Source organism: Marinobacter sp. (assembly GCF_046484525.1).
Taxonomy (GTDB): domain Bacteria; phylum Pseudomonadota; class Gammaproteobacteria; order Pseudomonadales; family Oleiphilaceae; genus Marinobacter.
This window is the reverse complement of record NZ_JAWOIS010000043.1, coordinates 1-57,391: the sequence shown is the minus strand read 5'-3', so window position 1 is coordinate 57,391 and position 57,391 is coordinate 1. Positions and strand designations below refer to the sequence as shown.

The following is a 57,391-nucleotide window of genomic DNA, read 5'->3' as shown; positions in this document are numbered from 1 at the left end:
CTGTCCAACCAGGTAATTCAATGACTCCGGACACTCCCCGATCCGTTCCCGATCATAAGCCCCGCCCCTGGGTTGATCTGCTCGTCAGTATCATCATCCCCTCGGTCATCCTGATGAAGTTCAGCGGTGATGAACACCTCGGCAGTGTGAACGCCCTGATCATCGGCCTGGCATTTCCTCTGGGGTGGGGCCTGTTCGAACTGGTGCGTTACCACAAGAAGAACTTCATTGCCCTGCTGGGCCTGATCAGCGTCGGCCTCACCGGCGGCATCGGGCTGCTCGAGCTCAATTCCCAGTGGCTGGCCATCAAGGAAGCCGCGGTACCTGCTATCATCGGGCTGGCCGTGCTGGTGTCTACCCGGACCCGGTATCCACTGGTCCGCACCCTGCTGTACAACCCGTCGGTGCTGGATGTGGATAAGATCCAGGAACGACTGGTACACGAGGGCAGGGAAGGTGAATTCGAGGGACGGCTGCTGAAAGCCAGTTACTTCTTCGCGGGAACCTTCCTGTTCTCCTCGATCATGAACTATGTGTTGGCGAAATGGATCGTCACCAGCCCATCCGGCACTCAGGCCTTCAATGAGGAACTCGGGCGCATGACTCTGGTGAGCTATCCGATGATCGCGATTCCCTCCATGGTCATGATGATGCTGATTTTCTGGTACCTGTGGCGCACCATCCGCCGGCTGACCGGCTACACCCTGGAAGAGGTGATGTCGGCTCACCTGCTGGAGAAAGAGCGGGAGAAAGAGAAGGCCCGCTCCAGGGAACAGACCTCCGGCAAATAGGTCTTAAATCTTCCGGAAATAAAGAAAAACTGTTTAAAACAAAAAAGGCGGGAAGCTGTCACTTCCCGCCTTTTTTATGCCTTTTTCAGGACACCTACACGTCGAGGTTGGTGACTTCCAGCGCGTTGGTCTGGATGAAGTCACGGCGCGGCTCGACGTCATCGCCCATCAGGGTGGTGAAGATCTGGTCCGCGGCGATGGCATCCTCGATGGTGACCTTCATCATTCGGCGGGTTTCGGGATCCATGGTGGTTTCCCACAGCTGCTCCGGGTTCATCTCACCCAGACCCTTGTAACGCTGGATATTCAGACCCCGCTGGGCCTCTTTCATCAACCAGGCCAGGGCACCTTCGAACGACAATACTGCCTGCTTGCGCTCGCCACGCTGGATATAGGCGCCTTCCTCGATCAGCCCCTCCAGGGTCTCGCCCATACGCGCAATGGCGGCATAGGACGAGGACTCGAAGAAATCGTGACTGAACACGTGGTCATGGGGAATACCGTGCACGTAGATGGTGACCTTGGGCAGGAACAGGCCTCTCTCTTCGTCCCGGGTGACCGAGAAGGTGTACTTGGTACCGGTGCGGGTATCCAGGTTCAGACCCTCGCCCAGGCGACCTACCCAGCGGGCCACCGCCTCTTCGTCCTTCAGATCATCCATCTTGAGGGTGACGTTATGCAGCATCTGCTCCAGGACCTTGGCGGGATAGGCGCGGGACAAGCGATCAATCATCGCCATCACGGCCTGGTATTCCTTGACCATGGTCTCCAGGGCCGAGTCCTTGATGGCCGGCGCATCGGCGTTCACGAACAGCTGGGCGCCCTCCAGGGCGGTTTGGGTCAGGTAGGCTTCCTTGGCCTTCTCGTCCTTCAGATACTGCTCTTGCTTGCCGCGTTTGACCTTGTACAGGGGCGGCATGGCGATAAAGACGTGGCCACGCTCGATGATTTCCCGCATCTGCCGGAACAGGAAGGTCAGCAGCAGGGTTCGGATGTGAGAACCGTCTACATCGGCATCGGTCATGATGATGATGGAGTGATAGCGGAGCTTGTCTGGATTGAATTCCTCGCGGCCGATACCACAGCCTAGGGCGGTGATCAGGGTGCCCACTTCCACGGAGGACAGCATCTTGTCGAACCGTGCTTTCTCGACGTTCAGGATCTTGCCCTTGAGAGGCAGGATGGCCTGAGTCTTTCGGTCACGACCCTGTTTGGCGCTGCCGCCCGCGGAGTCACCCTCCACAATGAACAGTTCGGAAAGGGCGGGATCTTTTTCCTGGCAGTCAGCCAATTTTCCGGGCAGGCCGGCAATATCCAGGGCGCCCTTGCGGCGGGTCATGTCCCTGGCCTTACGGGCCGCTTCCCGGGCCCGGGCCGCTTCGAGCATCTTGTTGACGATCAGCTTGGCCTCGTTCGGCTGCTCCTGCAGAAAATCACTGAAACTCTGGTACAGCTCTTGCTCCACGGCTGTCTTTACTTCCGAGGACACCAGCTTGTCCTTGGTCTGCGAAGAGAATTTCGGGTCCGGAACCTTCACCGAAATGATGGCTGTCAGGCCTTCGCGGGCATCATCACCAGAGGTCGCCACCTTGGCCTTCTTGCCCAGACCTTCATGCTCGATGTAGTTGTTCAGTGAGCGGGTCAGGGCTGCCCGGAAACCTGCCAGGTGAGTACCGCCATCCCGCTGGGGGATGTTGTTGGTGAAGGAGTAGATGTTTTCCTGGAAGGCGTCGTTCCATTGCATGGCGACTTCGACGACGATACCGTCCTCACGCTCACGGTTGAAATGGAACACCCGGTTGATGGGGGTCTTGGTGGAATTCAGGTGTTCAACGAAGGCACGCAGACCACCCTCATATTCGAAGACCTCTTCCTTGCCAGAGCGCTCGTCGGTCAGTCGAATCCGTACGCCGCTGTTCAGGAAGGCGAGTTCCCGCAGTCGCTTGGCCAGGATGTCGTAGTGGAACTGGATACTCGAAAAGGTTTCCGGAGAGGGAATGAAATGGACCTTGGTGCCGGAGGCATCGGTGTCGCCGACGACCGAGAGTGGTGCTTTCGGTACACCATGAGCATAGGTCTGCTCCCAAACCTTGCCGTCGCGGCGGATGGTCAGCGTCAGGTTAGAGGAGAGGGCGTTAACCACGGATACGCCAACCCCATGGAGGCCACCCGACACCTTGTAGCTGTTGTCATCGAACTTACCACCGGCGTGCAGGACGGTCATGATGACCTCGGCGGCGGACACCCCTTCCTCCTCATGGAGGTCGGTCGGGATACCACGACCGTTATCCTTGACGGTTACCGACTCGTCCGGGTGAATGATCACCCCGATTTCGGAGCAGTACCCCGCCAGAGCCTCATCGATGGAGTTGTCCACCAACTCAAAGACCATGTGGTGCAGGCCGGTACCGTCATCGGTGTCACCGATGTACATGCCAGGCCGCTTCCGCACCGCATCGAGTCCTTTCAAGACTTTGATACTGGAGGAATTGTAGTTCGATTCACTCATTAGGTGACTCCTGAAGGGTGATGACCGGTGCTAGCCTGAGTGCCTCGTGAGCTTCATCATCAGGGTTGGCATCGCCGGTTTATTCTTCCGTCAATTTTCCATGTTCCACGTGGAACATTCTGTAATCCGGAGTTTCGTCACTACCCCAGAGAGACTCTGGATCCGGATGTTCAATCGATGTAATAAATACCTGGCTGCCCAGGGCGCGGAGTTTCCGGGCAAGCATCGCCCTGTGACCAACGTCCAGCTCCGCGTTGATGTCGTCGAGCAAAAATGTGACCTGCCGGCCCATATCGCTCAACACCATTCCTTGGGCAATCTTCATCAATATAACCAGGGTTTTCTGCTGCCCCCGGGAGAAAGTCTCGGCAACCGGCCGCCCCTCAAACTTGAGGCGGATATCCGCGCGGTTGGGGCCATACAGCGTATGCCCCACCTTCAGCTCCTGTTCCCGATGGTTACTCAGGATTTCGGTGAGCGAATGCGTCCGGTCCCAGCCGGGAAACAACTCCATTTTCAGGCCCTGAGTCCAGGGGACATCCACCTGCTCAACCAGCAGATCGAATGCTTCCTTGAACCGGTCGAATGTGAATTGCCTCGAATCGCTCAGACGTTCACTGAGAGCCGCGTACTGACTATCCCAGACCCGCAGCAGGGATTCGTCTATTCTACCATTTCTGAGCGTCTGATTCCGCTGTGATGTGACTCTCTGACATTGCTGCCAGACCGACGCAAAGGAAGGTTCCACGTGGAACACTAACCAGTCGAGAAACTGGCGGCGTTTACCGGGCCCGCCCGCTACGATGTCAAACACCCCGGGATCAATCACCGACACGGGCAAATGCTTTGCCATTGAGGAAAGGCTCCGGACACTTTCACCGTCCACACGAAGCGAAGTTTCCTTCGCACTTACATCCCGGGAAATCCCGAGCCGATGGGCCAGAGCACCCTCGCCACTGAAAACCGTTTCTTCCGCGCCCCGGTCCAGACCACCGAACACCGTTAAGCGGCTCTGCCCATGGGCAACCACCGCCTGGTGGCGACTGACCCGGAACGAACGCCCAAGACCCAGATAGCCAATCGCCTCGAGTACACTGGTTTTTCCACTGCCGTTGGCGCCGTAGATAAGATTGAACGAGGGCGAGAACGACACCGGATCCGGCGCCAGATTACGGAAATGCTCGGTCTGGAGTCTGACAAGGGCCATAGAAGGGTAGGCTTTCCGGAGGGACCAAACTTGCCCATTAAAAAAGGCAGCGCCGGGTTATCCGCGCGCTGCCTTAGTGTACAAAAGCTGTCCGATGATGGCGACAGGCTCAGTGCAACATGTTCAATCGTTCATCCATGAAGACGTCCATTTCCGGCGCCAGGATATGCACATAACGATCGAAGTACAGGAACTGTTTCAGTAGCAGCGCAAATTCCCGGGGGAAATGCAGACCATGGCTCTCGCCGATCTTCACCATATCCATCAGGATGTTATTCACATCGTCTTCAGCCCGGTCCGCTTCATAAGGCACATGATCAGGCACCATCCTGTCCATCTGCTGATACAGGCGGCGCAGATCCGCTGCCAGATCGGAGACCTTCACGGTCTGATGGGTGACCCCGATCCGGATCATAGCCGACGCCATACCGTCAAAATTGCCAACCATGATCGCCGAAATGAAATCGCTCACCGCCTGCCAGGTATCCGGTTTGATCCGACCCACGATTCCGAAATCGATGAAACCAACCCGACCATCCCGTAGCACCATCAGATTGCCGGCATGTACGTCCGCATGGAAAAAATCGCACCGAGTCAGGCTCGAAAACCAGGTATTCATAGCGGTGATCAGTGTGTGCTCGGGATCCCGCGCATAACCACGAATACTTTCCAGATCGGTCAGCGGCACCCCATAGAATCGCTCCATGGTCAGGATACGGCGGGTACTGCAATGCTCATAAACCTGTGGACAGGTAGCATCTTCATTATGGGTATCATGCAGGAAGTTGCGGAACACCTTCAGGTTGTTCGCTTCCTTTATGAAGTCACATTCCTCCATCATCGTGCGCTGGATTTCTTCCACAATGCCGGACATGGACGTCCATGAAAGTTTCGGTGCCAGCGTCTCGACAATACGCGCCGACAGGTACAGGAAGTTGAGGTCGGTCAGCAGGATGTTTTCCACACCCGGCTTCTGGACCTTGATCACCACATCTTCCCCGGTCACCAGACGGGCCGCATGGACCTGGGCTATGGACGCCGAGGCCAGCGCCACGGGATCGATCTCGGAGTAGACCTCCTCGATCGGACGGCCCAATTCCTCCCGGATGATTTTCTTGATCACCCCGAACGGAAGACTCGGTGTCTTGTCCAGGCAGTACTGGAATTCCTCCACGTATTCCTTGGGAAAGAAGGTCGGCGAACTGGCGATAAACTGGCCGAGCTTGATGTAGGTGGCACCCAGGGATTCAAACGTCTGCCGCAGCAGCCGCGGGGTTGGGGGCCGCTCGCCCCGAACCCAATCGACACCGGTGCGGCCAAGCACCGACAGCGTCTGGCCTATCCTGAATGCGCCTTTGATTCCGTTCGTCACGGTACCCATGGTGTATCTCCCTTACCCGGCACCCCGGTTACAGCCGCATCGGCATGACCACGTACAGGCACCGGTTGTCGCTTTCCGATTCGATCAATGCACTGCTGTTCGGATTGGACAGGGTAATCTTCACCTGATCATCATCCAGCGCATTCATCACATCCACCAGGTAGCCTACATTAAAGCCGATCTGGAGTGATTCGCCCTGATACTCCACCGGCAGCGCGTCTTCGGCCTGTTCCTGATCCGGGTTGTTGGCAAACACCTGGAGCTGGTTCGGTCCCAGGTTCAGCCGGACACCCCGGATATTTTCGTGGGAAAGAATACCCGCGCGCTGAAGCGTGTTTTTCAGGGTGGACCGGTCAGCCAGCACAACCTTGTCACCCCCCCTGGGGATAACCCGGTTGTAATCCGGGAACTTGCCCTCGATCAGCTTCGAGGTAAACGTATAGGCACCCACGGTCGCCCGCAAATGGTTATCACCGATCACCAGGGTCACCGGCGTTTCCACGTCATCCAGCAGACGGGCCAGTTCCAGCACGCCCTTTCTCGGGACGATGACCTGGCGCAGCTCCGGACAGCCGGTTTGCATATCCACATGGGCCATCGCCAACCGGTGACCATCCGTCGCCACTGTGCGTACGTGATCCGCCGACACTTCCAGCAACAGGCCATTCAGGTAGTACCGGACATCCTGTTGCGCCATGGCAAACGCAGTAGCGTCCAGCATCCGCCCGAGTTCCTTTTGCGGAAGTTCCAGACGGAAGCTCTCGTCTTCATCCTCCACATTGGGGAAATGCTCCGCCGGCAATGTGGACAGGGTGAAGTGACTGTTCCCGGAGCGCAGGTGCAGCCGATCTCCCTCCAGGGACAATTCGATCGGTGACTCATCGCCCAAAGCGCGACAGATATCTGCCAGCTTCCGGGCGGGCACCGTGATCCGGCCAGACTGGTCCACATGCACCGGAGTCACCCGGCCCACCAGTTCAACCTCCATGTTGGTCCCGGTCAGGGTCAGCGTATTGTCCTCGGCCACCAGCAGAACGTTGGAAAGCACGGGCATTGTCTGTTTCTTCTCCACCACGCCGGCAATACTTTGCAGCGGGGTGAGCAGGGATTCACGGCTGATCGTCAGTTTCATGGCACTCAGCTTTCTTTGGTGTTGGAAGGGTGAATGTTGTTGCTAACACCCGGCATCAGGTGGTCAGCAATCTCATAAAGTTCTGATAATCCTCACGGATACCCGGATCTGTATCCTGCAGTTCCAGGATCTTCTTGCACGCGTGCAGAACCGTCGTGTGGTCCCGCCCGCCGAAGGCGTCGCCGATTTCCGGCAAACTGTGGTTAGTCAGTTCCTTGGCCAGCGACATGGCAACCTGCCGGGGTCGGGTAACCGTCCGGGTCCGGCGCTTGGAAAGCAGGTCCGCCACCTTGATCTTGTAGTATTCCGCCACGGTGCGCTGGATATTGTCGATACTGACCTGCTTTTCATGCAGGGCTAGCAGATCTTTAAGACTCTCACGGATAAACGGCGGGGTAATCTCGGAGCCAGTGAAGTGAGCATTCGCTATCACCAGACGAAGCGCTCCTTCTAGCTCCCGCACATTGGAACGAATCTTCTGGGCAATAAAAAACGCCGCCTCGCTACTGAGCTTGACGTTGGCCTGTTCGGCCTTTTTCATCAGGATCGCGACCCGGGTCTCCAGCTCCGGCGGCTCCACCATCACAGTCAGACCCCAGCCGAACCGGGACTTCAACCGTTCTTCCATATCGGAAATTTCTTTCGGGAAGCGATCGCAGGTCACGATGACCTGTTGTCCACCCTCCAACAGGGCGTTGAAGGTGTGGAAAAACTCTTCCTGGGAACGCTCCTTGCGGGCGAAGAACTGGATATCATCGATCAGCAGGGCATCCACCGACCGGTAATAGCGCTTGAACTCATTGATGGCATTGAGCTGCAACGCCTTGACCATATCCGCCACAAACCGTTCGGACCTCAGGTAAGCCACCTTGGCCCGGGGATTACGCCGGACGATCTCATTGCCGATCGCATGCATCAGGTGGGTCTTACCCAAGCCTACACCGCCATACAAAAAGAGCGGATTATAGGCACCACCGGGATTCTCGGCGACCTGCATGGAGGCGGCCCGGGCCAGCTGGTTCGATTTGCCCTCAACGAAGGTCTCGAACGTGAAGCCTTCGTTGAGGAAGCTCTGGTGCTTGATATCACCTTCTACCTGTACTTCCCGGCGATCATTGTCCGTTTTGGGCTTTACGCTCACCGGTCCCGCCACAGTGGCAGCGACACCCTTTTCCTCTTCGGTGACCCGGTTACCGGTCTCTTCCTGTAGCCGGCCATTGACCGCCGGCTTGTCGGCGGCGCGGTTTACCGGTGCCTGTTCCCGAGGGGCCGACCCTACCTTCATATTGACCCGCGGTGCCTGACCTCCGTTCAGATCCTTAAGCACTTCCTCAATACGGCGAATATATTTTTCGTTGACCCAGTCCATAACAAACCGGTTGGGAGCAAACAGCACCAACTGACCTTCCCTGTGGTCCGACTGCAGCGGTCTCAACCAGGTATTGAACTGTTGTGCGGGAAACTCGTCCCGGAGTACTTCAAGACATTGATGCCAGATACTGTTCGGCACGACCGTCTGCTCCCGATAACCCAGAAATTCTTCTCTCCGGAATGACTGCTTCCGATAGTAAAGAGGTGATCTCGGATTCTAACCCGAGCAACCACGCAGTAAAAGTGCAAAACTAAACTCATAAACAGCCTGTGGAAATTTAAAATTTTCAAAAACAGAATCTTAGAGACTTACCTACAGGCTTGTGTACAGTAAACCCCTTTTAAAAAACTTACCCACAGCCCTGTGTGCACACCCTGCGTGCAACCCTGTGCGAAAGCACGGGACCGAACAGGGGATAACCTGAACTTTTCGGGCAAAGGCGACTTACCCACATCTCGTCACTCCTTTCTCCACAGGCCTCACGCCGCTTTTTCAATAACCTTGTCAACGCCAGAACAACTTGAATTAACGACCAAAATCTGGCTTTTCCACAGAAATCATGGACCCTAATAACAGTAATAAATAATCCTTTAAAAATTACCTAAAAGACTTATTGATTCTGTTATCAGCGTGCCCCACTGCCGATCCCACCAACCCCGTCTTCTCCCTGACACAATAATCATTGAATTCTCACCGGTATTTGCATAGAATGCCGCTCCTGTTTTGGCTGTACATTTTCCAGCCAGTTACTGAATTTCAAACTTACGAAATGTGAGATCGTCACCATGAAGAGAACGTTTCAACCAAGCGTCCTGAAGCGTAAGCGCGTCCACGGTTTCCGTGCCCGTATGGCTACAGCCAACGGCCGCAAGGTTCTGTCCCGTCGCCGTGCCAAAGGTCGCGCGCGCCTGTCAGCGTAAAACCTGTTCGCCTGATGAAGGCTTTGGGTTTTCCAAAATCCGCCCGGCTACTGCGCCCCGCGGATTACAGCAAAGTCTTCGATGACGTACAGCTGAAGGTTCCACACCGGAATTTCCTGATCCTGGCTACGCCGAACGATCTCGGCCATGCCAGGATCGGTCTGGTTTTTTCCAAAAAGAACCTGAAGCTCGCCGTCCAGAGAAACCGGGTAAAACGCCAGGTCAGAGAGACTTTCAGGCTCCAGAGTGACCTACCCGGCGTAGACATCGTGATCCTTGGGCGTCAAGGACTGGCCAACCTGGATAATCAGACTATCCGGGATTCCCTGAACGATCTCTGGCGCCGACTTAAAAAAAAATACCATCAGTCATCGCCATCCCGAGCAGCTGAATCCAAGCCTGCCGGTAGAGGAACGGGTTAATGCGCAAACTGTTGCTTCTGCCCATTCGCTTCTATCAATACGCAATCAGCCCCCTGATGGCGAGTCACTGCCGCCACTATCCCACGTGCTCGCAATACGCTGTTGAAGCCATTACCCTGCACGGTGCCGCCAAAGGCTCGGTACTGGCCATCCGGCGTATAGGCAGGTGTCACCCCTGGAGTGAAGGCGGCTACGATCCTGTTCCAGGTACTGAGCATTCCCCTCAAACCACCCAGACCAGACAGTAATCCTATGGATATTCAACGCATTGTTTTGTTTGCCGGCCTGGCGATTGTCAGTTATCTGATGGTGCTGGCCTGGAACGAGGATTATCATCAGCAGCCACAGACGACTGAATCCGCACAGGTTGCCACCCCGTCAAACGCCAATGGTACAACCGATGACGACGGCATGGTGCTCCCGGAACAGAGCAGTTCCACTTCTGCCGGAAGCGAAGAGTTTTCCACACCCGAGAGCGGGCAGACCACAGTCGCTACAAGCGCGGAAGGCGTCTCTGTTGATAATCAGTTCGTCACTATCCGGACTGACGTTTACGACCTGACCATTGATCGGGTCAGCGGTAACCTTGTCCAAAGCTCGCTCCTCAATTACGACAAGTCGCTGAACAGCGACGAACCGCTCACACTGCTGACCAACACCGAGACCCGTACCTACGTGCTGGAAAGCGGGCTGATTGGTCGTGACGGACCCGACAGCCAGAAGAACGGGACCGCCCCCGTTTACCAGACCTCAGCTGACCATTACCAGCTGGAAGAAGGTCAGGACCAGCTGACCGTGGATCTCGACTACACCACTGATAACGGCGTCAAAATCATCAAGCGCTACCAGTTCGAGCGTGACAGCTATGAAATTGGTGTTCGCTACCTGGTTGAAAACAATTCCGGAGAGCCCTGGCAGGCCAACTTCACCGGCAAGATCGTCCGTGACGAAGCTCCCGATCCCACCAGCCAGACCAGTATGGGTATCCGTGCCTACCTGGGCATGGTGATGAGCTCGCCGGAAGATCCCTATGAAAAGTTCGACTTTGAAGATCTCAAGGAAAATCGTGTTAACCAGCAGGTTACCAGCGGCTGGCTGGCATTCCTGCAGCACTATTTCCTGAGTGCCTGGATTCCCGAACGCGACGTGCCTGCCCAGTTCCAGACTACACAGCGTGGACCGCTGCATGTCATGGGCTTTGTCTACCCCGCGACAACCGTGGCTCCCGGGGAAACCGCTGAAATCGGCGCCAAGGCCTATGTTGGTCCGAAAATTATAGATCGGCTTGAAGCCATTGCACCGAACCTTGACCGCACGGTCGACTTTGGCTGGTTGTTCTTCATCTCCCTGCCATTGTTCTACATTCTGCAGTGGTTCCACGCCCTCGTCGGCAACTGGGGTGTGTCCATCATTCTCCTGACCGTGCTGGTGAAAGCGGTCTTCTTCCATCTGTCGGCAACCAGTTACCGCTCCATGGCCAAGATGCGTGCGGTTGCTCCACAACTGACCCGACTCAAGGAGCTGTACGGGGACGATCGCCAGCGCATGTCTCAGGAAATGATGGCTCTGTACAAGCGCGAGAAGATCAACCCGCTCGGTGGCTGTCTGCCGATTCTGGTGCAGATGCCGGTGTTCATTTCCCTGTACTGGGTACTGTTCGAGAGCGTACAGCTGCGCCATGCACCGTTCATGCTGTGGATAAATGACCTGTCCCAGATGGATCCGTACTTCATCCTGCCGATCCTGATGGGCGCCAGCATGTTCCTTCAGATGCACCTGAACCCGACACCGCCGGACCCCATGCAGGCGAAGATCATGAAGATGATGCCGCTGATCTTCACCGTGTTCTTCCTGTGGTTCCCGGCGGGTCTGGTACTGTACTGGCTGGTGAACAACATTCTGTCCATCTCCCAGCAGTGGTACATTACCCGCAAGATCGAAGCGGAAGTGGCAGGCAAGAAGCACTGACCGAAGTGCTGACCTGATCCGACAGAGGCTCCTTCACGGAGCCTCTGTTATTTCAGCCCGGGGACTTTCATGCAGCAGCACACAGACACGATTGCGGCGATTGCCACCGCGCCCGGCCAGGCCGGTGTCGGTATTGTCCGGGTCTCCGGCCCCAAAGTCCGGGAAATCGCCAACCGCATGTTGGGTTTCGAACCCAAACCCCGGTACGCCCATTACGGCCCGTTTGTGGACAACAATGGCCAGCTCATTGATGAGGGTATCGGGCTGTTTTTCCCCACCCCCCACTCCTTTACCGGCGAGGATGTGTTTGAGCTCCAGGGCCATGGCGGTACCGTTATCCTGGATCTGTTGCTCCGGGAAGTATGCAGCCTCGGTGCCCGCCTGGCCCGGCCGGGTGAATTCTCCGAGCGGGCATTCCTGAACGACAAGCTCGACCTGGCACAGGCCGAGGCCATTGCCGACCTTATCGAGAGCAGTTCGGAGCAGGCAGCACGCTGTGCCGTACGGTCGATGCAGGGGGTGTTCTCGCGCCGGATTGATGAGCTTGTGGAAGCGGTCACTCACTTACGGATTTACGTCGAAGCGGCGATCGACTTCCCCGAGGAGGAAATCGACTTCCTGGCGGACGGCAAGGTGGCGTCCGACCTGAACGCGCTCATTGAACGGGTCCGTACCATCCTGGCCGAGGCCCAGCAGGGCACCATTCTACGGGATGGCATGAAGGTGGTGATTGGCGGCCGGCCCAATGCCGGCAAATCTTCCCTGCTCAATGCCCTGGCTGGTCGGGAAGCCGCGATTGTGACCGCCATCGAGGGCACCACCCGGGATGTCCTCCGGGAACATATCCACATTGATAGCATGCCCCTCCATATCATCGATACCGCCGGTTTGCGGGATAGCCCCGACGAGGTCGAACAGATCGGCATCGCACGGGCCTGGGAGGAAATCCGTCAGGCCGACCGTATCCTGCTGATGGTGGATGCCACCACCACTGACAAGACCGAGCCCCACGAAATCTGGCCGGACTTCATCGACCGGCTGCCGGCCAACGCGCCGGTGACCGTGATCCGCAATAAGGTGGATCTGTCCGGGGAAGCAGTGGGCATTACCGCTGAACCCCATCAGGCGGCGCCGGTAATTCGGTTGGCTGCCAAGTCCTCAGAAGGGCTCGAGATCCTCCGTGATCATTTGAAGCAGTGCATGGGATTTGTGACCACCACCGAGGGCGGCTTCCTGGCCCGTCGACGGCATCTGGATGCTCTGGAGCGGGCGCGGGATTCCCTGCTGCAGGGTCAGACTCAGCTGGAAGGCTATGGCGCCGGCGAGCTGCTGGCCGAGGACCTGCGAGCGGCTCAGGATGCCTTGGGGGAAATTACCGGGCACCTGACACCAGATGAACTTCTGGGCAAGATATTCAGCAGTTTCTGCATCGGCAAATAGAGGAATCAGGCCATGGAAAAGTCACACAGCCGCGCTGCTAGCCGCCGAGGAAGTGGGTGACCATATCGATGCCGTTGAGGATGTCTCCCAGGCGCTGTTTTCGGAATGGGAAGACGAATTGGGGCGCATTCGCAGTGATGTAGATCCCTTGATCCGGAACATGGAAACCTCCATGCCGAATCCGAAGCGTTCAACCAGCGTTTCCGGCTATCGCTGTCCTTTACGAAAAGAAACAGTTTATCTGTAAAAGAGCGTTAGAAGCTCGGGTAAACTTCATCATCGTCTCGCTGTGCCGCTGCCTGAGCCGCTACCTGTACAGCGGAGCAAGTCATTCGTGGTAAGGGAGATAAGCCGTGCGTAAGTTGGCCTGCCTGTTTGCTGTCGTGCTGGCGTTTGCCGGCGTTTCTGTGCCCGCTCTGGGCTCTGAGAAACTCTACATCTACACCGAAAACTTTCCCCCGTACAACATGAGTTCCACCGGCCGTGCCTTTGAGCACAATGGCGATGGTATTGATGGTCTGTGTACCGAAATGGTTAAAGCGGTATTGCAGGCCTCCGGGCTGGACCATGTCATCAAGCTCCGTAACTGGGATTACGCCTACAACCGGGCCCTGAACAAGAAGAACCACGGGGTTTTCTGCACCACCTACACCGAAAGCCGGGCTCCCCTGTTCAAATGGGTCGGACCGCTGGCCAACAACCTGTGGACCATCTTTGCCCCGGCCGGCACCGACCTGCAGATCGACAAGCTGGAGGATACCCGCGGCATGCTGTATGCCGGTTACCGCGGCGATGTCATGACCGAGTACCTGCTGGAGCATGGTTACCAGGTCTCGGCAATGGAGAGCGATGATCTGAACCCCAAGCGCCTGGAACTGGGGCAGGTGGATCTGTGGATTGCAGACCGGTTGGCCGGGCCTTATTTTGCGTCCCAGCAAGATGTGGAAGGGCTGGTTCAGTTGTATTCATTCAACAAGACCGAACTGTACCTGGCCATGAATATCGAAACGCCGGACGAGGTGATCCAGAAACTGAACAAGGGCCTGGAAACTATCAAGAACAACGGCATATACGAGGCGATCGAGACCAAGCATGGTCTCTGACCGGATACTCGTTCAGTAGCAAAAGGGGAAGCCGGTGGCTTCCCCTTTTGCGTTATGGGCACAGCACATTAACCGGTCCGGCGGAGATCCGGTGAACGAACCGGGCGCAGGGCCTCGGTATTGCTTCGATTACCCAGAAAGCCGGGCCTCGGTCTGTTGCCGCAAAACGGCTTCTCCAACCGATTTTCAGGGGCCCCTTGGTGCGGTCTTGTCCGGCGCTGTGGATAACCGGGTCCCGCCGCTCAAACCTCGGGCTGGGACGTTCCAGGCGGGTTGGATAAAAATCGGCAGTACGAGTTTCCATATCCGAACCCCCTTACTGTTATTCGATATATTGAATTTTCCTTTTTACCTCAAAGCGTTAATGGGTTTTACGTGAAAAGGCAACTGAGACGTGGGGGCGCCTTTTCTGATTTCAAGGCCAAAAACATCCCGGGGCGGGACACCCCGGGATGAAGAGTCACCGGTCGGATCAACCGGGGAAGGCCATATGATCCGAATCCAGCTGCATCAGGCTGCGGGTGGGGCTGAGCATGCTGGTTGCGTGGGCCTGGGCCCGGGGCAGCAGGCGTTCAAAGTAGAATTCCGTGGTGGCCAGTTTGGCCTGGTAGAACTCGTCCGATTCCTCGCCTCCTTGAGCCAGTTTATCCACAGCCACGGCGGCCTGGCGCAGCCACATGTGGGCCATGGTCACGTAGCCGCTGTACATCAGGAAGTCGTTGGAGGCGGAGCTCACAACGTCGCGATCCTTGCGGGCGGCAAGCATGACCCGCACGGTCAGCAGGTTCCACTGGGCAGTCAGCTTGAGTAGCTCCACCGCGAACGGGCGCAGCCGCTTGTCGGTCAGGTACTTGCGGGCATGGTTGGCAACTTTCAGGGTGAATTCCCGGACCGCGCCACCCTGGGTCATCAGCAGCACCTTCCGGCCCAGAAGATCCAGAGCCTGGATGCCTGTGGTTCCCTCGTAGAGGGTGGCAATTCGGGTGTCTCGGACGATCTGTTCCATGCCGTGCTCCCGGATATAGCCGTGGCCACCGAATATCTGCATGCCCAGGTTGGTACATTCGTACCCGAGTTCGGTCAGGAAGCCTTTCAGGATCGGGGTCAGGAAGCCGAGTTTGTCGTCGTAGGCCTCGGCTTTCTTGTCGTTGCCCCGAGTATGAGCTTCGACCATATGGTCCGCCAGCCGGGCGGCGTAATAGAGCATGGCCCGGCCACCCTCGGCGACCGCTTTCTGGGTCAGCAGCATGCGCCGGACATCGGCGTGGTGGATGATGGCGTCAGCCACCTGCTCCGGCTCTTTCTTGCCGGACAGCGCCCGCATGGAACGGCGTTCCCTGGCATAATCCAGGGCCCATTGATAGGACAGCTCGGCCGGACCCACGCCCTGGATGGCGGTCCCGATCCGGGCCGTGTTCATGAAAGTGAACATGCACTCCAGGCCCTGGTTCTCCGGGCCGATCAGGTAACCGGTGGCACCGTCGAAGTTCATCACGCAGGTGGCGGAGGCCTTGATGCCCATCTTCTTTTCCAGGCTGCCGCAGCTGACGCCGTTGCGCTCGCCAACACCGCCGTCGGCGTCCGGCAGGAACTTGGGCACGATGAACAGACTGATACCGCGGGTTCCCTTGGGCGCTTCCGGCAGGCGGGCGAGGACGATGTGGACAATGTTCTCGGTCAGATCATGCTCACCGGACGAGATGAAGATCTTGGTACCGGTGATCCGGTAGCTGCCATCACCCTGGGGTTCCGCCTTGGTCTTCACCTGACCCAGGTCGGTACCACATTGGGGCTCGGTCAGGCACATGGTGCCTCCCCAGCGGCCCTCGGTCAGCGGCACCAGGTAGGTCTGCTTCTGCGCCTCGCTGCCGTGCAGGTAGATGGTGTTCATCGCCCCCAGGGACAGGCCCGGGTACATGGAAAACGACCAGTTGGCGGTGCCCATCATTTCCTGCTTGAGCAGCCCCATGGAGGCGGGCAGTCCCTGACCCCCGTATTCCTCAGGGGCGGACAGACCCTGCCAGCCGCCCATCATGTACTGATTGTAGGCTTCCTTGTAGCCGGCGGGAGTGGTCACTTCGCCATTTTCCAGTTTGCAGCCTTCCTCGTCGCCGGACTGGTAGAGCGGGCTCAGAACTTCTTCACAGAACTTACCGCATTCGGCCAGGATGGCATCGACGACGTCTGGCGTGGCGTTTTCGCCGCTGGCCAGTGACGCGTAGTGTTTCGGGTAATCGAACACTTCATTGAGCAGGAATTTCATGTCGCGCAGGGGCGCCTTGTAGACCGGCATAACGAAACCTCTGTACCTGTAATGGATTCGGGGGAGGGCGATCGGCCTCCGATGGTTTTTGTTTTACGGCATTCCCGGGGCGCTGCCATTGACGAAAAGCGCCGGAGGGTATGTCACCAAAGACAATTGGCTGAAATGACGTTACGGTGCCGGGTTGCGAAGGAAGGTTCTGATCGAACCCCGGCCATGGCACGTATCTTTCTGGGCAGTCTTGTGAATTTTCAGCCACCGGGGGAGTGTAAAAGTTATGCAAAAGCGTCGAATTCTGCATCGGAACAGTAGCCTTGTGACGCTACTGTGGTTATGTTTGAGTCTGGTGCTACTGGCCGGCTGTGCGTCTCCTTCGTTGGAGGATTATGCGGACCGATCGCCTAAACTGGTCCCGGAACAGTTCTTTAGCGGCGAACTTTCTGCCCGTGGTGTGGTCAAGAACTTCTCGGGCGAGGTGATTCGTACGTTCGACGCCGATATCTCGGCCACCTGGGATGCCAACGGTGTCGGTACCCTGGATGAAGTGTTCCGCTTCGATGACGGCGAGGTCCACACTCGGGTCTGGACCCTGGAACCCATGCCGGAGGGTTATCATGCCAATGCAGGTGACGTGGTTGAGCCCGGTACCATGCGCGCGCAGGGCAACGCCATTCATATGAATTACGTGCTGCGGATTGCCTATGGCGACGGCACCATCGATGTTCGCATGGATGACTGGATGTACCTGATTACCCCGGACACCCTGATCAACCAGACCACCATGAGCAAGTGGGGGATCGATGTTGGGGAGATCGTGCTGGTTATCCAGAAAAAATAACCAGGCTGGCATACCGGATCATCAATCAACAGGCAGTCATACAATCATGTGGAAACAATGGGTCATCGCGCTGGTTCTCGTCGCCATTGCTGGCGGCGGGGCCTGGGTCTACCGTATCTACGACGGCGGTTCAGAACAACAGGCCGGAGGTGAGCGCCCTGCCAGTGCCGTGAACACCATGCGCCCGGAGCGGGATACGGTCAGGGATGTGGTCAAGGCCGTGGGGAATTTGCAGGCGCTGAACGCCGTGGAACTGACCACCGAGGTCAGTGGCCGAGTGATCGAGATCAATCTGGCGGCCGGCAAGAAGGTCACCACCGGCGATCTGCTCCTGCGTCTCGATGACCGTCAGGCCCGCGCCGACCTGGCCGAGATTGAAGCCCGGCTGGCGGATGCCCGGCGGCAACTGGAGCGGGCCAGTCGTCTGCGTTCGAACAACAGCATTTCCCAGTCCCAGGTGGATGAAATGAGGACCGCTGTCGATGTGGCCCTGGCCCAGCGCCAGGCGGCCCGGGTGCGGCTGGACAATCATCGGATCACGGCGCCTTTCTCCGGGGTGGTCGGGCTCAGTGATATCAGTATCGGCGCTTACGTCACTGCGGCGACGGCCATCACCACCCTTGATACCACCGAGCGTATGGAACTCAGTTTCAGCATCCCCGAGCGTTTCCTGGGGCAGGTAACCAAGGGTCAGGAGGTCCGCGGTATATCACCGGCCTACCCGGGAGAGCCATTCCAGGGTGAACTGGTGGAGCTGGGGACTCGCATCCACGAGCTGAGCCGGAGCCTGCCGGTCCGGGCCGTTATTGAAAACGCCGAGGGACGACTGAGGCCGGGCCAGTTCATGTCCGCGACCCTGACCCTGCAGCAACGTGAGGCCCTGGTTATCCCCGAACAGGCGGTGATGATCCGGGGTGATGAGAAGTATGTCTTTGTCGCCGAGGACGGTGCGGCCAGACGGGTATCGGTGCAGCTGGGTTCCAGGATGCCGGGCATGGTTGAAGTGGTCAGCGGTGTGCAGCCGGAAGATGAGGTGATCGTGACGGGTCAGGATCGACTGAGCTCCGGCGACCGTATCCGAGTCCTGGACGGGGAGAACGTGATCCCCGAAAACCGTTTTGTAAGCTCCCTGGAGTCATAGGTCGTGGTGCTATCGGATATCTCCATCAAGCGCCCGGTCTTTGCGACGGTTCTGAGCCTGCTGATCGTGGTATTCGGGCTGGCGGCGCTGTTCGAACTACCGGTCCGGGAATACCCCGACATTGACCCTCCGGTGGTTTCCATTTCCACGGATTACACCGGCGCGGCGGCGGAGGTGGTCGACACCCAGATCACCCAGGTGATCGAGGGGGCCATCAGTGGTATCGAGGGTATCCGCTCCATCGAATCCTCCACTGAGCAGGGCGAATCCCGAACCAGCATCGAATTCAACATTTCCCGGGATGTGGATATCGCCGCCAACGATTTGCGAGACGCAGTATCGCGGGTGGCCAACCAGCTGCCCGACGAGGCCGATGCGCCGGTGGTGCGCAAGGCCGATTCCGATGCCCGCCCGATGATGTGGATAACTTTGCGCAGTCAGGTCTGGGACAGTGCCGAGCTCAGCGATTTTGCCGATCGGGTGCTGGCCGACCGGTTATCCGTACTCGACGGGGTGGCGGATGTCCGTATCGGCGGCGAGCGCAGGTACGCCATCCGGGTCTGGCTTGATCGCGAACGGTTGGCGGCCCGGAACATCACCGTAGCCGAAGTGGAACGGGCGCTGCGTGCCAACAACGTGGAATTGCCGGCCGGTTCGGTGGATTCCTCTACCCGAAACTTTACGGTGCGGGCCGAGGGCAGGTTATCCACGGTCGAACAGTTCCGGGAATTGGTGGTCCGGCGCAACGGCAATGACCTGTTACGCCTGGGGGAAGTGGCCAACGTCCAGATGGGCGTGGAGTCGGATGTCAGCCGGCTGCGCGCCAACGGCGAAACCGCCATCGGTATGGGTATCATCCGCCAGTCCAAGGCCAATACCGTGGCGGTGTCGGATGGAGTCCGGGCCGAGCTGGACCGGATCCAGAAAACCCTGCCGCCGGAAGTCACTATCGCCGAGAGCTATGATGAATCGATCTTTATCCGTGCCTCGATCAAGGAGGTGGTGATCACCCTGGCCATTGCCGTTTCCCTGGTCATCCTGGTGATCTTCCTGTTCCTGCGCTCCTGGCGGGCAACCCTGATTCCGGCCGTGACCATTCCCGTTGCCGTCATCGGTGCCTTCATCGGTCTGGGCTTCCTCGGGTTCTCCATCAACGTGCTGACCCTGCTGGCGGTGATCCTCGCTATCGGCCTGGTGGTGGATGACGCCATTGTCATGCTGGAAAACATTCAACGTCGGATTGATGAGGGCGAGCCGCCCTTGCTGGCCGCCTATCGGGGAGCCAAGCAGGTCGCCTTCGCGGTTATTGCCACGACCCTGACCCTGGTGGCAGTGTTTGTGCCCATCTCGTTCATGGGCGGCAACGTGGGTCGGCTGTTTGCTGAGTTCGGCTTCACCCTCGCCGCTGCCGTGGTGTTCTCAAGCCTCGTGGCTCTGACCCTTGCGCCCATGCTCTGTTCCAAATGGCTGCGCCACAGCCCGGAATCTGACGAGGGACACCGGCTCTGGGCCGCCAGTGAAAAAGTTCTCAACGGTCTGACCCGGGGATATGAGCGGTTGTTGGGTTTTTCTCTGAAAATGCCCGGCCTGCTGATTGGCCTGGGGGTGACAGGCCTTGTAGTGGCCGCTGTGATTTACCCGAAACTGCCTCAGGAACTGGCCCCCAGCGAGGACCGGGGTATCATCATCATGCCCACCAGCGCACCCCGGGGCTCCACCGTGGAATTCACCGACCATTACGTCCGGAAGGCCGAGGAGAAGCTGCTGCCTTACCTGGATGAAGGCATTGCCAACCGGCTGCTTTCCATCGTCGGCTTCCGGGACGAAGAGGATAACGCCTTCATGATCATGGGGCTGGTGCCCTGGGAACAGCGGGACATCAAGCAGCAACAGGTGACCAGCGAGATCCGCCAGAAGCTCAGTGACATCTCCGGGATCCGGACCGTGGCGGTCAACCCGCCGGGCCTGGGCCAGCGCGGCTTCAGCCAGCCGGTGGAGTTTGTGGTCGCCGGTCCCGACTACGAGTCGGTGCAGGCCTGGAGTGAAGAGATTGTCGAGCGGGCCAAGGAGAATCAGAACCTGCTCAATCTGGAGACGGATTTCGAGCTGACGCGGCCGGAACTGCGGGTCAGCATTGACCGGGAACGGGCGGCGGACCTGGACATTACCGTCGAGGATGTTGGCCTGACCCTGCAGACCATGCTGGCGTCCCGACAGGTCACCACCTACCTCGACCGGGGCCGGGAATACGATGTCATTATCCAGGCGACAGATGCCGATCGCGCCACACCGGCGGATCTGGGACAGATCTTCCTGCGCCCGCGGGAAGGCGGCAACCTGATTCCGCTGCAGGCTCTGGTGTCGGTGGAGGAAATTGGCGCCAATCCGGACTTGCGCCGGATTGACCGCCTGCCGGCAGTGGTGATCAGCGCCTCCCTGGCCGACGGTTATGATTTCGGTTCGGCGCTGACCTATCTCAATAACCTCGCTGTGGATAACCTGCCGCCGGAGGCACGGGTCAGCTACAAGGGCCTGTCCAGGGAATTCGAGGAATCCTCCAATGCCATCTACGTGACCTTTGGCCTGGCCTTCGTGATTGTGTTCCTGGTACTGGCGGCCCAGTTCGAGAGCTGGATTCACCCGCTGATCATCATGCTCACAGTTCCGCTGGCGGTGACCGGAGCCTTGCTGGCGCTGTTGTGGTCGGGCATCAGCCTGAATATCTACAGCCAGATCGGCATCATCATGTTGCTCGGGTTGATGGCCAAGAACGGGATACTGATCGTGGAGTTTGCCAACCAGCTCCGGGACAAGGGCTATGAGGTCCGGGATGCGATCCTCGAGGGCGCGGTGCTGCGTTTCCGCCCGGTCTTGATGACCACGATTTCCACGGTGTTCGGTGCGGTGCCGCTGGTGATTGCCACCGGCGCCGGCGCCGAGAGCCGGGCCGCTATCGGTATAGTGATCCTGGGCGGGTTGCTCTTCGCCACCACGCTCACCCTGTTCCTGATTCCGGTGCTCTATAACCTGCTGGCCCGCTTCGCCAAGTCCACCAATGCGGTGGAGCAGGAACTCGAGCGGCTGGCGGCCGGCCAGGCGGGAGGAACCGGGCTGGCGACGGCTCCGCAAAAGCAGGCGGACGATTTCTGATTCGTCATCGGGATTCAGTGGGTAACAGAATCAGCAGTGCACAGCTCAGCAGCATCAGGCCCGCCAGTCTGAGCAATACATAAAGGACATCCATCCCGCTCAGTGCTGTGGCAGTCAGGATAGGGGCGGAGGCCTGGGCGAGCAGTACCGGGCGGGCCATTACGCCCATGCGTTCGCCATAGGCTTCGGCGCCGAAGATGGCCAGTGGTAGGGTGCCACGGGCAATGGTCAGAATACCGTTGCCTGCGCCGTAGACAGCCGCTGCGATGAAGGCGGCAGGGGGTGGGAGACACTGAACAGGGCGACCCCGGTGAGGGCCAGCAGGACTCCGGGCCCGGGCCTACCAAACCGGGTGAAAGTCACGCCCGAAGGTGAACTCTAGAACCCGGGCCGCAACCTGAGCGGGCCCGATGAGCATTCCGATCATGACCACGGTTGCGGTCTCAATACTCCTTTGGCGAAGCACTTCCAGCAAATGCACGGATAGTGCTGTCATTACGAATGCCAGCACTGTGAACGCCAAACAGATCTGTAGAAAACGCATGTCCCGGGAAAAACGGATCCTCGCCTGGGGACTATTACCCTGGAAGTTCTCACGGGTTATCTGAGATACATCGTGGCTGGAGGATGTGCCCGGAATTATCCACAGGTGCAGAGGCAGGCACAGCAACAGCGACAGGTGAACCAGTGTCACGGCTTGTGCCAAAATAGCTGGTCAGACTGGACGACAGGCTCATCAGCCATAACCCGCAAGCAATCACCACCGAGCGTGCGGCCATCACATGGCGCCCCCCACGGTAATCGATCAGTCGCCCGACCAGTGGTGAAAATGAACCCGCCAACAACAACCCCAGCGACAAGCCTGAAACCACCAGTGACAGCGACCAACCGGTGTCCCCGGCGATGGAATTGGCGAATACCGCCGGCAGGTAGAAGGTTGTTCCCCAGGCGATGATCTGGGTGGTACCCAGCCCTCCGATCAGAAGCAGTCGCCGGCCCTGATCGCAAAGCGACCCAGTATAGGGTGGCGATAAGTCAGCCCTGTGACAGCGACCTCACCCATCGAAAATCTGCAATGGAAGGTTCAAGGAACCGTCATGTGATTGTCCCCCCGCTGCAACAATCCGAAATCAAGATGTCTACACAAGTTGATCAAAACCTGATACGTCCGGCGTGGTCTTTCGGTGCCGGAGTAACAACTATTTGCAGACAAAAGAAGGAAGTGGAATGGACCCTGTCATTCACGTCCGTAGTCTGAGCAAGACGTTCGGAAAGAACGCAAAAGCTCTGAACAACATTGACCTGTCGGTTGCCAGTGGAGAAATGGTGGGGCTGATAGGCCCGTCCGGTTCCGGTAAATCCACCCTGCTGCGGCACATCACCGGGCTGATTCGGGGCGATCAGGGTGATGGGAGTGTCCAGGTTCTCGGGCGCCCCATGCAATCAGGCGGCAAGCTGAGTGGGAATGTCCGGCGAACCCGGGCCCGTATCGGTTACATCTTCCAGCAGTTCAATCTGGTCAATCGTCTCACCGTCCTGGAGAACGTGCTTACCGGCACGCTCGGACGCATACCTGCCTGGCGTGGAACGCTCGGATATTTCAGGGAAGAGGAAAAGGCCCTTGCCATGGAGTCCTTGCGACGGGTGGGTATGGACCGTTTCGCCCATCAACGGGCTTCCTGCCTGTCAGGCGGGCAGCAGCAAAGAGTCGCAATTGCCCGCGCACTCACCCAGCAACCGGATGTCATTCTGGCGGATGAACCAATTGCTTCCCTGGACCCGGAATCAGCCCGCTGTGTCATGGATATTCTTGCCGATATAAACGAACAGGATGGTAAGACCGTCGTGGTCACCCTTCATCAGGTGGATTACGCCCGCAATTACTGCAGTCGTATTCTCGCCCTGCGCCAGGGCGAAGTCCTGTTCGACGACGGGGCAACGGCTTTGACCCCGGCACTGCTCAACCAGATTTATGGAACCACTTCGTTCAATGAAGAAAACCTGCCTGCGCCGCGCAACCGGGTTGTCCGCCCGATAAGCGGTCTGGCGATGGCCCAGTAGTGATGCTGGGCAGTGATATCAATCCAATCAGAGGAATAGTCATGATCAAGAAACTGATTCGCGGCATTACTGTCGCTGCTTCGGTAACCGTTGCCGCTGCCGGTGTTCAGGCAGAGCAGATGGATACTCTGAACTTCGGCATCATCTCCACCGAATCATCCCAGAATCTGCGGACGATCTGGGAACCGTTCTTGGAGGACATGTCCGAGCAGCTGGATATGGAGGTGAAAGCCTTTTTTGCTCCCGACTACGCCGGGATTATCCAGGGAATGCGTTTTGACAAGGTCGATGTCGCCTGGTACGGCAACAAGTCTGCCATGGAAGCAGTGGATCGCGCGGGCGGTGAGATCTTTGCCCAGACTGTGGATGTCAGTGGTAATCCAGGTTACTGGTCTTTGCTTATTGCTCATCGGGACGATGAACGCCTGAATTCTGTGGACGACGTACTCTCCAACGCCTCGGAGCTGACCTTTGGCAATGGTGACCCCAACTCCACTTCCGGGTTCCTGGTGCCTGGCTACTATGTCTTTGCCATGAATGGTGTGGATGCCAAGAGCGCCTTCAAGCGCACCCTGAATTCCAGCCATGAAACCAACGCCCTGGCAGTGGCGAACAAACAGGTCGACGTTGCCACCTTCAATACCGAGAGCTTCGGGCGCCTGAAGGAAACACAGCCGGAAAAAGCTGAACAGCTCAAGGTTATCTGGAAATCACCCCTGATCCCTTCAGACCCCTTGGTGTGGCGCAAGAACCTGCCTGAGCAGACCAAGCAGAAAATTCGGAAGTTTATTTTCACTTACGGCACTGTGGATGCCCGAGAGAAAGCCGTTCTGGCCGATCTCCAATGGGCGCCCTTCAAGGAATCGAGCAACGACCAGCTGATTCCCATTCGCCAGCTTGCACTGTTCAAGGAGAAGGCGGCCCTGGAAAACGCTGAAAGTCTCAGCTCTTCCGACAAGGCCCGGTTGTCTTCCATCAAGAAGGAACTGCAGGAACTGGACCGTCGTGCGGCCCTGATCGAGAAGCAGCAGGCTGCTGCCGAATGAGGTTGCGGGCAGGGGGCTGCCCCCTGCCGGATCCTGAATTACCTACGACTCTTCTGACTGATCCGGAAACCATATGCAAACAGCATCCGCGCAACCTGAAGTAACGGCCATCCCTCCGGGAAACAGCTGGATGAGACTTTTCGGCTGGGGGATATTTCTGGCGGCACTGGCCTGGTCGTGGGGAGGGGCGGAGATGAACCCCCAGGCAATCTGGAACGATGTCGACAACATGGCCACATTTCTGGGGGATTTTTTTCCGCCAGATTTCAGTCAATGGCGTTATTACGTGACTGAAATGGTTACCACCGTTCAGATCGCTATCTGGGGAACCTTCCTCGCCATCGTGTTTGCCATACCCTTCGCCATTCTTTCATCGGAGAACCTGGTTCCGTGGTGGGTGTATCAGCCGGTGCGTCGACTGATGGATGCCAGCCGTGCGATCAACGAGATGGTATTCGCCATGCTGTTTGTCGTGGCTGTCGGTTTGGGGCCTTTCGCCGGGGTTATGGCGCTGTTTGTGCATACCACCGGCGTCTTGGCAAAGCTGTTTTCGGAGGCGGTAGAAGCCATCGATCCCGGGCCGGTGGAGGGTGTCCGGGCAACCGGTGCCACCGGCATCCAGGAAATCATCTTCGGTGTGATTCCCCAGGTACTGCCCCTGTGGATTTCCTATTCCCTGTATCGCTTCGAGTCCAACGTACGGTCTGCGACCGTGGTGGGCATGGTCGGTGCCGGGGGGATCGGAGTGATCCTGTGGGAAAGCATGCGCGGATTCATGTTCGCCCAGACCTGCGCTGTGATGGTCGTGATCATTGTAGTGGTCACCGCATTGGATATCGCCTCCCAGTGGATCCGGAAACGGTTTATCTGAGCCGCATTGAACGTGATTTGGCCCCGGAACCGGGGCCTTTCGCTCAAGCAAGTTGTCTAGACAAGTAAGGAAGGACATACATGGCCATCTACGAGGATGTGGCACGTGCCCTGGAAACGGAAATCCGGGAAAAATTCCGGAGCGGAGAGTACCTCCCCTCCGAGATCCAGCTGGCGCAGCGTTTTTCCATCAATCGTCATACCGTGCGCCGGGCCATCGATGAGTTGGTCCAGGCCGGTATGGTCTTGCGTCAGCAAGGTAAGGGCACCCTGGTACTGGAACATTCCCTGCAATACCAGATTGGCGCGAGGGGGCGTTTCAGTGAATCCGTGGAAGCCATGGGCCATCACTCGGAAGCCCGGATTATCGGCCGCTACTTTCACCGGGTGGATGAGCAGCTGGCGCAGAAAATGTGGGTGGAGCCGGGCACCGAAGTGTTCCAGATCGATACCCTGCGCCGTATCGACGGCAAGCCGGTCACACTGATCAGTCATTACCTTCCGAAGCACCATTTCCCGGACCTGGAACTGCAGTATCAGGGCGGCTCCCTGCACGCTCTGCTCGAGTCCCGTTATGGCTTGCAGCTGACGCGAAAACAGGGGCTGATCTCCGCCGGTATGCCAACCCGGCAGGAATCCCTGCTGCTGCAGTACCCACGGAACATGCCGCTGCTGAAAATTCGTTCCAACAACCTTTGTACCCGTACCGGCGCATTGGTGGAGTACAGCGTGTCGCGCAGCCGGGCGGATTGCTTTGAATACAAGATTGAACCCAGACAGAACCCGAGAACGGAGGGAGATCCGTCGTCATGACCATCAATAACACAGCTTCATCGCAGGCCGGAATCGAGGCACGTCAACACTGGATGGGTGTGCTGGCACGAGCATCAGAGGAAAGCCTTGAGCAACGGCTGGAGGGGGTTGGCTGCCCGGACTATCGGCACGTGCGAGCACCGGAGATTGGTCTCGCCATGGTACGGGGCCGCACCGGCGGTACCGGCAATCCCTTCAATCTGGGCGAGATGACCATGAGCCGCTGTGTGGTTGAGCTGGCCGGTGGCACCCTGGGATTCGGCTATGTGCAAGGGCGTAGCCGGCGTCACGCAGAATTGGCTGCGGTTTTTGATGCCCTGTTGCAGCTGGATGACGGGCTTCAGAGAACCCTGATCGAGCCGCTCCATGCCCAATGGCTGGCGGCCCGGCGGGAGCAATCCCGCAAGGCGGCGGCTACCCGAGTGAATTTTATGACCATGGTCCGGGGGGAATAACCATGTCTACCACTGTTCAATCTCCGGCCGTCGTCGCTCTTGAAGGACTCTGTGATGGCTTCTCGGATATCACTTACCAATCCCAGGAAGTGTTTCGTCAGGTTCTGGCGGCCATGGCTGAGCCGGGCACCCGACACGATCTGGCGCAACTCGCCGCCCCCGGCCCGCTGTCCCCGGCCGCTTACCAGGTCTGCCTGGCATTGCTGGATCAGGAAACGCCCGTGTGGCTGGAACCGGATCTGACCAGCGCTGCAGTCATCAACTCCCTGAGATTCCACTGTGGTTGTGGTATTGCCTCCCGTTCGGATCAGGCGCTGTTTGCCCTGGTCACCGCTCAAGGTGGCTGTTCCCTGTCGGCATTCAATCAGGGCAGCTTCGAATATCCCGATAGGTCCGCCACGGTGATTGTCGAAGTGAATGCATTGGAGGAGGCCGGAGAACTGGTCCTGGAAGGGCCGGGGATCCCTCAACAGAGGCATGTCCACATTGCCGGGTTTGAAATCGGCTGGCTGCAACAATTGGCTGACAACCGGGCAGGCTTCCCCTGTGGTGTGGATCTCATTCTGACTTGTGGCCGCCAGGTTATGGCGTTGCCGCGGACTACCAGGGTCAGCCTCGAAGGACAGGAGAAATAATCATGTACGTTGCAGTAAAAGGTGGCGAGAAAGCCATAGATGCTGCCCATCAGTGGCTGGCGGAGAGTCGTCGTGGCATACCGGAAACCGGTGAGTTGTCGGTGGCGCAGATCCGGAGTCAGCTTCGTCTGGCCGTGGATCGGGTCCTGACAGAAGGCTCACTTTACGATCCGGAACTGGCGGCACTGGCTCTCAAGCAGGCCAGCGGCGATGTGGTGGAGGCGGTCTTCCTGGTGCGTGCCTATCGCAACACCCTGCCCAGATTCCTTTATTCCTGCCCCCTCGATACCGGCACCATGGCAATCCGGCGGCGCATATCCGCTACTTACAAGGATGTGCCCGGGGGCCAGGTGTTGGGGCCCACATACGATTACACCCACCGGCTGCTGGATTTCACCCTGTTGGCCAATGGCGAGGCGCCCCGGGGGCCGGAACCGGCGGAACAGCCTCTGGAACCCTGTCCGCGGGTACTGGAAATGCTCAACCGGGAGGGCATGATCGAGGGTCCGGATGGTGAAACCGGAGCGGCAGCTGCCGAGCGGGAGCCTGGTGATATCACCCGCGATCCACTGAGTTATCCGGCCAGCAGGGACGTAAGGCTTCAGGCGCTTGCCCGGGGTGATGAAGGCTTCCTGCTCGCGATGGGTTATTCCACCCAACGGGGATATGGCCGCAATCATCCGTTTGCTGGCGAGATTCGGTACGGCGAAACGGCCGTGGAAATACTGCCGGAGGAGCTTGGCTTTCCGGTCGTTATCGGTGATATCGAAATTACCGAGTGCGACATGATCAACCAGTTCGGCGGTAATGAAACCGAAGCTCCCCGGTTCACCCGGGGATATGGGCTGGGGTTTGGCCAGTCCGAGCGCAAAGTCATGGCTATGGCCCTGGTAGACAGGGCACTGCGGTCGCGGGAGTTGGGAGAAGAGCAGGACACGCCGGCTCAGGACGAGGAGTTTGTTCTGTCCCATTGCGACAATCTGGACGCCTCGGGTTTTGTCTCGCATCTGAAACTGCCCCATTACGTGGATTTCCAGTCGGAACTGGTGCTGTTGCGACAGTTGCGACAGGAGTATTACCAGAAAGCCGACAAGGCAGGTGAAAAGCCAGACACCGCCGGCAGCGTATCGAGACAGGAGTCAGAAGCATGAATCTCCAGCAGGCACAGAGCAACGACACAGGCGGTTACAACTTTGCCTACCTGGACGAGCAGACCAAAAGGATGATCAGGCGGGGCCTGCTGAAGGCCGTAGCGATTCCCGGTTACCAGGTGCCATTCGGGGGCCGGGAAATGCCCTTGCCCTATGGCTGGGGTACGGGTGGTATGCAGGTTACCGCAACCGTTATCGGCCCGGATGACACCCTGAAGGTGATTGACCAGGGCGCCGACGACACCACCAACGCCATCAGTATCCGCCGTTTCTTCGCCCGGACCGCCGGGGTAAAAACCACGGAAGTCACCACCGAGGCAACGGTAATCCAGACCCGGCACCGGATTCCGGAAACGCCCCTGCGTTCGGGACAGATTCTGGTCTACCAGGTACCGATTCCGGAGCCCCTGCGTTTTATCGAGCCCCGTGAGGTTGAGACTCGGACCATGCATGCCCTGCAAGAGTATGGGGTGATGCATGTAAAACTCTACGAGGACATTGCCCGTCATGGCCATATCGCCACCACCTATGCCTATCCGGTGAAGGTGAACGGCCACTATGTGATGGATCCCTCCCCGATTCCCAAGTTCGACAACCCGAAGATGGACCAGTGTCCCGCCTTGCAGTTGTTCGGGGCTGGCCGGGAAAAACGCATCTATGCCATCCCGCCCTATACCCGGGTGCGCAGCCTGGATTTTGAGGACTACCCGTTTGAAATCCAGCGATGGGACGAAAGCTGCGAATTCTGCGGAGCCACTGACTCGTTTCTGGACGAGGTGATCACCGATGACGAGGGGGGGCGGATCTTCGTCTGTTCTGACACCGACTACTGCCGGCAACGGCAACAGCAAACCGCCGCCAACGAGGAGACATGCCCGTGATGCACGCTGAACAGACCCTGATGGAAGCGGCCACGCCACTGCTGCAGGTACAGGGAATCCGCAAGCTTTATGCCCCGGGCAAGGGCGTGGACGGGGTGGACTTTGATCTTTACCCGGGTGAGGTACTGGGGATTGTCGGGGAATCCGGTTCCGGCAAGACCACATTGCTGGGTTGTCTTTCTGGCTCACTCATTCCGGATCAGGGGCGGGTGTTATACCGCAATCGCGACGACCGGGAACTGGACCTCTACAACATTTCCGAAAGTGATCGCCGGGTGCTGCTGCGCACCGAGTGGGGCGTGGTGCACCAGCATGCGCGGGACGGATTGCGTATGGGTGTCAGTGCCGGTGCCAATATCGGTGAGCGCCTGATGGCCGTAGGTGGGCGCCACTATGGTCAGTTAAGGGAGGCCGGGGAGAACTGGCTGCGGGAGGTGGAGATTGATCCGGCCCGGATCAATGACACCCCGCGCACCTTCTCAGGCGGCATGCAGCAGCGATTGCAGATTGCCCGAAACCTGGTCACCGGACCCCGGTTGATTTTCATGGACGAGCCGACCGGTGGCCTTGATGTGTCGGTCCAGGCCCGTTTGCTGGATCTGTTGCGCAATCTGGTCATGGACCTGGGGCTGGCCGTGGTTCTGGTCACCCACGACCTGGCGGTGGCCCGGCTGCTTTCCCACCGGCTGATGGTGATGAAGCACGGGAAAGTGGTGGAACAAGGCCTGACCGACCAGGTTCTGGATGACCCCCGTCACCCCTATACCCAGTTGCTGGTGTCCTCGGTGCTGGGTAACTGATCGGCGAACACAGAAAGAGAAACCTGAACATGAATGCAATGATCCGTGTAGACAATCTGTGCAAGGGCTTCACCCTGCACAACCAGGGGGGCGTGTCGTACCAGGTGCTGGACCAGGTCAGCTTCACGGTAGCCCGTGGCGAGTGTGTGGTGCTGGACGGGCCGTCCGGGTCAGGCAAGAGCACCCTGCTTCGTTCTCTGTATGCCAACTACAAGCCGGAGTCCGGCCGTGTCTGGGTCCGACATAAGGGTTCCGAGGTCGATCTGGTCAGTGCCTTGCCCAGAGATGTGATCGACGTGCGCAAACACACCATTGGTTATGTCAGCCAGTTCCTTCGGGTAATTCCCCGGGTCTCGACCCTGGACGTGGTCATGGAGCCTGCACGTCGGCTCGGGGTCAGTCGTGAAGAAAGTCTGGCCCGGGCGCAGGGCCTGCTGCGACGGCTGAACATTCCCGAGCGACTGTGGAGTCTGGCTCCGTCAACCTTCAGTGGTGGCGAGCAGCAACGCGTCAATATTGCCCGGGGCTTCGTGGTGGATTACCCGGTGCTACTGCTGGATGAACCTACCGCATCCCTGGATGCCGGCAACCGGGAGGTCGTGGTGGACCTGATTCGAAGTGCCCGGGACAGCGGCGCAGCAATTGTTGGCATTTTCCATGACGCCGACGTAAGGAACCGCGTCGCCGACCGGGCCATTGCACTGAGCGCCCGCAAAACACAAGCCATAGCAGAGGAGACACAGTCGTGAGCGTAACCGACCTGAATGATGGCGTAATGGACGCCCACAGCCGCGTCGGGCCGAGCGGTTCCATGGTGTTGACCAACGCCAGAGTGGTGACAGAGAGCGAACTGTTCAACGGGACGGTGCACATTCGCAACGGCATGATTGCCGATGTTGACCGGGGGCGCTCGCAGGTTCCCGGAGCAATGGATTGCGGTGCCTCGATACTGATGCCGGGTATGGTGGAGTTGCACACAGACAACCTGGAAAAACACATTGCCCCCAGGCCTGGCGTCCTCTGGCCCTCCATACCGGCGGTCATCACCCACGATGCCCAGATTGTCGCCTCCGGAATCACTACGGTGTTTGATGCCATCTCGGTGGGGGATGTCGTCGCGGGGAGCACCCGCCTGAAGACACTGGAAACCATGGTGAATGCGTTGCAAGTCAGCAAGCGGGACGGAATGCTGAGGGCCGATCATTTTCTGCACCTGCGCTGCGAAGTCAGCCATCAGGGTGCCCTGGAGATGTTCCGTTCGCTGGTGGATCAACCCATGTTGCAACTGGTTTCGATCATGGATCATTCCCCCGGACAGAGGCAGTTTGTGAACCTGGACAAGTACCGTGAGTACTACATGGGCAAACATGGCATCAGTGCCGGCGAGATGGAGGAGTTTATCCGCACCCGGCAGGAAGACTCCCGTCGTTACAGTGACCGCTACCGGAAAGCCATTGCCGGGATCTGCCGGGAGAGGGGTATACCCATGGCGAGCCATGACGACGCCACCCCGGAACATGTGGACGAATCCGCCGGTTTCGGCATGAGCATTGCGGAGTTCCCGACTACTCTGGAAGCCGCCAAAGCGTCGCACCAGCGGGGCATGATGGTAATGATGGGAGCCCCCAACGTGGTACGGGGCGGTTCCCATTCCGGCAATATCGCCGCTGCGACCCTGGCGCAGGAAGGGGTACTGGATATCCTGTCGTCCGACTACTATCCCGCGAGCATGCTGGACGCTGTGTTTCGTCTCGCCCGGTTGGAAACCAATGACTATGATCTGACCAGGGCCATTGCCACGGTCACTGCGTTTCCCGCCCGGTGCGCTGGCCTGGATGACCGGGGTTCCATAGCGGCCGGGAAACGGGCAGATCTGGTATTGGTTAGTGAATGCAAGCGGCAGCCTGTAATCGAATCGGTTTGGCGTGCCGGTAACCGGGTCTACTGACAGGAGTTTGAAGTGACCGGAAAATTATTTTACCTGATGGGACCATCCGGCTCCGGTAAGGACTCTCTGCTGCGAATGTGTCGGCACAGGCTGGCCGACAGTCCGTTGATGATTGCACACCGCTACATTACCCGGGAGCCGGACCCGGACGGGGAGAACCATGTTGCGCTTACCCAACAGGAATACAACAACCGCAGTGAGCGAGGCCTGTTCGCCATGGAATGGCAGGCCAATGGGCTGTGCTATGGCATAGGTATGGAGGTGGATTTGTGGTTGGCCCAGGGTTGTAATGTCCTCGTCAACGGGTCCCGGGCTTATATCGATCAGGCCCGGGAGCACTATGGCTCGAGCCTGGTACCGGTCATGGTCCGGGTCAATCAGGATGTGCTCATGCAGCGCCTGTTGAACCGTGGCCGGGAAAGCCTGGCGGATATCGAACGTCGCATCCTTCGGGCTTCCCGGTTCGCCGGTCAGGTGCCGCCCGATACCCGGGTTGTGGATAATAATGGTGAACTTGAACGGGCCTTCAGGCAGTTGGAAGGCATTCTGAACGTAGAGGCTCCAAGGACCTTCGAGGGCATGATCCGTGGCGCTTGAGCTGGAATTTCTGGGCACCGGCGATGCGCGGAGGGTACCGGTCTATGGCTGCCAATGCCGGGCTTGCGAACGGGCAAGGCTTGACCCGCGATTATGCCGTCGCGCCTGCAGTGCCCTGATTCGTGGGGATGGTTACCAGATCATGCTGGACGCTGGCCGGACCGACCTGTGTGAATCCTTTGCTCCCGGCAGCTTTCAGGCGATCGTGCTGACCCACTATCACATGGACCACGTCATGGGCCTGTTCCACCTCCGCTGGGGAACGGGCCACACTGTGCCAGTTTATGGCCCGGACGATCCTGCTGGCTGTGACGATCTGTACAAGCATCCGGGCATCCTGAAGTTCCAATCGTCACTGGTTCCGTTCGAGGAATTTTCGATTGGTCCTTTCACCCTGACTCCTCTGCCGCTGAATCACTCGAAGCCAACGCTGGGTTACGGTATCGAGTATCAGGGCATTCATTTCGCCTACCTGACGGACACGGTTGGCTTGCCGGAACCGACACTGGACTGGCTCAAGCGACACCCGTTGGCCCTGATGGTGCTCGATTGCAGCGTCCCGCCGAAACCGAATCCTCCGAGAAACCATAATGATCTGAATCTGGCGCTGGCGCTGGCTGAACAGATCGTACCGAAGAGAACCTTGCTGACTCATCTGGGCCACCAGCTGGATGAGTACCTTTACTCTGCACCTGAGCTACCGGCCGGGGTTGAGGTGGCGTTCGATGGGATGGTGACACGTTTCTGACCCTGTCTCGGAAACGTCACCAACTGTACATGTTTTGTTCAAGCCTTTGTCACACCCCGCTTCGATACTGAACCCTCAATCACTTGTCTAGATCATTGCGGGGAACGGATTATGTTGAAGACCTGGTTACACAACGCCAGCCTGGCTCTGGTGGTTTTTTTCTCAGCTTTACCCAGCGTTCATGCCGAAACCATCCGGCTGGCGGTTACGGATCTTGTAGGCCTGGAGGAGTTGCAAAGGGAGTTTGGTGAATTCCGGAGTGTGTTGTCCGAGGTCACCGGTTTTGACGTGGAGTTCCTGCCGGTGACCAACCGTACGGCAGCGGTCGAAGCGCTGCGTTTCGAAAAAGTGGATTTTGTGCTCACCGGTCCTGCGGAGTATGTGGTGATGCAGAAGCGCGCCAATGCAAAGGTGGTAGTGGGTTTCTCCCGTCCGGATTACTTCGCGGTGATTGTCGCCATGGCGGACAGCCCTTACCGCAGCGTTGCTGACCTTGAGGGTCAGAAGGTTGCAATGGGCAGCGTGGGTTCTACCTCCAAACACCTGGGTCCGATCCAGGCGCTGGCCGATGCTGGTGTCGACCCTCTTGAGGACATGAGAGTAATCCATACCAAAGTGCCGGTCATGTGGGAATCCCTGAAGCGGGGGGATGTTGCGGCCATTGGTATGAACCATCTTAACTTCCTCACACTGCGCGAAAATGAAATGCGCTCCGGCGGCATGCAGCCCGGCGCTTTCCGGGTTATCGCTCGCGGACCGGACCTGCCCAACGATTTGCTGATGGCCGGACAACACGTCGATCAGAAAACCGTTGAACGGGTTCGGGACGCCATCGTCGAGAACTCCGACGCCCTGGTTGGTGCCATCCTCACAGGTGAGGACAACCGGAAATACACGGGCATGCGCTTCATCCGCAGCATACAGGACAGTGACTACAACTATGTCCGCTCCATGTATGCAACAGCAGGATTCCCGGAGTATTCAGACTTCATTGGCGACTGATGATCGGATAGGGGCGGGCACGGGCCGCCCCTGTCTCATCCGGAGAGAGAACGATGACAAGTCTCGTACAGTCAGCCGTGGATCCGACCAGCGCGGCGGAATCAATAGTTACTCATTCATTGCAGGTCCGTAGTCTGGCCAAGCGCTACCAGGGAGGTGCCACCCCGGTTTTCCAGGGCGTCAGCTTCAATGTCCGCCAGGGACAATCCGTTGCACTTATCGGAGCCAACGGCGCCGGCAAAAGTACGTTATTACGGTGTTGTGTTCGCCTGATTGAGCCCGATGAAGGTGACATTGTCCTGGCCGGCGAACGTTTATCGGCAAAGCACGGAAGGGAACTGAGAAAGGCTCGTAACCGGGTGGGTTTTGTGTTTCAGAAGCATTGCCTGGTTCCCCGGCTATCGGTACTGAGCAATGTGCTCCATGGCAATCTTGCCCGGAAGACCGGGCCGCGTAACTGGATGCAAGGGTTATCCTGTCGGGAAGACCGGGAGCAGGCCATGGAGTGCCTGGATATGGTTGGGCTGAGTGATCTGGCCCACAAACGTTGTGACCAGCTATCCGGAGGCCAGTCCCAGCGGGTGGCCATTGCCCGGGCGCTGATGCAGGAGCCCAGGATACTGCTGGCCGATGAACCCACTGCCAGTCTGGATCCTCGGTCCGGTGCCGCCATCATGGAGCTTTTCGCCAGGTTGTCCCGGTCCCAGGGCCTGACCCTGTTGTTCGTGTCACACCAGATTGAGCATGCTCTCGATTACGCCGACCGGATCCTGGGGCTGCGGGACCATCAGCTGATGCTCGACAGTGCCGCCGCCACCGAGAGTCTGGCGAGTTTGCGAGGTTTCTATGTCTGATTATCCCGATGGTGTACCGGTGGATCGTCACATGCCCCCTCGCTTTGATAGTCCCTCATGGCTGGGTACGGGACTGTTCGCCCTGTTTCTCGGTTTTTTCCTGTGGTCCCTCGCCGGGGTCGGGCTGTCGGTCCCCGAGCTTCTCAGGGGGCTGCCCAACATGGCCAACATTGCCGGAGAAATGATTCCTCCAGCCAGCGATCGGATCGGGCCCGTGGCTCATGCCATTCTGGTGACCTTCCAGATGGCTCTGGTCGGAACGGTGATCGGTGTTCTGCTCAGTGTGCCGATGGCCTTACTCGCCGCTCGAAACACATCTCCCCATCCGGCGGTGAGGCATGTGGTTCGTTCCATCATCAGCTTCTTCCGCACGGTGCCGGATCTGGCCTGGGCCTTGTTTTTCGTAGTGTCCGTGGGTCTGGGTACCTTTGCCGGCACCCTTACCATCGTTGTCGATACCATCGGATTCTGTGCCCGTTTCTTCGCGGAGGCCATGGAAGAGGTGGATCCGGGGCCTTCCGAGGCGTTGGCGTCAATCGGAGCAAGCCCGCTGGATCGGATTGCCGTTGTCCTGTTTCCGGGCGCAATGCCGAGCATGATCAACACCAGTTTGTTTTCCCTCGAAAAGGCGGTCCGGTCCTCGGTCGTGCTCGGGCTGGTAGGCGCCGGCGGTATAGGTGCTGAGCTGGCGGTATCCATGGAAATGTTCCGCTACGACCAGGCTGCCACCATCATCCTGATGATCTTTGTCCTGGTTTTTACCGTGGAGCAACTGTCGTCGCGGTTTCGGGCGCGCCTGATGCATCAACCCCACTAACCCTGTTTATCCGGATTTGGAGAAACCTATGGAACCAAGCGTATCGGTCGTGTTGGAGCCAGGCGGCGATCTTCTGATTGATCGAGTTTCTGTACTTACGACCAGCGGCTGGCTACACGACAGTCGCGTGCAATTGTCCCGGGGTAAAATTGTCGCCGTTGGCGCGGACGCGGATAGCCGTTGTCAGCAACAGATGGATGGTGAGGGTGGTTTTCTGGTTCCGGGCATCATCGATCTGCACGGCGATGCCTTCGAGCGCCACATCACACCCCGGGCAGGGACTCTTTTCCCGCTGGAGCTCGCGCTGGCAGCCAATGATGTCAGCCTGGTAGCCAACGGCATCACCACCTTCTTCTACAGCATTACCGACGGTTTTGAACCCGGCCCAAGAAGTCGGGTAACAGTCCGGGACATTCTGAGAACCCTCGAGTTCCTGGGGCCGGACTTCGGGTGTCAGGCCAGGGTTCATATCCGGCATGAGAAGGTCAATACCGACGATCACGAGGAGTTGCTGGACTGGATCGAGCAGGGGAGGGTGCACCTTTTGTCTCTCAACGACCATCTGCCCAGGCTTGATGATCCGGTTGCCAAGGAGCGCTATCTGTCAGGCCTCCGGCGGCGGGTGTCGATGGAAGAGAGTGAAACCGAAGGTTTCCTGGAGCGATTGCAGGATCTCAGAGCCCTTGGGGAACAACAGATCCGGGAGCTGGCCCACGCCGCACATCGTTCCGGGGTCAGCCTGGCTTCCCATGATGACCATGGCCCGGATGATGTGACACTCAATTGTTCGCTGGGCACCGCGATCGCCGAGTTCCCGATGGATGCCTTTACTGCCCGATTGAGTCAGGAAGCGGGTATTCAGGTATTGATGGGGGCACCAAACCTGGTTCGTGGAGGGTCCCATGTCGGGGCAATCAGTGTTCGGGATGCCATCGCTGAGAACCTGGTCAGCATCCTGTGCAGTGACTATCACTATCCGAGCCTTTTCTACGCCCCTTTTATGATTGCGGAACTGGGATTGTTGCCCTTCGAGGAGGCCTGGAAAATGGTCAGCGAGCATCCCGCAAAGGCGGCGGGGCTCGGTGATTGCAAGGGGCAGGTGGCCCCAGGCTATGATGCGGACCTGGTGTTGATGAAAGATCTGAGCGGCCTTCCGCTCGCCATCAAGGCAACAATTGTGTCCGGGGTACCGGTATTCCGCCGCTAGTGTCCCGTCTGGTTAATTCGCTGACCTACTGAGCCACTGAGAGCCTTGAGAGCAACGCAGCTATCAAGGCTCTCAGTGGCTCCCGAAGGGCGCGGCGCTGGGGCCCCTGACCGGTGTTGCCAGCACTTGATGTGGAACCACCACACCTGCGCACTGGCGCCTTGGCCAGGATCCCCAGCGCCACGCAGTAGGTCAGCGAATTAACCAGACGGGACACTAGGCAACACAGGCCTGCTTTTCCATTCGGCGTTCGGGTTACAAGCCGGAGAGGGAAAGCGGGTGTCCGTCAGTGTTTTTCCAGCTGTCACGGGTAAATCCAGAGAATTCTGTGGAAAAATAAATGGACAAACCGCGGATAACCTCTGGATTCATTTTTTATAATTAAATTAAAACAACAAGTTAAGGTAGTTTTTCGGGTTAAAAGTAAGTCCCTGAATCTGTGGATAACTTTTTGAAAACTTTTCTGAGAAGAGTCTTCCAAGCCACTGAAAAAGCAAAAATTTCGGTTATTACTTATACAGATCCGGGGTTATTCCGGGGGTTATCAACAAGGGCTCCTGCACGGTGACTTTCAAGTGTCGCCGACTCTGGTTAAAATTTGCACATCCTGACTGCATTTTCCGCGGCGAGGCGTTATACTCGCCGCCCTGTTTTTATCCCCCGATTTCCGAGGTGAAGAGTGGAGTTTCCGACCCGTTTCGATGTCATTGTCATTGGTGGTGGCCACGCCGGTACCGAAGCCGCGCTGGCCGCAGCGCGCATGGGTTCGCAAACCCTGCTGCTGACCCACAACATTGAGACCCTGGGCCAGATGTCCTGTAACCCGGCCATCGGCGGGATCGGCAAGAGCCATCTGGTCAAGGAAATCGATGCCCTGGGTGGCGCCATGGCCCGTGCCACCGATCAGGCCGGTATCCAGTTCCGGGTCCTCAACAGCCGTAAGGGCCCGGCCGTGCGCGCCACTCGCGCCCAGGCCGACCGCGTGCTGTACAAGGCGGCAATCCGCCACGTGCTGGAAAACCAGCCCAACCTGACCCTGTTCCAGCAGGCGGCGGACGACCTGGTTGTGGAAAACGACCAGGTGGTGGGTGTGGTGACCCAGACCGGTATCCGCTTCAACGCTAAAACCGTGGTGCTGACCACCGGTACCTTCCTCGGGGGAGTTATCCACATCGGCATGCAGCACCACTCCGGTGGCCGTGCCGGGGATGCGCCTGCCAATGCCCTGGCCAAACGCCTGCGCGAACTGCCGTTCAACGTCGGCCGGCTGAAAACCGGCACCCCGCCCCGGATCGACGCCCGCTCTGTGGATTTCTCGGTGATGGACAAGCAATGGGGCGACAACCCGACCCCGGTGATGTCCTTCATCGGCAGCCGGGACGAGCACCCCGAGCAGGTCTGTTGTTACGTGACCCGCACCACGGAGCAGACCCACGACATCATCCGCAGCGGTTTTGACCGCTCGCCGATGTTTGCCGGCAGCATCGAGGGCGTCGGCCCGCGCTACTGCCCGTCCATCGAGGACAAGGTGAATCGGTTCGCGGAAAAGGATTCGCACCAGATCTTCGTGGAGCCTGAAGGCCTGACCACCAACGAACTGTATCCGAACGGCATTTCCACCAGCCTGCCGTTTGATATCCAACTGGCGGCGGTGCGCTCGATTCCCGGTTTCGAGAACGCCCACATCACCCGGCCGGGCTATGCCATCGAATACGATTACCTGAACCCGCAGGACCTGCGCCACACCCTGGAAACCAAGTTCATCCAGGGCCTGTACTTTGCCGGCCAGATCAATGGCACGACCGGTTACGAAGAAGCTGGGGCCCAGGGCCTGCTGGCGGGTATCAATGCCTCCCTGCGTGCCCAGGAGAAAGACGAATGGTACCCACGCCGGGATGAAGCCTATCTCGGCGTGCTGGTGGACGACCTGATCACCATGGGTACCAGCGAGCCCTATCGCATGTTCACCAGCCGCGCCGAATACCGCCTGATCCTGCGGGAAGACAACGCTGACCTGCGCCTGACCGAGACCGGCCGCAAGCTCGGCCTGGTGGATGATGACCGTTGGCAAAGGTTCAATGACAAGCGTGAAGGCATCACCAAGGAACGCAGCCGGCTGGAATCCACCCGGATCCAACCGAACACCGAGGCCGGTGAGCGGGCCAACAGCTTCCTGAAACAGCCCATGGCCCGGGATCAGTCCCTGGCGGAACTATTGCGTCGGCCGGAGATTGCCTACCACCAGATTGCCCAGATCGGCGGCGAGCGCGCCGATGATCCGAACGTGGCGGACCAGGTGGAAATCGAGATCAAGTACGAGGGTTATATCTCCCGCCAGGCGGACGAGATCGAACGCCTGCGCAAGAACGAGAATACCCCGCTGCCCATCGATCTGGACTACGATGTAATCGGCGGCCTGTCCAACGAGATCAAGCAGAAGCTCAAGGACGTGCGGCCCGAGACCGTGGCCCAGGCTTCCCGTATTCAGGGCGTCACCCCGGCGGCGGTGAGCCAGATCCTGGTATACCTGAAAAAGCGGGACCTGTTGCGCAAGCAGAGCGCCTGAGCCAAGCCCATGACGCAAACACTCTGGCAACGCCAGCTCCGGGACGGGCTGGCCGAGATGAACCTGTCCCTGACCGATGGCCAGCAGCAACGGCTGTTGGCCTTTCTGGCTTTGCTCAACAAGTGGAACAAGGCGTATAACCTCACCGCCGTGCGCGACGAGCGGGTAATGGTCTCGCGCCAGTTGCTGGACAGCCTGAGCATCCTGCCGTGGGTCACCACGGAGCACCTGCTCGATGTCGGTGCCGGTGGCGGTCTGCCGGGTATTCCCCTGGCCATTGCCCTGCCGGACAAGCGCTTCACCCTGCTCGACAGCAATGGCAAGAAGACCCGGTTCCTGAACCAGTGTGTGCTGGAGCTGGGATTGACCAATGTGGATGTAATCCACGGCCGGGCCGAGGACTGCCAGCCCGAGCAGCCCTATACCCAGATCAGCAGCCGCGCCTTCACGGCTCTGGAGAACCTGGTGATCTGGTGCGGGTCGCTGCTGGACAATGAGGGCGAGTTCCTTGCCATGAAAGGTCAGTTTCCGGATGATGAGGTAGCTGCCCTTCCGGCCGGCTGGCAGGTAAAATCCAGTCATTCCCTGAAGGTTCCCGGTGCAGATGGCGAGCGGCATTTGCTGGTCGTTGCCCGGGCAGAGCATTCCCGGTAACCCGCAACAGGAGGCAAAATATGGCGCGCGTGATTGCAGTGACCAATCAGAAGGGCGGTGTGGGTAAGACCACTACCTGCGTCAACCTGGCTGCCTCCCTGGCTGCAACCAAGCGACGGGTGCTGTTGGTGGATATGGATCCGCAGGGCAATGCCACCATGGGCAGTGGTGTGGATAAAAATGCCCTGGAGCTGTCCGGATACGATGTACTCACCAAGCGCGCGACTCCGGCGGACGTGATCGTCACCGTGGAAAACAGCGGTTTCGACCTGCTGCCGGCCAATGGCGACCTGACTGCGGCGGAAGTGGAGCTGATGAACGAGATCGGTCGGGAGCACCGTCTGCGGCTGTCCCTGAACACGATCCGGGACCGTTACGATTACATTCTCATCGACTGTCCACCTTCCCTGAACCTGTTAACGGTGAACGCCCTGTCGGCCGCCGATTCTGTGTTGATCCCCATGCAGTGCGAGTATTATGCCCTGGAGGGGCTGGCGGCACTGATGAACACCGTGGAGCAGATTCAGGAAACCGTGAATCCCAACCTGGAGATCGAGGGTCTGCTGCGCACCATGTACGATCCGCGCAACAGCCTGACCCTGGATGTGTCTGCCCAACTGGCGGAGTTTTTCGGTGACAAGGTCTATCGTGCGGTAATCCCCCGGAACGTCCGGCTGGCGGAAGCCCCGAGCTACGGTTTGCCGGCCCTGAAGTACGATCGCGCCTCGAAGGGCGCCGTCGCTTACCTGGCCCTGGCGGGTGAAATGGTCCGCCGCCACGGCTCGAAAAAGACATCCCAGCCGGTTGCGGTGTAACATACCGGGTCGTTGGCACACGATACACAACGCTTTTCAACGGGAAGAATGACAGACACCATGGCGGCGAAGAAACGAGGATTGGGTGAGCGTGGACTGGGAGCCCTGCTGCAGGGTTCGAAGGTCAACCTGAACCAGGAGGTGAAGGACCACGACGGCGAGCTGCGCGAGATCCCTATCGATCTGGTTCAGCGTGGCCGCTACCAGCCCCGCCGGGACATGGATCCCGCCGCCCTGCAGGAACTGGCTGATTCCATCCGCCAACAGGGGGTGATGCAGCCGGTTGTGGTCCGCCCCATCGCCGAGGGCCGCTTCGAGCTGATTGCCGGTGAACGCCGGTGGCGGGCCGCCCAGATTGCCGAGCTCGACAGTCTTCCCGCCATCATCCGTGATGTGCCCGATGAAGCCGCCATCGCCATGGCGCTGATCGAGAACATCCAGCGCGAAAACCTCAATCCCATCGAGGAAGCCTTTGCCCTGCAGCGCCTGCAGGATGAGTTCGGTCTGACCCAGGCGCAGGTGGCCGAGGCTGTGGGTAAGTCCCGGACCACCATTACCAACCTCCTGCGACTCATTGGCCTGACCGAAGATGTGCGGCTGATGCTGGAGCATGGTGATCTGGAAATGGGCCACGGTCGGGCCATGCTGACCCTGCCGCCGGAACTGCAGATGCAGGTGGCCCGTCAGGTGGTTGCAAAGTCCCTCTCGGTGCGCCAGACCGAAGCGCTGGTGCGTCGGGTCCAGCAGCAGTCGCCCGAGGGCAAGTCCAGGGACAAGGGTGCGCTCGATCCCAATATCCGCGCCTTGCAGGACGATCTGGCCGAACGCCTTGGCGCCCGTGTGTCCATCAGTCATGGGCAACGGGGCAAGGGAAAGCTCGTGATCGAATACAGCTCCCTCGACGAGCTGGATGGCATTCTGGGCCACATCAAATAACCGGAATTTTTTCCTACTCTTTTCGACCTCCTACGAAAGTCCCTGAGGGGCAATTACACAACATGTAGTGTTCAATTTTTACTCCGGCACCTATTTATGTCCAGGGGGCGCCAACACCTCTGATTTAGCGCCACCGGGACTTCCATACTGCCGCCGGATTTGTTGATTCGTGCACATTGAACACATATAATCTGCGGCGCTTGTATCGGTGTATTTGTTCATTTTTTAGACCGAATCGAGTCGAAAACACCGAATTCCCGGGAAAAACATGACGAAGGCAACCCCGAGCGGTATCCGCCGCCCGCCCATCGCACGATGGTTCTTGATCGAGAGTGCGATCCTTGTCGTCGTCAGCCTGGCTTTTTTGCTACGCAGCCAGGCCGCAGGTTACTCAGCGCTACTGGGCGGTCTTATTTTTCTGCTGCCCCATGGTTACTTCGCGCTCAAGGCATTCCGCTACTCCGGCGCGCGGTCTGCCAAAAAGATCATGAGTTCTTTTTACCAGGGTGAGGCCGGCAAGCTCATCCTGTGCGCCATCCTCTTCACGATGGTGTTCAAATGGATTCAGCCGCTTGATATAGCGGCACTTTTTTTAACATTTGCGATCATGCTGGTCACCAACTGGTTGACACCGCTTCTGGCGGGCAGCAATACGCAGCAAAGCTAACTGGACCTGGGAAACCGTTATGGCAGGAAGTGCATCCGAATATATCCAGCATCACCTCCAGAACCTGACCTACGGTAAACTGCCGGCCGGATACGAGCGCGCCGACGGTTCCGTGGTTGAAGAAGCCACCTGGACAATGGCCCGTAACGGCCAGGAAGCCTCCGATATGGGCTTCTGGGCGTTGCACGTTGACTCACTTGGCTGGGCCGTGGGCCTTGGTCTGATCTTCCTGATTCTGTTTCGCGTGGCCGCCAAGCGAGCTACTTCCGGTCAGCCCGGGGGCCTCCAGAACTTCGTCGAAGTGATGGTCGAATTCGTCGACAACAGCGTGAAGGAAACTTTCCACGGCAAGAACAAGGTCATTGCACCTCTATCCCTGACCATCTTCTGCTGGGTTTTCCTGATGAACCTGATGGATCTGGTGCCGGTGGACTGGGTGCCCTACCTGTTCCACCTGATGGGCGTCGAGTACATGAAGATCGTACCGACCACGGACGTCAACGTGACTCTGGGCATGTCCCTGTCCGTGTTTGCGCTGATCATCTACTACAGCGTGAAAGTAAAGGGTGTGGGTGGCTTCCTGGGTGAACTGACCCTGCACCCCTTCTCATCCGACAACCTGTTCCTGAAGATTCTTCTGGTTCCGGTGAACCTGTTGCTGGAAGGTGTGAGTCTGTTGGCGAAGCCGGTTTCATTGGCACTGCGTCTGTTCGGTAACCTGTACGCCGGCGAGCTGATCTTCATCCTGATTGCACTGTTGCCGCTGTGGGCACAGTGGACATTGTCTGTACCCTGGGCGATCTTCCACATTCTGATCATTACCCTGCAGGCATTTATCTTCATGATGTTGACGATCGTGTACCTGAGCATGGCTCACGAAGACAGTCACTGATCGGATACCATTGAACCGTAGTCTTAAACCCTAAACCCTTAAACTGAAAACCTAACTGAAACTGGGAGTTATCATGGAAACTGTAGTTGGAATGACCGCTATTGCTGTTGCACTGCTGATCGGCCTGGGTGCCCTGGGTACTGCAATCGGCTTTGGTATCCTCGGTGGCAAGTTCCTGGAAGGCGCTGCGCGTCAGCCGGAAATGACCCCGATGCTGCAGGTTAAAATGTTCATCGTTGCTGGTCTGCTGGACGCCGTAACCATGATCGGTGTTGGTATCGCGCTGTTCTTCACTTTCGCTAACCCGTTTGTCGGCCAGATCGCCGGTTAATCGAGTCGCCAGCCCGGGGCTTTACCCCGGTCAGATGATTCTTAACAAAACAGGCGAGAGGTGAAGACGTGAACATTAATTTGACGATGATTGGTCAAGCCATCGCGTTCTTTATCTTTGTCGTCTTCTGCATGAAGTATGTGTGGCCGCCAATCATGGCCGCACTGCAGGAGCGTCAAAAGAAGATCGCTGACGGCCTGGCTGCTTCAGACCGTGCTGCGCGCGATCTGGAACTGGCTCAGGAAAAGTCAGCTCAGGAACTGCGTGAAGCCAAGCAGCAAGCTGCGGCCCTGATTGAGCAGGCCAACAAGCGTGCGGCCCAGATTGTGGAAGCATCCAAGGATGACGCCCGCAAGGAAGGCCAGAAGCTGATTGAGCAGGCCAAGGCCGAAATTGAACAGGAGCGTAATCAGGCTCGTGACGCCCTGCGTGCAGAAATTGCCGCAATCGCTGTCGCCGGTGCTGAGAAGATCCTGGAAACCTCTGTCGATGCCTCCAAGCACAACGAGATGTTGGAAAAACTGGCGGCAGAACTTTAAACGGCGAGGTTCATCATGGCAGAACTGAGAACGCTGGCCCGTCCATACGCGAAAGCAGCATTTGCAGCCGCCCAGGAGCATAAAGAGCTGGCTGAGTGGTCCCAGGTGCTGACGATTGCCGGACAGGTCACCGCGAATGAAGACATTCGACAGCTTCTCGCGAATCCGGGTCTGGAGGAGCAGAAGAAAGCCGAGCTGATTCTGGAGGTCGTCGAAGACGGCGTCACCGAGCAGGTTCGTAATTTCTTCGCTGTACTGGCAGAAAACCGCCGGCTGACTCTTCTTCCTGAGATTGCAGCGCTCTTCAACACGTACCGGGCTGATCTGGAGCGCACTGTTGATATCGACGTCACGGCCGCATTCGAGCTGACGGACGAACAGCAACAGAAGCTCGCCCAGGCACTCTCCGAAAAACTCGAGCGGAAAGTGTCACTCGCAGCGTCAATTGACAAGTCTCTGATTGGCGGTGTGATCATCCGCACCGGCGATATGGTCATCGACGCATCCGTACGCGGAAAGCTGAACAAGCTGGCCGACGCTCTGGGCTCCTGATTTCAGCACAAGGTTTGAGGATATTGGCATGCAGCAACTGAATCCATCCGAGATCAGTGACATCATCAAGAAGAGAATCGAGAAGCTCGATATCTCTTCCGAAGCAAAGAACGAGGGTACGATCCTGTCCGTTTCTGACGGTATCGTACTGATCCACGGTCTTGCCGACGTTATGTACGGTGAGATGATTGAATTCGCCAACGGCACTTTCGGCATGGCTCTGAACCTGGAGCGTGATTCCGTTGGTGCGGTTGTGCTGGGTGACTACGAAGATCTGGCAGAAGGCCAGAAGGTTCGTTGTACCGGCCGCATCCTGGAGGTTCCGGTAGGTCCGGAGCTGATGGGTCGTGTGGTTGACGCCCTGGGTAACCCGATCGACGGCAAAGGCGATCTGGGCACCGAGCTGACCTCCCCGGTCGAGAAGGTGGCACCCGGCGTTATCGCTCGTCAGTCCGTTGACGAGCCGGTCCAGACCGGTCTGAAAGCCATCGACACCATGGTGCCGATCGGTCGCGGCCAGCGTGAGCTGATCATCGGTGACCGTCAGATCGGTAAGACTGCGGTTGCGATCGACGCGATCATCAACCAGAAAGAAACCGGCATCAAGTGTATCTACGTTGCCGTTGGCCAGAAGCAGTCTTCCATCGCCGCCGTTGTGCGCAAGCTGGAAGAGCACGGCGCCATGGACCACACCATCGTGGTTGCCGCCGGTGCCGCTGATCCTGCTTCCATGCAGTTCCTGGCTCCGTACGCCGGTACCTCCATGGGTGAATACTTCCGTGACCGCGGTCAGGACGCCCTGATCATTTACGACGACCTGTCCAAGCAGGCTGTGGCTTACCGCCAGATCTCCCTGCTGCTGCGTCGTCCGCCGGGCCGTGAAGCCTACCCGGGTGACGTGTTCTACCTGCACTCTCGTCTGCTGGAGCGCGCATCCCGCGTTAATGCTGACTACGTGGAGGAGTTCACCAACGGTGAAGTGAAAGGCAAGACCGGTTCCCTGACCGCACTGCCGATCATCGAGACTCAGGCCGGTGACGTTTCCGCATTCGTACCGACCAACGTGATCTCCATCACCGACGGCCAGATCTTCCTGGAAACCAACCTGTTCAACTCCGGTATCCGTCCGGCCATGAACGCCGGTATCTCCGTATCCCGGGTAGGTGGTTCCGCCCAGACCAAGATCATGAAGAAGCTTGGCGGTAACATCCGTCTGGCCCTGGCCCAGTATCGTGAACTGGCCGCTTTCGCCCAGTTTGCTTCCGATCTCGACGAAGCAACCCGTAAGCAGCTTGAGCACGGTCAGCGTGTTACGGAACTCATGAAGCAGAACCAGTACAGCCCGATGTCCGTGGCTGAGATGGGCACGGTTCTGTTTGCAGCCAACGAAGGCTTCCTGGACGACGTTGATGTCGACAAGGTGGTTAAGTTCGAAGCGCAGATGCTCGACTGGATGCGCTCCGAGCAGAAAGACCTCCTCGACAAGATCAACGAGAAAGGCGATTACAACGACGAAATCGCTGCCGGCCTGAAAGCTGCACTTGAGAAATTCAAGACCACTCAGAGCTGGTAAGAAATCGGGCCTGCGGCATCAGTCGCGGGCCGCTTTCGTAGCAACGAGTGTCTAACTTGAGAAGGCAGTGAGTTATGGCCGTCGGCAAAGAAATACGTAACCAGATTTCAAGCATCAAGAGCACGCAGAAAATCACCAGCGCCATGGAAATGGTGGCTGCGAGTAAGATGCGGAAGGCTCAGGAGCGCATGCAGGCGACTCGCCCGTATGCCGACAAGATGCGTCAGGTGATCGGGCACATTGCCAAGGCGAATGCTCAGTACAAGCACCCGTTCATGGTCGAGCGCGACGTCAAGCGCGTGGGCTATATCGTGGTGTCGACTGATCGTGGCCTCTGCGGTGGTCTGAACATCAACCTGTTCAAAGCGCTTGTCCGTGAAATGAAAGCGTGGAAAGAAAAAGGGGTCGAAACCGATCTGTGCGCCATCGGGCAGAAAGGGGCTTCCTTTTTCCGGAGCTACGGCGGCAATGTCGTTGCGGCATTGACCCACCTGGGTGACAGCCCGAGCTCTGAAAAACTCATCGGCAACGTCAAGGTTATGCTGGACGCGTTCTCGGAAGGCAAGATCGACCGCCTGTACGTGGTAAGCAACGAGTTCGTCAACACCATGACCCAGAGCCCGAAGGTGGAGCAGCTTCTGCCCCTGCCTCCGAGCGAAGACGAAGAAGAGATCAAGAACCAGTGGGATTATCTCTACGAGCCCGATGCCAGGCAGATCCTCGATGGCCTTCTGCCACGTTTTATTGAATCCCAGGTATACCAGGGTGTGGTAGAGAATCTGGCATGTGAACAGGCAGCCCGGATGATCGCCATGAAGAGCGCAACTGATAACGCCGGTAGCATTATCGACGAACTTCAGCTGGCTTATAACAAGGCGCGTCAGGCGGCCATCACCCAAGAGATTTCAGAGATTGTGAGTGGTGCGGCTTCGGTCTGATCACCCCACGATCCAACTGGTTTTATTGACTATCAAGATAACGAGGAACCGAGCATGAGTAGCGGACACATCGTTCAGATCATTGGCGCGGTTATCGACGTGGAATTTCCACGTGACTCCGTTCCAGGCGTTTACGACGCACTGCTGCTTGAAGGTGGCGAAACAACTCTGGAAGTCCAGCAGCAGCTGGGTGACGGCATTGTTCGTACCATCGCCATGGGCAGCACCGAGGGCCTGAAGCGTGGCCTGAAAGCAGAAAACACCGGCAAGCCGATCTCTGTACCGGTTGGTACACAGACTCTGGGCCGGATCATGGACGTTCTGGGTCGTCCCATCGACGAGCAGGGCGAAATCGGTGAAGAAGAGCGCTGGGCTATCCACCGCAAGGCACCGGGCTATGCCGACCAGGCAGCGTCTGCCGACCTGCTGGAAACCGGCATCAAGGTTATCGACCTGATCTGCCCGTTCGCCAAGGGTGGTAAGGTTGGCCTGTTCGGTGGTGCCGGTGTAGGCAAGACCGTAAACATGATGGAGCTGATCAACAACATCGCGAAAGAGCACTCCGGTCTCTCCGTATTCGCCGGTGTTGGTGAGCGGACCCGGGAAGGTAACGACTTCTACTATGAAATGAAGGAGTCCAACGTTCTCGATAAGGTAGCGATGGTTTACGGCCAGATGAACGAGCCTCCCGGAAACCGTCTCCGTGTGGCCCTGACCGGTCTCACCATGGCCGAGAAATTCCGTGACGAAGGCCGTGACGTTCTGTTGTTCATCGATAACATCTATCGTTACACCCTGGCCGGTACCGAGGTATCCGCACTGCTGGGCCGTATGCCTTCAGCGGTAGGTTACCAGCCGACTCTGGCCGAGGAGATGGGTCAGCTCCAGGAGCGGATCACCTCCACCAAGACCGGTTCCATCACGTCCATCCAGGCGGTCTACGTACCGGCGGATGACTTGACCGACCCGTCCCCGGCGACCACCTTCTCGCACCTGGATGCGACCGTGGTACTGAGCCGTGACATCGCCTCCAAGGGTATCTACCCGGCGATCGATCCGCTGGATTCCACCTCTCGTCAGTTGGATCCGCTGATCATCGGTCAGGAGCACTATGAAGTGGCTCGTGGCGTGCAGACCAACCTGCAGCGCTACAAGGAACTGAAAGACATCATCGCCATCCTGGGTATGGACGAACTGTCAGAAGAAGACAAGCTGACCGTAGCCCGTGCCCGTAAGATCGAGCGTTTTCTGTCCCAGCCGTTCCACGTTGCTGAGGTATTCACCGGTTCCCCCGGTAAGTACGTGTCTCTGAAGGAGACCATCAGCAGCTTTAAGGGCATCCTCAACGGTGACTATGACGACATGCCTGAGCAGGCGTTCTACATGGTCGGTACCATCGAGGAAGCGGTCGAGAAAGCGAAGGAAATGAAGAGCAAGGGCGAGTAAACTGAAGCCCAAGCCCGAATTTCCGGATCGATCAAAGAGGCAACTGACATGGGTATGACCGTGCATTGTGACGTGGTAAGTGCCGAAACAAAGATCTATTCCGGATTGGTAGAGATGCTGATCGCAGCGGGCTCTGAAGGTGACCTGGGTATTGCCCCGGGTCACACTCCGCTGCTGACCCAGCTGAAGCCTGGTCCCATTCGGATCATCAAGCAGGGCGGTGAAGAAGAAATTCTTTACGTGTCCGGCGGATATCTGGAGGTCCAGCCCAATCTGGTGACTTTGCTGGCAGACACAGCCGTTCGTGCAAAGGATGTGGACGAAGCTGCTGCGCTTGAAGCCCAGAAAGAGGCTGAGAAAGCACTTGCCGACAAGACCGGTGAATTCGAGTATTCCCGTGCCGCTGCGGAACTGGCCGAGGCTGTCGCACAGCTTCGTACCATCCAGCAGCTGCGTAACAAAATGCGCTGAGCATTTTCGTTTCGGGTTTGCCGAACACCAAAGCCGCATCCTGAGCGGCCGGAATACCAGCGCACCGCGTTGGCGCTCCGGCCCTGATGGTTGCGGCTTTTTTATTGATTCAAACAAACATCCCGGGAGCCTGAGTTTTCCATGAGCCCGTTACACGTCGTGATCCTGGCCGCCGGCCAGGGTTCCAGAATGAAGTCCGCACTGCCCAAGGTTCTGCATCCGGTGGCGGGCAAAGCCATGCTGCATCATGTCGTTGATACCGCGAAGCAGCTGGGGGCGGAAAAAATTCACACGGTGATTGGCCATGGCGCGGATCAGGTGCGCGCTTCCCTCGACGATGAGGCGGTGAACTGGGTACTCCAGACCGATCAACTGGGCACCGGCCACGCCGTCGCCCAGGCGTTGCCGGACCTGCCGGATGATGCCCGGGTCCTGGTCCTGTATGGGGATGTCCCGCTGACCCGTCGGGAAACCCTGGAGGCCATGGTCAGCGAGCTGGACGAGCGCGACCTGGCGCTGCTGACGGTAGACATGGACAACCCCCATGGTTACGGCCGCATCGTGCGAAACGATCAGGGCGAGGTTCAGGCCATTGTCGAACAGAAGGATGCCACGGCCGAGCAGCAGGCTATCCGGGAGGTGAATACCGGGATTCTGGCTGTCTCGGCAAAGCACCTGAAAAGCTGGCTGCCGACCCTCTCCAACAGTAATGCCCAGGGGGAATACTACCTGACCGACATCATCGCCATGGCGGTGGAGCACGGGTTGGGTGTCACCGTATCCCAGCCGCTCAATCCTTTCGAGGTCCAGGGTGTGAACAACCGGGTGCAACTGGCGGAACTGGAGCGCTGGTACCAACGCCAACAGGCCGAGCGCCTGATGACCGAAGGCGCCAGCCTGGCCGATCCGGCCCGGGTGGATGTCCGCGGCGAACTCACAATCGGCAATGACCTGTGGATCGATGTAAACGCGGTGTTCGAGGGCAAGGTCAGCCTGGGTAACAACGTGGTTATCGGTCCCAATTGCGTGATCAAGGATGCCACCATCGCCGACGGTGCCGAGATAAAGGCCAACAGCGTGATCGAAGGCGCGGTAGTCGGCGCCAATGCCCAGATCGGCCCGTTCGCCCGCCTGCGGCCGGGTACCGAGCTGGCCGCCAACACCAAGGTGGGCAACTTCGTTGAGACCAAGAAAGCCGTGGTGGGTGAGGGCAGTAAGATCAATCACCTGAGCTACGTGGGTGATGCCTCATTGGGTCGTAATGTTAATGTGGGTGCAGGTACCATCACCTGCAATTATGATGGGGTGAACAAACACCGGACCGTGATCGGTGACGGCGTCTTCGTCGGATCCAATACCTCCCTGGTCGCACCGGTCACCATTGCGGCAGAAGCGACCATCGGTGCCGGCTCCACCATCACCCGGGATGTGGCAGACAGCGAATTGGCCGTGGCCCGTGGCCGTCAGCGCAACATCTCTGGTTGGGAAAAGCCGAAAAAAGCGTAAACGAACGATCAGCGAAACAGGTGACAACAGCATGTGTGGGATTGTAGGAGCGGTTTCCGAACGGGACGTCCAGGGGATTTTGCTGGAAGGACTGCGCCGCCTTGAGTACCGGGGTTATGACTCCGCGGGCATGGCCATCATTGACGGCAAGCATCAGGTCCAGCGTGCCCGGGAAGTCGGCAAGGTCGCAGCCCTGGCCGAGGCCATCGGGGCCAATCCCCTCAGTGGTCACCTGGGCATCGCCCACACCCGCTGGGCCACCCACGGCGAGCCGTCACAGCTCAACGCCCACCCGCACATGTCCGGCGACCGCCTGGCCATTGTCCACAACGGTATCATCGAGAATTACCAGGAGCTGCGTGAGGAACTGAAAGCCGATGGCTTCGAGTTCACCTCCCAGACCGACACCGAAGTGGTCGCCCACCTGATCGAGAAGAACTACCGGGAACTGGGTGAACTGTACGCTGCGGTGAAAGCCGCGATTGCCCGCCTGCGCGGCGCCTATGCCCTGGCGGTCGTCCATGCCGACGAGCCGGGTCACCTGGTGGTGTGCCGGGAAGGGAGCCCGCTGGTGGTGGGCGTCGGCATCGGCGAGAACTTCATCGCCTCGGACCAGCTGGCATTGCTGCCGGTGACCGACCGGTTCATGTTCCTGGAAGAAGGCGACATGGCCGATATCCGCAAGGACCGGATCGAGATCCACGACCGTGAGGGCACCCCGGTCGAGCGTCAGATCACCCGTTTCGAGCACGGCGCCGATTCTGCCGACAAGGGCGAATACCGCCACTTCATGCTCAAGGAAATCTACGAGCAGCCGAAGGTGATCAAGGCCACCATGGAAGGCCGGGTGACCGGTTCACGGGTGCTGGAACAGGCACTGGGTACCGAAGCAGCCCACCTGCTGGACAACGTTCGCCACGTCCAGATCATTGCCTGCGGTACCTCCTACCACGCCGGCATGGTGGCCCGTTACTGGATTGAGGATCTGGCCGGGGTGCCCTGCTCCGTGGAAGTGGCTTCCGAGTTCCGCTACCGCAAGCACGTGATCCAGCCCGATACCCTGTTCCTGTGCATCTCCCAGTCCGGTGAGACCGCCGACACCCTGGCCGCCCTGCGCCAGGCCAAGCACGCCGGTTTCCGGGCCGCGCTGGCGATCTGCAACGTACCGGGCAGCTCCCTGGTGCGGGAATCGGACCTGGTGATCATGACCCAGGCCGGCCCCGAGATCGGTGTGGCCTCGACAAAGGCGTTCACCACCCAGCTGACTGCGTTACTGATCTTCACCCTGGCCCTGGCCCGCCACAACGGCCTCTCCGAGGAGCGGGAAGCGGACATCGTCAAGGCGATCCATCTATTGCCCGGTCAGGTCAGTGATGTCCTGGCCCTGGATGGCGAAATTGCCGAGCTATCGAAGGCCTTCATGGACAAGCACCACAGCCTGTTCCTGGGGCGGGGCTCCCAGTTCCCGGTAGCCCTCGAAGGCGCCCTGAAGCTCAAGGAAATCTCCTACATCCACGCCGAAGCCTACCCGGCCGGCGAGCTCAAGCACGGCCCGCTGGCCCTGGTGGACAGCGAGATGCCGGTGGTCACCGTTGCGCCCAACAATGATCTGGTGGAAAAGCTCAAGTCCAACCTGGAAGAAGTCCGCGCCCGGGGCGGTGAACTGTTCGTATTTGCCGACAAGGCGGCGGACGTGAAGCCGGAGGAAGGCGTCCACGTGATGCAGATTCCCTCCGTACACGAAATCACCGCGCCTATCGTCTACACCGTGCCACTGCAGCTGCTGTCTTACCATGTGGCTGTACTGAAGGGTACCGATGTGGACCAACCGCGGAATCTGGCGAAGAGCGTGACGGTGGAGTAGAGGGTAGGCATTCTTCCAGGAACGGTGTAGGTTGATAATAAAGTTGGTAACAAAATAATAGAGTTGGTAACTTTAGAATAAAGTTGGTAACTGAAGGCTGATGTGTCAGAGTCAGGCTATTTCCTCGGGATTAATAGGGAATGGCCAGCTACAAGCTCGACAAGAAAACCGAAAAATGGATCAATGAAGGGCGCGGTAAAGGTAGGGGTGAACATTACCTTCCGTGGCTCACGGTAAGAGATTTACCCTCCAAGGGACGTTCGCATCGAGTGATGGGACTCCTTACGGGGCGAACCCATCACTTTTTTTCAGATCTAGAACTGGCCGCCTTTTTGTTGCTCGAATGGAATCCCGCTGTTACCGACATTCGTGAGCAATTTCCTCTCCGCATCGAAGACACCATCTCATTGGCTGAGCAAGCCAGCATCCGGCATCCCGACGCAGGCGGATACCACCAGATAATGTCTACCGATCTTGTGGTCGATTTATCTGCGCCAACCGGCCCAGAGAGATTCGCTATCCAGGTAAAAACCTCCTCCGACCTAATGGATCCTCGAACGGTCGAGAAGCTTGAAATTGAACGCCGCTATTGGAGACTAAAAGGCATTCCTTGGTATCTCATGACCGATAAGCAGATGCCTCGGACTGTTATGAAAAACCTTGAGTTTCTGTATTCAGCACGAGCTCAGAGCGAGAGCATGGAAGTTTTGTTTCAAAGCTTACCGACCTATGTCGATGTGCTGACAGAAAACCCGAATACCGGGCTTCCGGAGTTAGGTATGCTGATTGACCAGTCCTATTCGCTTGAGCCGGGCACGTCGCTGGCCCGGCTAAGAGCGCTAGCGGCCTTGAGGGTACTAAAATTTGATATATCCACTCCCTGGACCAAGCTTGTAGCACAAGACCTAAAGTTGGTTGAGGATGTTGCGTTGCTGAGGGCGAATTATGCTGCGAATCAATGACGTCTTCAGGTTGGCTCAGGATCGTTATCGTGTACTGGCACTGACGGGCAAGCATGTTTTCTGGATAAATATTGACTCAGATAAAGCCTGGCCAGAATTGGTTAGAACGGATGAGATTGAAAGGCTGATTTTTAATGAGGAACTGTGTCGAACAGCAGATCCTCATCAGGAACTAGCCTCATTGTCCGTGGAGCACGGGAGTAATGCGCAGATAATTCGGGATCAACGGTATGAGTTAATTGCTCCACTAGTTGCAACTGACGAAATTTATTACCGAGATGGTAGGGGCCAGTTAGTCCAATCTCGTAGTGACGAAACCGGTACGCCGAGGAAAACGCTTTATAAAAACCTTAAGCAGTACTGGCAGCGCGGAGCGATGCCGAACGCACTTTTACCTGACTATCGAAAATCCGGGGGTAAAGGTCAGAAAAAGACATCCAAAAAGAAGTTGGGGCGGCCCCGCAAAATCTCACCGGGAATCGGGATAACCGTTGATGCCTCAATCGAAAAAATGTTTCGCTTGGTAATTGACCATTATTACGTCAATGACAAAGGGAACTCGTTGGCGTACGCCCATCGGCGATTTATCGATATGTTCGAGGCCATCTACCCCGATGTTCGGCCTGAGGATTATCCAACATTGACCCAATTGAGGTACTTCTACCACCGGGAGTATGAAAAAGCGGATCGCATTCGCCTCAGGTCAAATAAGATTTCCTACCAGAAAGATGTCCGGCCATTGATAGGAACCTCCACTGCAGGGGTGCTTGGTCCAGGTTCTAGATATGAAATCGATGCGACAATTGCCGATATTTATCTTTTGTCTGCTGATCGACAAAGAATTATAGGCCGCCCCACTTTGTACGTGGTGGTTGATGTTTTCAGTCGCATGGTGACGGGTTTCTATGTTGGCCTGGAGAATCCATCCTACGTCACGGCCATGAGTGCGCTGGTTACCTCCATGTCAGATAAAACCGAACTTTGTGCCAATTATGGATTGGAGATTACTCCAGAGCAGTGGCCCACCGTTGGGGTTCCAGAAGCGATCCTCGCGGACAGAGGGGAACTACTTGGGCACCAGATAGAATCGCTTGAGAAAGCCTTTGCAGTCCGGATCGAGATTACTCCCCCATACCGAGGAGATGCGAAAGGAATTGTTGAGCGTTATTTCCGCACCCTTCAAGCCGAGTTTAAACCCTTTGCACCTGGCGTGGTCACAGCTACAAAAACGAGAAAGCAAGGCGGAAAAGACTATCGACTGGATGCGACACTCTCTCTTCAGGACTTTACACAGATCATGCTGGCCTCGATCCTTCATCGGAACCAATATGCGGTGTTGTCAAAATACGATCGCGACTCGGATATGCCAAACGACATGGCATTAACCCCTCTCAACATCTGGAATTGGGGCATACAGCATCGAACCGGTCAATTGAAGAATGTATCGGAACTGGCCTTGAAGATTGCTTTGTTGCCGCGTCAAAAAGTTCATCTTTCTGACTTTGGGGTCAGCTGTTTTGGTGCTTATTACACGTCCAAGGAGTTGTTGGCATCTGGGTGGCTCCATCGCAACGGAGACCGCAGAGTCACCGGCCTTCAGGCAGCCTACGATCCCGCAGTGGCTGATCATATTTATCTGTTTCCGAAAAAAGACAGTTCGGAATACTGGGTCTGTTCCCTGACAGATCGCTCGCGTCAGTTTCGCGGCAAGTCTATGTGGGAGTTATGGGCCAGTCAGGAAGAGCAGCGAAAAGCCACCAGTGCCGCCAAAGTGGCAGAGACAACCAGTAAACGAGACCTGGAGAATCTGGTCAGCGACACTATCAAAAACGCTGAACGTTCCCGCCCTGCCGTCAACAAGAAGCAATCCAAAGCCGAAACTGTCAGGGGCATACGGGAGAACCGAAAAAGAGAACGGGATGCTCAAAGAACACAACAAACCAAAGTCCGGCAGCCTGACAGCAGTAAACCTAAATCTGAAGTGACCTACCTACATGGCAAACCGGACGATGGTGCTTTCCCAGATTTCCTGGACGAGCTGTTTGGAGACGATGAATGACCTTACCCTCAGGCATGGTAACTGCCGTGTACCAGGACACGGGAATAACGAAATATCAAGGCAATCCACTGATCGAGGCGCTACCGCCTATTCCCGGACATAAACAGCTCATAGTTGGTCTCAGTGAGACCCTGGATCTTCGGCCTACAGAAATATACCTGGATGGTCAGACAAGGATTCATATAATCGCCCAACTACTGGATGGTTTCTTTCAGCCGCTGGCACGCCATATTGAGCTTGAATCAAAAATATCAATCATGCTGCGTCAGGGATATGTGGGGCGCAACATTGCCACTGGTGATCTCTCCGCTCACCTACAGAACGGATATGAGCGAATCAAGAGCGGAGACCTGAAGGCATTTCGCTTTGATCACGTCGAATCGACTGCGAAAAGCCTGGCATTCATCGGGTGCTCCGGTTCCGGAAAAACCAGTTCGCTCAATCGCATTCTGGCAACCTATCCACAGATGATTCACCACCCGGAGCACAATTTCATCCAGATCGTGTTCCTAAAAATCGATTGCCCTCATGACGGTACTCTCAAGAGTCTGTGTCACAATTTTTTTCGGGAAATCGATTCTATCCTTGGGACAGACTATGTCCGGCGTTACGGCGAGAAGCGCCACGGTGTAGAAGCAATGATCGCGTTAATGTCCCAGTTGGCAAATACCTATGCGATTGGCGTACTGGTCATCGACGAAATACAGCACCTGAACCTCGGACAAGCCGGTGGAGCCGAGAGGATGCTGAACTTCTTCGTAACTTTGGTTAATGAGATCTCCGTACCGGTAGTAATGGTCGGAACACCAAAGGCGCGACCGGTCTTTGAGACAGACCTGCGATCTGCTCGACGCGGGGCGGGGTTCGGGTCAATATTGTGGGAACCACTGTGCAAACCTGCAGCTGACGAAAACATAGACAGAACCGAATGGGGCGCGTTCACGAAAAAGCTTTGGAAGTACCAGTGGCTAACCAAAGCCAGTGACAACATGACCGATGATCTGAGGGATCTTTGGTTCGATCTGTCTCAGGGAATCATGGATGTCGTTATCAAGCTGTTCGTGCTGTCATGATATTGCAAAGATAGAGACAGGTCAG

Annotated in this window: 55 protein-coding genes; 46 read left to right on the top strand and 9 right to left on the bottom strand. The window is 57.8% G+C overall.

The features are described from left to right. The first annotated feature begins 20 nt into the window (after positions 1–20). Positions 21–791 (top strand): VC0807 family protein, encoded by a 771-nt coding sequence (locus tag R6W86_RS09690; protein WP_410329153.1) that lies wholly within the window; start codon positions 21–23, stop codon positions 789–791. Positions 792–885: 94 nt separating this feature from the next. Here R6W86_RS09690 and gyrB read toward each other — a convergent pair whose 3' ends face one another. The 5 genes from gyrB to dnaA all read right to left on the bottom strand — a co-directional run bounded on the left by gyrB (position 886) and on the right by dnaA (position 8,530). After that, positions 886–3,300, bottom strand: a complete 2,415-nt coding sequence (gene gyrB, locus R6W86_RS09685; protein WP_410329152.1) for a DNA topoisomerase (ATP-hydrolyzing) subunit B — start codon at positions 3,298–3,300, stop codon at positions 886–888. A 79-nt stretch (positions 3,301–3,379) separates the two neighbouring features. Continuing rightward, entirely contained in the window at positions 3,380–4,507 is a 1,128-nt protein-coding gene (gene recF, locus R6W86_RS09680) for a DNA replication/repair protein RecF (RefSeq protein WP_410329151.1), read from the bottom strand. Between the two features lie 109 nt (positions 4,508–4,616). After that, the gene (locus R6W86_RS09675; RefSeq protein ID WP_410329150.1) at positions 4,617–5,888 is read right to left on the bottom strand and encodes an ABC1 kinase family protein; all 1,272 of its coding nucleotides are present in this window, start codon (positions 5,886–5,888) and stop codon (positions 4,617–4,619) included. 28 nt (positions 5,889–5,916) lie between these two features. Beyond that, positions 5,917–7,020 (bottom strand): DNA polymerase III subunit beta, encoded by a 1,104-nt coding sequence (gene dnaN, locus R6W86_RS09670; RefSeq protein ID WP_410329149.1) that lies wholly within the window; start codon positions 7,018–7,020, stop codon positions 5,917–5,919. Positions 7,021–7,075: 55 nt separating this feature from the next. Next, on the bottom strand, positions 7,076–8,530 hold the full coding sequence (dnaA, locus tag R6W86_RS09665; RefSeq protein ID WP_410329148.1) for a chromosomal replication initiator protein DnaA: 1,455 nt from the start codon (positions 8,528–8,530) through the stop codon (positions 7,076–7,078). Between the two features lie 647 nt (positions 8,531–9,177). Between dnaA and rpmH the strand changes: the two genes are divergently transcribed. The 7 genes from rpmH to R6W86_RS09630 all read left to right on the top strand — a co-directional run bounded on the left by rpmH (position 9,178) and on the right by R6W86_RS09630 (position 14,245). Then, complete coding sequence (rpmH, locus tag R6W86_RS09660) at positions 9,178–9,312, top strand: 50S ribosomal protein L34 (protein ID WP_008940054.1); 135 nt, start codon at positions 9,178–9,180, stop codon at positions 9,310–9,312. A 14-nt stretch (positions 9,313–9,326) separates the two neighbouring features. Continuing rightward, entirely contained in the window at positions 9,327–9,734 is a 408-nt protein-coding gene (gene rnpA, locus R6W86_RS09655; RefSeq protein ID WP_410329147.1) for a ribonuclease P protein component, read from the top strand. Then, positions 9,734–9,982: a membrane protein insertion efficiency factor YidD gene (gene yidD / locus R6W86_RS09650; protein ID WP_091998381.1), complete on the top strand. Its 249-nt coding sequence runs from the start codon at positions 9,734–9,736 to the stop codon at positions 9,980–9,982. The genes rnpA and yidD overlap by 1 nt, the downstream gene beginning before the upstream one ends. Positions 9,983–9,986: 4 nt before the next feature. Further along, positions 9,987–11,702 (top strand): membrane protein insertase YidC, encoded by a 1,716-nt coding sequence (gene yidC / locus R6W86_RS09645; protein ID WP_410329146.1) that lies wholly within the window; start codon positions 9,987–9,989, stop codon positions 11,700–11,702. A 69-nt stretch (positions 11,703–11,771) separates the two neighbouring features. Then, complete coding sequence (mnmE, locus tag R6W86_RS09640; protein ID WP_410329145.1) at positions 11,772–13,142, top strand: tRNA uridine-5-carboxymethylaminomethyl(34) synthesis GTPase MnmE; 1,371 nt, start codon at positions 11,772–11,774, stop codon at positions 13,140–13,142. Next, complete coding sequence (locus tag R6W86_RS09635; protein WP_410329144.1) at positions 13,096–13,389, top strand: DUF2959 family protein; 294 nt, start codon at positions 13,096–13,098, stop codon at positions 13,387–13,389. Before mnmE ends, R6W86_RS09635 begins: the two co-directional genes overlap by 47 nt. A 106-nt stretch (positions 13,390–13,495) precedes the next feature. Then, positions 13,496–14,245: a substrate-binding periplasmic protein gene (locus R6W86_RS09630; protein WP_410329143.1), complete on the top strand. Its 750-nt coding sequence runs from the start codon at positions 13,496–13,498 to the stop codon at positions 14,243–14,245. Between the two features lie 472 nt (positions 14,246–14,717). On the opposite strand, the gene R6W86_RS09625 is transcribed toward R6W86_RS09630, so the two are convergent. Further along, entirely contained in the window at positions 14,718–16,538 is a 1,821-nt protein-coding gene (locus tag R6W86_RS09625) for an acyl-CoA dehydrogenase C-terminal domain-containing protein (RefSeq protein WP_410329142.1), read from the bottom strand. Positions 16,539–16,845: 307 nt separating this feature from the next. Between R6W86_RS09625 and R6W86_RS09620 the strand changes: the two genes are divergently transcribed. From R6W86_RS09620 to R6W86_RS09610, 3 genes are read left to right on the top strand one after another with little or no spacing between them, the layout of a single operon-like run. After that, complete coding sequence (locus tag R6W86_RS09620; protein ID WP_410329141.1) at positions 16,846–17,346, top strand: DUF3833 domain-containing protein; 501 nt, start codon at positions 16,846–16,848, stop codon at positions 17,344–17,346. Between the two features lie 46 nt (positions 17,347–17,392). After that, positions 17,393–18,487 carry an efflux RND transporter periplasmic adaptor subunit gene (locus R6W86_RS09615; RefSeq protein ID WP_410329140.1) on the top strand — a complete coding sequence of 365 codons (1,095 nt, stop codon included), beginning with the start codon at positions 17,393–17,395 and terminating at the stop codon, positions 18,485–18,487. 3 nt (positions 18,488–18,490) lie between these two features. Beyond that, on the top strand, positions 18,491–21,637 hold the full coding sequence (locus R6W86_RS09610) for an efflux RND transporter permease subunit (RefSeq protein ID WP_410329139.1): 3,147 nt from the start codon (positions 18,491–18,493) through the stop codon (positions 21,635–21,637). Positions 21,638–21,641: 4 nt separating this feature from the next. Here the strand turns inward: R6W86_RS09610 and R6W86_RS09605 are convergent, their stop codons facing one another. Together R6W86_RS09605 and R6W86_RS09600 are read right to left on the bottom strand one after the other, a co-directional pair. Then, complete coding sequence (locus R6W86_RS09605) at positions 21,642–21,806, bottom strand: hypothetical protein (RefSeq protein ID WP_410329138.1); 165 nt, start codon at positions 21,804–21,806, stop codon at positions 21,642–21,644. 171 nt (positions 21,807–21,977) lie between these two features. Further along, positions 21,978–22,331, bottom strand: a complete 354-nt coding sequence (locus tag R6W86_RS09600; RefSeq protein ID WP_410329137.1) for a hypothetical protein — start codon at positions 22,329–22,331, stop codon at positions 21,978–21,980. A gap of 533 nt (positions 22,332–22,864) precedes the next feature. Here R6W86_RS09600 and phnC point away from each other — a divergent pair. From phnC to R6W86_RS09515, 17 genes are all read left to right on the top strand, one after another. Continuing rightward, entirely contained in the window at positions 22,865–23,698 is an 834-nt protein-coding gene (phnC, locus tag R6W86_RS09595; protein ID WP_410329136.1) for a phosphonate ABC transporter ATP-binding protein, read from the top strand. 41 nt (positions 23,699–23,739) lie between these two features. Next, the gene (phnD, locus tag R6W86_RS09590) at positions 23,740–24,744 is read left to right on the top strand and encodes a phosphonate ABC transporter substrate-binding protein (RefSeq protein ID WP_410329135.1); all 1,005 of its coding nucleotides are present in this window, start codon (positions 23,740–23,742) and stop codon (positions 24,742–24,744) included. A 73-nt stretch (positions 24,745–24,817) separates the two neighbouring features. Continuing rightward, entirely contained in the window at positions 24,818–25,615 is a 798-nt protein-coding gene (phnE, locus tag R6W86_RS09585) for a phosphonate ABC transporter, permease protein PhnE (protein ID WP_410329134.1), read from the top strand. Positions 25,616–25,695: 80 nt separating this feature from the next. Next, on the top strand, positions 25,696–26,427 hold the full coding sequence (gene phnF / locus R6W86_RS09580; protein WP_372987282.1) for a phosphonate metabolism transcriptional regulator PhnF: 732 nt from the start codon (positions 25,696–25,698) through the stop codon (positions 26,425–26,427). Continuing rightward, positions 26,424–26,882 (top strand): phosphonate C-P lyase system protein PhnG, encoded by a 459-nt coding sequence (gene phnG / locus R6W86_RS09575; RefSeq protein WP_410329133.1) that lies wholly within the window; start codon positions 26,424–26,426, stop codon positions 26,880–26,882. Before phnF ends, phnG begins: the two co-directional genes overlap by 4 nt. 2 nt (positions 26,883–26,884) lie before the next feature. After that, positions 26,885–27,517 (top strand): phosphonate C-P lyase system protein PhnH, encoded by a 633-nt coding sequence (phnH, locus tag R6W86_RS09570; RefSeq protein ID WP_410329132.1) that lies wholly within the window; start codon positions 26,885–26,887, stop codon positions 27,515–27,517. Positions 27,518–27,519: 2 nt separating this feature from the next. Further along, positions 27,520–28,668 carry a carbon-phosphorus lyase complex subunit PhnI gene (locus R6W86_RS09565; RefSeq protein WP_410329131.1) on the top strand — a complete coding sequence of 383 codons (1,149 nt, stop codon included), beginning with the start codon at positions 27,520–27,522 and terminating at the stop codon, positions 28,666–28,668. Beyond that, the gene (locus R6W86_RS09560) at positions 28,665–29,549 is read left to right on the top strand and encodes an alpha-D-ribose 1-methylphosphonate 5-phosphate C-P-lyase PhnJ (RefSeq protein ID WP_372987278.1); all 885 of its coding nucleotides are present in this window, start codon (positions 28,665–28,667) and stop codon (positions 29,547–29,549) included. The genes R6W86_RS09565 and R6W86_RS09560 overlap by 4 nt, the downstream gene beginning before the upstream one ends. Next, on the top strand, positions 29,549–30,349 hold the full coding sequence (gene phnK / locus R6W86_RS09555; RefSeq protein WP_410329169.1) for a phosphonate C-P lyase system protein PhnK: 801 nt from the start codon (positions 29,549–29,551) through the stop codon (positions 30,347–30,349). The genes R6W86_RS09560 and phnK overlap by 1 nt, the downstream gene beginning before the upstream one ends. A gap of 29 nt (positions 30,350–30,378) precedes the next feature. Then, entirely contained in the window at positions 30,379–31,098 is a 720-nt protein-coding gene (gene phnL / locus R6W86_RS09550) for a phosphonate C-P lyase system protein PhnL (protein ID WP_410329130.1), read from the top strand. Between the two features lie 26 nt (positions 31,099–31,124). Then, positions 31,125–32,297, top strand: coding sequence for an alpha-D-ribose 1-methylphosphonate 5-triphosphate diphosphatase (locus tag R6W86_RS09545; protein ID WP_410329168.1), 1,173 nt, complete (start codon positions 31,125–31,127; stop codon positions 32,295–32,297). Positions 32,298–32,309: 12 nt separating this feature from the next. Continuing rightward, the gene (phnN, locus tag R6W86_RS09540; protein ID WP_410329129.1) at positions 32,310–32,894 is read left to right on the top strand and encodes a ribose 1,5-bisphosphokinase; all 585 of its coding nucleotides are present in this window, start codon (positions 32,310–32,312) and stop codon (positions 32,892–32,894) included. After that, complete coding sequence (phnP, locus tag R6W86_RS09535) at positions 32,884–33,642, top strand: phosphonate metabolism protein PhnP (RefSeq protein ID WP_410329128.1); 759 nt, start codon at positions 32,884–32,886, stop codon at positions 33,640–33,642. The genes phnN and phnP overlap by 11 nt, the downstream gene beginning before the upstream one ends. A gap of 111 nt (positions 33,643–33,753) precedes the next feature. Further along, on the top strand, positions 33,754–34,644 hold the full coding sequence (locus R6W86_RS09530; RefSeq protein WP_410329127.1) for a phosphate/phosphite/phosphonate ABC transporter substrate-binding protein: 891 nt from the start codon (positions 33,754–33,756) through the stop codon (positions 34,642–34,644). Positions 34,645–34,697: 53 nt separating this feature from the next. Beyond that, the gene (locus R6W86_RS09525; protein WP_410329126.1) at positions 34,698–35,498 is read left to right on the top strand and encodes a phosphonate ABC transporter ATP-binding protein; all 801 of its coding nucleotides are present in this window, start codon (positions 34,698–34,700) and stop codon (positions 35,496–35,498) included. Beyond that, positions 35,491–36,315, top strand: a complete 825-nt coding sequence (phnE, locus tag R6W86_RS09520; protein WP_410329125.1) for a phosphonate ABC transporter, permease protein PhnE — start codon at positions 35,491–35,493, stop codon at positions 36,313–36,315. The genes R6W86_RS09525 and phnE (R6W86_RS09520) overlap by 8 nt, the downstream gene beginning before the upstream one ends. Positions 36,316–36,343: 28 nt before the next feature. Continuing rightward, positions 36,344–37,522 (top strand): alpha-D-ribose 1-methylphosphonate 5-triphosphate diphosphatase, encoded by a 1,179-nt coding sequence (locus tag R6W86_RS09515; RefSeq protein ID WP_410329124.1) that lies wholly within the window; start codon positions 36,344–36,346, stop codon positions 37,520–37,522. A 25-nt stretch (positions 37,523–37,547) separates the two neighbouring features. Here R6W86_RS09515 and R6W86_RS09510 read toward each other — a convergent pair whose 3' ends face one another. Beyond that, complete coding sequence (locus tag R6W86_RS09510; protein WP_410329123.1) at positions 37,548–37,739, bottom strand: hypothetical protein; 192 nt, start codon at positions 37,737–37,739, stop codon at positions 37,548–37,550. A 462-nt stretch (positions 37,740–38,201) separates the two neighbouring features. Between R6W86_RS09510 and mnmG the strand changes: the two genes are divergently transcribed. The 18 genes from mnmG to R6W86_RS09420 all read left to right on the top strand — a co-directional run bounded on the left by mnmG (position 38,202) and on the right by R6W86_RS09420 (position 57,366). Beyond that, positions 38,202–40,088: a tRNA uridine-5-carboxymethylaminomethyl(34) synthesis enzyme MnmG gene (mnmG, locus tag R6W86_RS09505; RefSeq protein WP_410329122.1), complete on the top strand. Its 1,887-nt coding sequence runs from the start codon at positions 38,202–38,204 to the stop codon at positions 40,086–40,088. A 9-nt stretch (positions 40,089–40,097) separates the two neighbouring features. Further along, the gene (gene rsmG, locus R6W86_RS09500) at positions 40,098–40,742 is read left to right on the top strand and encodes a 16S rRNA (guanine(527)-N(7))-methyltransferase RsmG (protein WP_410329121.1); all 645 of its coding nucleotides are present in this window, start codon (positions 40,098–40,100) and stop codon (positions 40,740–40,742) included. A 20-nt stretch (positions 40,743–40,762) separates the two neighbouring features. After that, positions 40,763–41,557, top strand: a complete 795-nt coding sequence (locus tag R6W86_RS09495) for a ParA family protein (protein ID WP_410329120.1) — start codon at positions 40,763–40,765, stop codon at positions 41,555–41,557. A 60-nt stretch (positions 41,558–41,617) separates the two neighbouring features. Next, positions 41,618–42,493 (top strand): ParB/RepB/Spo0J family partition protein, encoded by an 876-nt coding sequence (locus R6W86_RS09490; protein ID WP_410329167.1) that lies wholly within the window; start codon positions 41,618–41,620, stop codon positions 42,491–42,493. Positions 42,494–42,761: 268 nt separating this feature from the next. After that, the gene (locus R6W86_RS09485; RefSeq protein WP_410329119.1) at positions 42,762–43,160 is read left to right on the top strand and encodes a F0F1 ATP synthase subunit I; all 399 of its coding nucleotides are present in this window, start codon (positions 42,762–42,764) and stop codon (positions 43,158–43,160) included. Positions 43,161–43,179: 19 nt separating this feature from the next. Then, positions 43,180–44,052 carry a F0F1 ATP synthase subunit A gene (atpB, locus tag R6W86_RS09480; protein ID WP_410329118.1) on the top strand — a complete coding sequence of 291 codons (873 nt, stop codon included), beginning with the start codon at positions 43,180–43,182 and terminating at the stop codon, positions 44,050–44,052. A 73-nt stretch (positions 44,053–44,125) separates the two neighbouring features. Then, complete coding sequence (atpE, locus tag R6W86_RS09475; protein WP_012138088.1) at positions 44,126–44,383, top strand: F0F1 ATP synthase subunit C; 258 nt, start codon at positions 44,126–44,128, stop codon at positions 44,381–44,383. A 68-nt stretch (positions 44,384–44,451) separates the two neighbouring features. Then, the gene (locus R6W86_RS09470; RefSeq protein ID WP_181799929.1) at positions 44,452–44,922 is read left to right on the top strand and encodes a F0F1 ATP synthase subunit B; all 471 of its coding nucleotides are present in this window, start codon (positions 44,452–44,454) and stop codon (positions 44,920–44,922) included. 15 nt (positions 44,923–44,937) lie between these two features. After that, positions 44,938–45,474, top strand: a complete 537-nt coding sequence (locus tag R6W86_RS09465) for a F0F1 ATP synthase subunit delta (protein WP_410329117.1) — start codon at positions 44,938–44,940, stop codon at positions 45,472–45,474. A 28-nt stretch (positions 45,475–45,502) separates the two neighbouring features. Then, a complete protein-coding gene (gene atpA, locus R6W86_RS09460; RefSeq protein ID WP_410329116.1) occupies positions 45,503–47,047 on the top strand; it encodes a F0F1 ATP synthase subunit alpha in 1,545 nt (514 codons plus the stop codon). Positions 47,048–47,121: 74 nt separating this feature from the next. After that, positions 47,122–47,985, top strand: coding sequence for a F0F1 ATP synthase subunit gamma (atpG, locus tag R6W86_RS09455; protein ID WP_113861761.1), 864 nt, complete (start codon positions 47,122–47,124; stop codon positions 47,983–47,985). A 54-nt stretch (positions 47,986–48,039) separates the two neighbouring features. Then, complete coding sequence (atpD, locus tag R6W86_RS09450) at positions 48,040–49,431, top strand: F0F1 ATP synthase subunit beta (RefSeq protein ID WP_410329115.1); 1,392 nt, start codon at positions 48,040–48,042, stop codon at positions 49,429–49,431. Positions 49,432–49,479: 48 nt separating this feature from the next. Further along, positions 49,480–49,902, top strand: a complete 423-nt coding sequence (locus tag R6W86_RS09445; protein ID WP_239037881.1) for a F0F1 ATP synthase subunit epsilon — start codon at positions 49,480–49,482, stop codon at positions 49,900–49,902. Positions 49,903–50,043: 141 nt separating this feature from the next. Continuing rightward, positions 50,044–51,408: a bifunctional UDP-N-acetylglucosamine diphosphorylase/glucosamine-1-phosphate N-acetyltransferase GlmU gene (glmU, locus tag R6W86_RS09440; RefSeq protein WP_410329114.1), complete on the top strand. Its 1,365-nt coding sequence runs from the start codon at positions 50,044–50,046 to the stop codon at positions 51,406–51,408. Positions 51,409–51,439: 31 nt separating this feature from the next. Continuing rightward, positions 51,440–53,272: a glutamine--fructose-6-phosphate transaminase (isomerizing) gene (gene glmS, locus R6W86_RS09435; protein WP_410329113.1), complete on the top strand. Its 1,833-nt coding sequence runs from the start codon at positions 51,440–51,442 to the stop codon at positions 53,270–53,272. Between the two features lie 140 nt (positions 53,273–53,412). Then, a complete protein-coding gene (locus R6W86_RS09430) occupies positions 53,413–54,234 on the top strand; it encodes a TnsA endonuclease N-terminal domain-containing protein (protein WP_410329112.1) in 822 nt (273 codons plus the stop codon). Beyond that, complete coding sequence (locus R6W86_RS09425; RefSeq protein WP_410329111.1) at positions 54,218–56,293, top strand: integrase catalytic domain-containing protein; 2,076 nt, start codon at positions 54,218–54,220, stop codon at positions 56,291–56,293. Before R6W86_RS09430 ends, R6W86_RS09425 begins: the two co-directional genes overlap by 17 nt. Then, positions 56,290–57,366 (top strand): ATP-binding protein, encoded by a 1,077-nt coding sequence (locus R6W86_RS09420; RefSeq protein WP_410329110.1) that lies wholly within the window; start codon positions 56,290–56,292, stop codon positions 57,364–57,366. The genes R6W86_RS09425 and R6W86_RS09420 overlap by 4 nt, the downstream gene beginning before the upstream one ends. The last annotated feature ends 25 nt before the right edge of the window (positions 57,367–57,391 follow it).

Bases quoted from the DNA above. Each gene is read 5' to 3' on its own strand.
- R6W86_RS09445 (WP_239037881.1), top strand. From the start codon at position 49,480: ATGGGTATGACCGTGCATTGTGACGTGGTAAGTGCCGAAACAAAGATC.
- R6W86_RS09625 (WP_410329142.1), bottom strand. From the start codon at position 16,538: ATGCCGGTCTACAAGGCGCCCCTGCGCGACATGAAATTCCTGCTCAAT.
- recF (WP_410329151.1), bottom strand. From the start codon at position 4,507: ATGGCCCTTGTCAGACTCCAGACCGAGCATTTCCGTAATCTGGCGCCG.
- phnF (WP_372987282.1), top strand. From the start codon at position 25,696: ATGGCCATCTACGAGGATGTGGCACGTGCCCTGGAAACGGAAATCCGG.
- R6W86_RS09675 (WP_410329150.1), bottom strand. From the start codon at position 5,888: ATGGGTACCGTGACGAACGGAATCAAAGGCGCATTCAGGATAGGCCAG.
- phnD (WP_410329135.1), top strand. From the start codon at position 23,740: ATGATCAAGAAACTGATTCGCGGCATTACTGTCGCTGCTTCGGTAACC.
- phnK (WP_410329169.1), top strand. From the start codon at position 29,549: ATGCACGCTGAACAGACCCTGATGGAAGCGGCCACGCCACTGCTGCAG.
- R6W86_RS09425 (WP_410329111.1), top strand. From the start codon at position 54,218: ATGCTGCGAATCAATGACGTCTTCAGGTTGGCTCAGGATCGTTATCGT.
- atpB (WP_410329118.1), top strand. From the start codon at position 43,180: ATGGCAGGAAGTGCATCCGAATATATCCAGCATCACCTCCAGAACCTG.
- R6W86_RS09635 (WP_410329144.1), top strand. From the start codon at position 13,096: ATGAACTTCTGGGCAAGATATTCAGCAGTTTCTGCATCGGCAAATAGA.
- R6W86_RS09530 (WP_410329127.1), top strand. From the start codon at position 33,754: ATGTTGAAGACCTGGTTACACAACGCCAGCCTGGCTCTGGTGGTTTTT.
- rpmH (WP_008940054.1), top strand. From the start codon at position 9,178: ATGAAGAGAACGTTTCAACCAAGCGTCCTGAAGCGTAAGCGCGTCCAC.
- phnG (WP_410329133.1), top strand. From the start codon at position 26,424: ATGACCATCAATAACACAGCTTCATCGCAGGCCGGAATCGAGGCACGT.
- R6W86_RS09615 (WP_410329140.1), top strand. From the start codon at position 17,393: ATGTGGAAACAATGGGTCATCGCGCTGGTTCTCGTCGCCATTGCTGGC.
- phnL (WP_410329130.1), top strand. From the start codon at position 30,379: ATGAATGCAATGATCCGTGTAGACAATCTGTGCAAGGGCTTCACCCTG.
- R6W86_RS09515 (WP_410329124.1), top strand. From the start codon at position 36,344: ATGGAACCAAGCGTATCGGTCGTGTTGGAGCCAGGCGGCGATCTTCTG.
- phnE (WP_410329125.1), top strand. From the start codon at position 35,491: ATGTCTGATTATCCCGATGGTGTACCGGTGGATCGTCACATGCCCCCT.
- rnpA (WP_410329147.1), top strand. From the start codon at position 9,327: ATGAAGGCTTTGGGTTTTCCAAAATCCGCCCGGCTACTGCGCCCCGCG.
- phnH (WP_410329132.1), top strand. From the start codon at position 26,885: ATGTCTACCACTGTTCAATCTCCGGCCGTCGTCGCTCTTGAAGGACTC.
- yidC (WP_410329146.1), top strand. From the start codon at position 9,987: ATGGATATTCAACGCATTGTTTTGTTTGCCGGCCTGGCGATTGTCAGT.
- R6W86_RS09485 (WP_410329119.1), top strand. From the start codon at position 42,762: ATGACGAAGGCAACCCCGAGCGGTATCCGCCGCCCGCCCATCGCACGA.
- R6W86_RS09560 (WP_372987278.1), top strand. From the start codon at position 28,665: ATGAATCTCCAGCAGGCACAGAGCAACGACACAGGCGGTTACAACTTT.
- R6W86_RS09565 (WP_410329131.1), top strand. From the start codon at position 27,520: ATGTACGTTGCAGTAAAAGGTGGCGAGAAAGCCATAGATGCTGCCCAT.
- R6W86_RS09690 (WP_410329153.1), top strand. From the start codon at position 21: ATGACTCCGGACACTCCCCGATCCGTTCCCGATCATAAGCCCCGCCCC.
- phnE (WP_410329134.1), top strand. From the start codon at position 24,818: ATGCAAACAGCATCCGCGCAACCTGAAGTAACGGCCATCCCTCCGGGA.
- R6W86_RS09525 (WP_410329126.1), top strand. From the start codon at position 34,698: ATGACAAGTCTCGTACAGTCAGCCGTGGATCCGACCAGCGCGGCGGAA.
- R6W86_RS09465 (WP_410329117.1), top strand. From the start codon at position 44,938: ATGGCAGAACTGAGAACGCTGGCCCGTCCATACGCGAAAGCAGCATTT.
- atpG (WP_113861761.1), top strand. From the start codon at position 47,122: ATGGCCGTCGGCAAAGAAATACGTAACCAGATTTCAAGCATCAAGAGC.
- atpD (WP_410329115.1), top strand. From the start codon at position 48,040: ATGAGTAGCGGACACATCGTTCAGATCATTGGCGCGGTTATCGACGTG.
- rsmG (WP_410329121.1), top strand. From the start codon at position 40,098: ATGACGCAAACACTCTGGCAACGCCAGCTCCGGGACGGGCTGGCCGAG.
- R6W86_RS09495 (WP_410329120.1), top strand. From the start codon at position 40,763: ATGGCGCGCGTGATTGCAGTGACCAATCAGAAGGGCGGTGTGGGTAAG.
- dnaN (WP_410329149.1), bottom strand. From the start codon at position 7,020: ATGAAACTGACGATCAGCCGTGAATCCCTGCTCACCCCGCTGCAAAGT.
- glmU (WP_410329114.1), top strand. From the start codon at position 50,044: ATGAGCCCGTTACACGTCGTGATCCTGGCCGCCGGCCAGGGTTCCAGA.
- R6W86_RS09605 (WP_410329138.1), bottom strand. From the start codon at position 21,806: ATGGGCGTAATGGCCCGCCCGGTACTGCTCGCCCAGGCCTCCGCCCCT.
- R6W86_RS09490 (WP_410329167.1), top strand. From the start codon at position 41,618: ATGGCGGCGAAGAAACGAGGATTGGGTGAGCGTGGACTGGGAGCCCTG.
- R6W86_RS09430 (WP_410329112.1), top strand. From the start codon at position 53,413: ATGGCCAGCTACAAGCTCGACAAGAAAACCGAAAAATGGATCAATGAA.
- glmS (WP_410329113.1), top strand. From the start codon at position 51,440: ATGTGTGGGATTGTAGGAGCGGTTTCCGAACGGGACGTCCAGGGGATT.
- R6W86_RS09545 (WP_410329168.1), top strand. From the start codon at position 31,125: ATGGACGCCCACAGCCGCGTCGGGCCGAGCGGTTCCATGGTGTTGACC.
- atpA (WP_410329116.1), top strand. From the start codon at position 45,503: ATGCAGCAACTGAATCCATCCGAGATCAGTGACATCATCAAGAAGAGA.
- mnmE (WP_410329145.1), top strand. From the start codon at position 11,772: ATGCAGCAGCACACAGACACGATTGCGGCGATTGCCACCGCGCCCGGC.
- atpE (WP_012138088.1), top strand. From the start codon at position 44,126: ATGGAAACTGTAGTTGGAATGACCGCTATTGCTGTTGCACTGCTGATC.
- R6W86_RS09420 (WP_410329110.1), top strand. From the start codon at position 56,290: ATGACCTTACCCTCAGGCATGGTAACTGCCGTGTACCAGGACACGGGA.
- yidD (WP_091998381.1), top strand. From the start codon at position 9,734: ATGCGCAAACTGTTGCTTCTGCCCATTCGCTTCTATCAATACGCAATC.
- gyrB (WP_410329152.1), bottom strand. From the start codon at position 3,300: ATGAGTGAATCGAACTACAATTCCTCCAGTATCAAAGTCTTGAAAGGA.
- phnC (WP_410329136.1), top strand. From the start codon at position 22,865: ATGGACCCTGTCATTCACGTCCGTAGTCTGAGCAAGACGTTCGGAAAG.